Annotated in this window: 49 protein-coding genes and 1 pseudogene (1 of these 50 only partly in view); 7 read left to right on the forward strand and 43 right to left on the reverse strand. The window is 62.4% G+C overall.

Annotation, left to right across the window (positions count from 1 at the left end; all coding sequences use genetic code 11):
- Positions 1-40: 40 nt before the first annotated feature.
- Positions 41-916, reverse strand: a complete 876-nt coding sequence (locus tag H6P80_RS15970; RefSeq protein WP_185802409.1) for an SDR family NAD(P)-dependent oxidoreductase — start codon at positions 914-916, stop codon at positions 41-43.
- On the reverse strand, positions 913-1,830 hold the full coding sequence (locus H6P80_RS15975; protein WP_185802410.1) for an SDR family NAD(P)-dependent oxidoreductase: 918 nt from the start codon (positions 1,828-1,830) through the stop codon (positions 913-915). Before H6P80_RS15975 ends, H6P80_RS15970 begins: the two co-directional genes overlap by 4 nt.
- Positions 1,831-1,967: 137 nt before the next feature.
- On the opposite strand from H6P80_RS15975, the gene H6P80_RS15980 reads away from it, so the two are divergent.
- Both H6P80_RS15980 and H6P80_RS15985 read left to right on the forward strand, forming a co-directional pair.
- Positions 1,968-2,780 (forward strand): helix-turn-helix transcriptional regulator, encoded by an 813-nt coding sequence (locus H6P80_RS15980; protein WP_185802411.1) that lies wholly within the window; start codon positions 1,968-1,970, stop codon positions 2,778-2,780.
- A gap of 92 nt (positions 2,781-2,872) precedes the next feature.
- Positions 2,873-4,012, forward strand: coding sequence for a cobalamin-independent methionine synthase II family protein (locus H6P80_RS15985; RefSeq protein ID WP_185802412.1), 1,140 nt, complete (start codon positions 2,873-2,875; stop codon positions 4,010-4,012).
- Here H6P80_RS15985 and H6P80_RS15990 read toward each other — a convergent pair whose 3' ends face one another.
- The 16 genes from H6P80_RS15990 to H6P80_RS16065 form a co-directional block, all read right to left on the reverse strand.
- Positions 4,013-5,602, reverse strand: coding sequence for an FAD-binding oxidoreductase (locus H6P80_RS15990; protein ID WP_185802413.1), 1,590 nt, complete (start codon positions 5,600-5,602; stop codon positions 4,013-4,015).
- A 30-nt stretch (positions 5,603-5,632) separates the two neighbouring features.
- Positions 5,633-6,730: an aromatic ring-hydroxylating dioxygenase subunit alpha gene (locus H6P80_RS15995; RefSeq protein WP_185802414.1), complete on the reverse strand. Its 1,098-nt coding sequence runs from the start codon at positions 6,728-6,730 to the stop codon at positions 5,633-5,635.
- Positions 6,731-6,819: 89 nt separating this feature from the next.
- Positions 6,820-8,058 carry an MFS transporter gene (locus tag H6P80_RS16000; RefSeq protein WP_185802415.1) on the reverse strand — a complete coding sequence of 413 codons (1,239 nt, stop codon included), beginning with the start codon at positions 8,056-8,058 and terminating at the stop codon, positions 6,820-6,822.
- Positions 8,059-8,117: 59 nt separating this feature from the next.
- Positions 8,118-8,549 carry a nuclear transport factor 2 family protein gene (locus H6P80_RS16005; RefSeq protein WP_185802416.1) on the reverse strand — a complete coding sequence of 144 codons (432 nt, stop codon included), beginning with the start codon at positions 8,547-8,549 and terminating at the stop codon, positions 8,118-8,120.
- A gap of 5 nt (positions 8,550-8,554) precedes the next feature.
- A complete protein-coding gene (locus H6P80_RS16010) occupies positions 8,555-9,277 on the reverse strand; it encodes a nuclear transport factor 2 family protein (RefSeq protein ID WP_185802417.1) in 723 nt (240 codons plus the stop codon).
- A 29-nt stretch (positions 9,278-9,306) separates the two neighbouring features.
- On the reverse strand, positions 9,307-10,722 hold the full coding sequence (locus H6P80_RS16015) for an MFS transporter (protein ID WP_185802418.1): 1,416 nt from the start codon (positions 10,720-10,722) through the stop codon (positions 9,307-9,309).
- 129 nt (positions 10,723-10,851) lie between these two features.
- Positions 10,852-12,243, reverse strand: a complete 1,392-nt coding sequence (gene desA / locus H6P80_RS16020; RefSeq protein WP_185802419.1) for a syringate O-demethylase — start codon at positions 12,241-12,243, stop codon at positions 10,852-10,854.
- Between the two features lie 167 nt (positions 12,244-12,410).
- Positions 12,411-13,193 carry a glycosyltransferase family 2 protein gene (locus H6P80_RS16025; protein ID WP_185802420.1) on the reverse strand — a complete coding sequence of 261 codons (783 nt, stop codon included), beginning with the start codon at positions 13,191-13,193 and terminating at the stop codon, positions 12,411-12,413.
- Positions 13,193-14,101 (reverse strand): Gfo/Idh/MocA family protein, encoded by a 909-nt coding sequence (locus H6P80_RS16030; protein WP_185802421.1) that lies wholly within the window; start codon positions 14,099-14,101, stop codon positions 13,193-13,195. Before H6P80_RS16030 ends, H6P80_RS16025 begins: the two co-directional genes overlap by 1 nt.
- The gene (locus H6P80_RS16035; protein ID WP_185802422.1) at positions 14,098-14,652 is read right to left on the reverse strand and encodes a dTDP-4-dehydrorhamnose 3,5-epimerase family protein; all 555 of its coding nucleotides are present in this window, start codon (positions 14,650-14,652) and stop codon (positions 14,098-14,100) included. The genes H6P80_RS16030 and H6P80_RS16035 overlap by 4 nt, the downstream gene beginning before the upstream one ends.
- Before the next feature lie 45 nt (positions 14,653-14,697).
- Positions 14,698-15,543 carry a uroporphyrinogen-III C-methyltransferase gene (cobA, locus tag H6P80_RS16040; RefSeq protein ID WP_185802423.1) on the reverse strand — a complete coding sequence of 282 codons (846 nt, stop codon included), beginning with the start codon at positions 15,541-15,543 and terminating at the stop codon, positions 14,698-14,700.
- A complete protein-coding gene (locus H6P80_RS16045) occupies positions 15,540-18,134 on the reverse strand; it encodes a molybdopterin-dependent oxidoreductase (protein ID WP_185802424.1) in 2,595 nt (864 codons plus the stop codon). Before H6P80_RS16045 ends, cobA begins: the two co-directional genes overlap by 4 nt.
- The gene (gene nirD, locus H6P80_RS16050; RefSeq protein WP_185802512.1) at positions 18,131-18,469 is read right to left on the reverse strand and encodes a nitrite reductase small subunit NirD; all 339 of its coding nucleotides are present in this window, start codon (positions 18,467-18,469) and stop codon (positions 18,131-18,133) included. The genes H6P80_RS16045 and nirD overlap by 4 nt, the downstream gene beginning before the upstream one ends.
- Before the next feature lie 2 nt (positions 18,470-18,471).
- Positions 18,472-20,943 (reverse strand): nitrite reductase large subunit NirB, encoded by a 2,472-nt coding sequence (gene nirB, locus H6P80_RS16055; protein WP_185802425.1) that lies wholly within the window; start codon positions 20,941-20,943, stop codon positions 18,472-18,474.
- 16 nt (positions 20,944-20,959) lie between these two features.
- Positions 20,960-22,183, reverse strand: a complete 1,224-nt coding sequence (locus H6P80_RS16060; protein ID WP_185802426.1) for an alginate export family protein — start codon at positions 22,181-22,183, stop codon at positions 20,960-20,962.
- Entirely contained in the window at positions 22,183-23,391 is a 1,209-nt protein-coding gene (locus H6P80_RS16065; RefSeq protein WP_185802427.1) for a nitrate/nitrite transporter, read from the reverse strand. The genes H6P80_RS16060 and H6P80_RS16065 overlap by 1 nt, the downstream gene beginning before the upstream one ends.
- 80 nt (positions 23,392-23,471) lie before the next feature.
- Here H6P80_RS16065 and H6P80_RS16070 point away from each other — a divergent pair, with 80 nt between their 5' ends.
- Positions 23,472-25,163: a bifunctional protein-serine/threonine kinase/phosphatase gene (locus H6P80_RS16070; RefSeq protein WP_185802428.1), complete on the forward strand. Its 1,692-nt coding sequence runs from the start codon at positions 23,472-23,474 to the stop codon at positions 25,161-25,163.
- Between the two features lie 239 nt (positions 25,164-25,402).
- Here the strand turns inward: H6P80_RS16070 and H6P80_RS16075 are convergent, their stop codons facing one another.
- From H6P80_RS16075 to H6P80_RS16100, 6 genes are all read right to left on the reverse strand, one after another.
- Positions 25,403-26,623, reverse strand: coding sequence for an ABC transporter substrate-binding protein (locus H6P80_RS16075; RefSeq protein WP_185802429.1), 1,221 nt, complete (start codon positions 26,621-26,623; stop codon positions 25,403-25,405).
- Positions 26,613-27,200, reverse strand: coding sequence for an ANTAR domain-containing response regulator (locus tag H6P80_RS16080; protein WP_185802513.1), 588 nt, complete (start codon positions 27,198-27,200; stop codon positions 26,613-26,615). The genes H6P80_RS16075 and H6P80_RS16080 overlap by 11 nt, the downstream gene beginning before the upstream one ends.
- Positions 27,201-27,810: 610 nt before the next feature.
- The gene (locus H6P80_RS16085) at positions 27,811-29,466 is read right to left on the reverse strand and encodes a tannase/feruloyl esterase family alpha/beta hydrolase (protein ID WP_185802430.1); all 1,656 of its coding nucleotides are present in this window, start codon (positions 29,464-29,466) and stop codon (positions 27,811-27,813) included.
- Between the two features lie 35 nt (positions 29,467-29,501).
- Entirely contained in the window at positions 29,502-30,809 is a 1,308-nt protein-coding gene (locus tag H6P80_RS16090) for a spinster family MFS transporter (RefSeq protein ID WP_185802431.1), read from the reverse strand.
- 174 nt (positions 30,810-30,983) lie between these two features.
- Positions 30,984-33,041 (reverse strand): acetoacetate--CoA ligase, encoded by a 2,058-nt coding sequence (locus H6P80_RS16095; RefSeq protein ID WP_185802432.1) that lies wholly within the window; start codon positions 33,039-33,041, stop codon positions 30,984-30,986.
- A 100-nt stretch (positions 33,042-33,141) separates the two neighbouring features.
- The gene (locus tag H6P80_RS16100; RefSeq protein WP_185802433.1) at positions 33,142-35,805 is read right to left on the reverse strand and encodes a TonB-dependent receptor plug domain-containing protein; all 2,664 of its coding nucleotides are present in this window, start codon (positions 35,803-35,805) and stop codon (positions 33,142-33,144) included.
- 149 nt (positions 35,806-35,954) lie between these two features.
- Between H6P80_RS16100 and H6P80_RS16105 the strand changes: the two genes are divergently transcribed.
- Complete coding sequence (locus H6P80_RS16105) at positions 35,955-37,031, forward strand: AraC family transcriptional regulator (RefSeq protein ID WP_185802434.1); 1,077 nt, start codon at positions 35,955-35,957, stop codon at positions 37,029-37,031.
- Positions 37,032-37,155: 124 nt separating this feature from the next.
- Here the strand turns inward: H6P80_RS16105 and H6P80_RS16110 are convergent, their stop codons facing one another.
- The 9 genes from H6P80_RS16110 to H6P80_RS16150 form a co-directional block, all read right to left on the reverse strand.
- A complete protein-coding gene (locus H6P80_RS16110; RefSeq protein ID WP_185802435.1) occupies positions 37,156-38,631 on the reverse strand; it encodes an efflux transporter outer membrane subunit in 1,476 nt (491 codons plus the stop codon).
- Entirely contained in the window at positions 38,628-40,211 is a 1,584-nt protein-coding gene (locus H6P80_RS16115; RefSeq protein WP_185802436.1) for a DHA2 family efflux MFS transporter permease subunit, read from the reverse strand. The genes H6P80_RS16110 and H6P80_RS16115 overlap by 4 nt, the downstream gene beginning before the upstream one ends.
- Entirely contained in the window at positions 40,208-41,242 is a 1,035-nt protein-coding gene (locus H6P80_RS16120; RefSeq protein ID WP_185802437.1) for an HlyD family secretion protein, read from the reverse strand. The genes H6P80_RS16115 and H6P80_RS16120 overlap by 4 nt, the downstream gene beginning before the upstream one ends.
- Positions 41,243-41,299: 57 nt before the next feature.
- On the reverse strand, positions 41,300-41,884 hold the full coding sequence (locus tag H6P80_RS16125) for a glutathione binding-like protein (protein ID WP_185802438.1): 585 nt from the start codon (positions 41,882-41,884) through the stop codon (positions 41,300-41,302).
- On the reverse strand, positions 41,881-42,690 hold the full coding sequence (locus H6P80_RS16130; RefSeq protein ID WP_185802439.1) for a sensor histidine kinase: 810 nt from the start codon (positions 42,688-42,690) through the stop codon (positions 41,881-41,883). Before H6P80_RS16130 ends, H6P80_RS16125 begins: the two co-directional genes overlap by 4 nt.
- 78 nt (positions 42,691-42,768) lie before the next feature.
- Positions 42,769-43,233, reverse strand: a complete 465-nt coding sequence (locus tag H6P80_RS16135; protein ID WP_185802440.1) for a carboxymuconolactone decarboxylase family protein — start codon at positions 43,231-43,233, stop codon at positions 42,769-42,771.
- Between the two features lie 44 nt (positions 43,234-43,277).
- On the reverse strand, positions 43,278-43,694 hold the full coding sequence (locus tag H6P80_RS16140) for a hypothetical protein (RefSeq protein ID WP_185802441.1): 417 nt from the start codon (positions 43,692-43,694) through the stop codon (positions 43,278-43,280).
- 19 nt (positions 43,695-43,713) lie between these two features.
- Positions 43,714-44,478, reverse strand: coding sequence for an SDR family oxidoreductase (locus tag H6P80_RS16145; RefSeq protein WP_185802442.1), 765 nt, complete (start codon positions 44,476-44,478; stop codon positions 43,714-43,716).
- Positions 44,475-45,275 (reverse strand): SDR family oxidoreductase, encoded by an 801-nt coding sequence (locus H6P80_RS16150; RefSeq protein WP_185802443.1) that lies wholly within the window; start codon positions 45,273-45,275, stop codon positions 44,475-44,477. The genes H6P80_RS16145 and H6P80_RS16150 overlap by 4 nt, the downstream gene beginning before the upstream one ends.
- A gap of 367 nt (positions 45,276-45,642) precedes the next feature.
- Between H6P80_RS16150 and H6P80_RS16155 the strand changes: the two genes are divergently transcribed.
- A complete protein-coding gene (locus H6P80_RS16155) occupies positions 45,643-46,464 on the forward strand; it encodes an alpha/beta fold hydrolase (protein WP_185802444.1) in 822 nt (273 codons plus the stop codon).
- A gap of 45 nt (positions 46,465-46,509) precedes the next feature.
- Here H6P80_RS16155 and H6P80_RS16160 read toward each other — a convergent pair whose 3' ends face one another.
- The 4 genes from H6P80_RS16160 to H6P80_RS16175 are packed head-to-tail and all read right to left on the reverse strand — an operon-like array spanning position 46,510 to position 49,945.
- Positions 46,510-48,219, reverse strand: a complete 1,710-nt coding sequence (locus tag H6P80_RS16160) for a sensor histidine kinase (protein WP_185802445.1) — start codon at positions 48,217-48,219, stop codon at positions 46,510-46,512.
- 1 nt (position 48,220) lies between these two features.
- Complete coding sequence (locus H6P80_RS16165) at positions 48,221-48,652, reverse strand: response regulator transcription factor (protein ID WP_328805064.1); 432 nt, start codon at positions 48,650-48,652, stop codon at positions 48,221-48,223.
- Between the two features lie 55 nt (positions 48,653-48,707).
- Positions 48,708-49,355: a response regulator transcription factor gene (locus H6P80_RS16170; protein ID WP_185802446.1), complete on the reverse strand. Its 648-nt coding sequence runs from the start codon at positions 49,353-49,355 to the stop codon at positions 48,708-48,710.
- Positions 49,352-49,945: an RrF2 family transcriptional regulator gene (locus H6P80_RS16175; RefSeq protein WP_235973974.1), complete on the reverse strand. Its 594-nt coding sequence runs from the start codon at positions 49,943-49,945 to the stop codon at positions 49,352-49,354. Before H6P80_RS16175 ends, H6P80_RS16170 begins: the two co-directional genes overlap by 4 nt.
- 281 nt (positions 49,946-50,226) lie before the next feature.
- On the opposite strand from H6P80_RS16175, the gene H6P80_RS16180 reads away from it, so the two are divergent.
- Positions 50,227-51,105: a hypothetical protein gene (locus tag H6P80_RS16180; RefSeq protein ID WP_185802447.1), complete on the forward strand. Its 879-nt coding sequence runs from the start codon at positions 50,227-50,229 to the stop codon at positions 51,103-51,105.
- 40 nt (positions 51,106-51,145) lie between these two features.
- On the opposite strand, the pseudogene H6P80_RS16605 reads toward H6P80_RS16180, so the two are convergent.
- A pseudogene (locus H6P80_RS16605) lies at positions 51,146-51,544 on the reverse strand (cytochrome b); the annotation flags it as partial.
- A 605-nt stretch (positions 51,545-52,149) separates the two neighbouring features.
- Positions 52,150-52,899 carry an SDR family NAD(P)-dependent oxidoreductase gene (locus H6P80_RS16190; protein ID WP_185802449.1) on the reverse strand — a complete coding sequence of 250 codons (750 nt, stop codon included), beginning with the start codon at positions 52,897-52,899 and terminating at the stop codon, positions 52,150-52,152.
- A gap of 82 nt (positions 52,900-52,981) precedes the next feature.
- On the opposite strand from H6P80_RS16190, the gene H6P80_RS16195 reads away from it, so the two are divergent.
- Positions 52,982-53,734 carry a hypothetical protein gene (locus H6P80_RS16195; RefSeq protein WP_185802450.1) on the forward strand — a complete coding sequence of 251 codons (753 nt, stop codon included), beginning with the start codon at positions 52,982-52,984 and terminating at the stop codon, positions 53,732-53,734.
- A 73-nt stretch (positions 53,735-53,807) separates the two neighbouring features.
- On the opposite strand, the gene H6P80_RS16200 is transcribed toward H6P80_RS16195, so the two are convergent.
- The 4 genes from H6P80_RS16200 to H6P80_RS16215 form a co-directional block, all read right to left on the reverse strand.
- Positions 53,808-54,440 (reverse strand): tyrosine-type recombinase/integrase, encoded by a 633-nt coding sequence (locus H6P80_RS16200; protein WP_185802451.1) that lies wholly within the window; start codon positions 54,438-54,440, stop codon positions 53,808-53,810.
- Positions 54,441-54,656: 216 nt separating this feature from the next.
- The gene (locus H6P80_RS16205; protein WP_185802452.1) at positions 54,657-55,481 is read right to left on the reverse strand and encodes a hypothetical protein; all 825 of its coding nucleotides are present in this window, start codon (positions 55,479-55,481) and stop codon (positions 54,657-54,659) included.
- A gap of 119 nt (positions 55,482-55,600) precedes the next feature.
- The gene (locus tag H6P80_RS16210; RefSeq protein WP_185802453.1) at positions 55,601-56,878 is read right to left on the reverse strand and encodes a three-Cys-motif partner protein TcmP; all 1,278 of its coding nucleotides are present in this window, start codon (positions 56,876-56,878) and stop codon (positions 55,601-55,603) included.
- 120 nt (positions 56,879-56,998) lie between these two features.
- Positions 56,999-57,671: the 3' portion of a phage Gp37/Gp68 family protein gene (locus H6P80_RS16215; RefSeq protein WP_185802454.1), read on the reverse strand. It continues 107 nt past the right edge of the window; only the last 673 of its 780 coding nucleotides appear in the window; the start codon falls outside the window, past its right edge; the stop codon is at positions 56,999-57,001.

The raw sequence follows: 57,671 nt of genomic DNA on the forward strand, positions 1-57,671 counted from the left end.
TTAATATTTCCGTGTCGGGTCGACCCGCCGTGACCCCGGCCTATTTCTTGCCGCCGGGGACGCCGCGTGCGACGCGCTTTTCATATTCGGGATCGTCTTCCGGCTTGGCGAGCGCCGCCATGACGTTGCCGTGAATGTCCTCCAGCATGTCGTGAAATTCCGGATAGGGGAGGATATAGAGCGCGTTCTCCTCGACGCCCTTCAGCACGTATCGCGCTAGCGTATCCGGTTCCATACCGACCGAGATAACGTCCTTCAGCCGTTTGAACACTTCGGGATCTGCGCCGTAATAGCCGGTGTTTTCGAGATGCTTGGGTCGAGTGAGCACGGCCTCGTGGATGTTCGAGTTGACTGCGCCGGGACACAGCATCGAGACGCCGACACTGCTATCCTTGAGGTCCATCGCCAGGCACTCGCAGAATCCGCGCACCGCCATCTTGGTCGTGCAGTAGATGCCTGTTCCGGGCAGCGCGACAAAGGCCGACATCGAGGCGGTCGTCACGATGTGGCAATCGTCGCCGCGTTCCAACATGCGCGGCAGGAAGGTGTGGACGCCGTTGATCACGCCGTAGAGGTTGACGTCGATCTGCCACTGCCAATCTTCGGGCGTGGCATCCTGCATCGGCCCGAAGATTGAAACCCCGGCCGTATTGAAGAGCAATTGTACCGGTCCAAGTTTCGCTTCAACCTCGTTCGCGGCTGCCGCATAGGCGTCGCGGTCCGTGATATCGAGTTGGACTGGCATCACCTCGACGCCCTTTTCCTCGAAATGCGCGATTGCCTGATCGAGATGGTCCTGCCGGATATCGGCGATCGCCACCTTGCAGCCGGCGTTCGCGAAAACCTGCGCCTGGCCGAAACCGACTCCCGATCCGCCGCCGGTGATGAAGGCGGTTTTACCCGCGACCTTGGTCATGCCTTCTCTCCCGTTTTTGCGATGAGTGTTTCGTCGAACACCGCGTTGGAAAGGAGGAAGGCGATCGCCTCGGCGCGCTCGGCGTTGATCGGTTCGTTCGGGATGGAGGCGAGGATCGCCTTGAAGCGCGTTTCCATGCCGGCGCGGAATTCCGGATGGGTGAGGATGTACAGATCGTTCGCGCGCATGCCGGCCAGAACGCGTTCGCCGACTTCCTCGATCGTCATCCAGAGGGGAGAATTGGGCCGCTTTTCAAGGTTTCGCTCGTGCTGCGCATAGCCGCTATTTTCGCGAAACTCTTCCGGGCGCAGTTCGCCGGATTGGGCGATCTTGGTCTGGACCGGGCCGGGAAGGAATGCCGAGACGCCGATATTATCGGCTTCCAGCTCACCGCGGATCGATTCCATCAGGCCGAGTGCCGCGGCCTTCGCGGTTGTGTAGATCGCCGCGCCGGGAATCGGGATCATTGCCGATTGCGAGGATGTGGCGACGATCTGTCCGCCCTCGCCGTGCGCCTTGATGCGCGGCAGGAAAGTAACGAGGCCGTTGATCACACCGCCGAGATTAACACCCAGCCCCCAGTCCCAATCGTCATAAGCGGCTTCGCTGACCGGTCCGCCGATGCCGATACCGGCATTGCCGATGAGCATATGAACCTTTCCGAACCGGACCTCGGCTGCGTCCGCCGCATCGTTGAACCCTTCGCGGTCGGTGACGTCCAGCAGCACCGTTTCGACCTGGCTATCGGCGTCGAGCCAGGCGGCGGCTTCGTCGAGCGAGTCGTCGCGAATATCGGCGATAACGACGTTGGCGCCCGCCGTGACAAGCGCGCGCGCGATGCCGAGCCCGATGCCGTTTGCGCCGCCGGTGATGAACGCGGTCTTGCCGTCCACTTCGGCCATAGGTGTGATCATGATGAGACTCCTCTCCTCGGCGGTCACGACTTTTTGCCGTTTTACCACAGACGATCCGCCATCCCCCTTTCTCGCAAATTGCTGTTGCCGCATGCAGTCCGGCGATTATTATAGTATCCAAAGTAACAGGGACAATAATGGCACGCCGAGAAGAACTCAGCCGATTTCTGAAATCCGTGCGGGCCAGGCTCGATCCCGGTGACCTGGGCCTTCCCGCGGGCGGGCGTCGCCGCGTTGCCGGCCTCAGGCGTGAAGAGGTCGCACTGCTCTCAGGCATGAGTGTGACCTGGTATACCTGGTTCGAACAGGGGCGCGAGGTCAAGCCTTCGGCGCCGATGCTCGAACGGCTGTGCAAGGCGTTGAAGCTCACCCAGGAAGAGCGCGAATATCTGTTTGCGCTCGCTCAGCATCGTCCACCCCCGCTCGCTTTGGCACCGGACGAAATGATCCGTCCGGCGGCGCAGCAGATGCTCGACAGCCTCACACTGCCGGCCGTGATCATCACCGAATATTGGGCGGTGATCGGCTGGAACGATATCGTGACCCGCATATTCCGGGACTATGCGAGCTATTCGGAGGCCGATCGCAATCTCTTCAAGATTCTGGTGCTCGGCGATGCCTATCGCGAAGACGAGCAGACCTTTCGCGATATGGTGCGCCGGCTGACGGCGCGCCTCAAATGGGATTACAGCCGCGCGGCCAATGCGGAGTTTTTCGAAGGGCTGATCGAGGAAATGAGCGAGAAATCGGAAATGTTTCGCGAATATTGGGCGCTGCCGGATGTCGTTGCCCATTTTGAAGGCGTCCACTCGCTCGATGTCGAAGGTGTCGGCCCGATCGCCTTTCACCACACATCCTATGCACTTGAGGAAGTGCCGGGCCAGCGGCTGGTAATCTACACGCCGAACGATCCCGAAAGTGCCAAAAAGCTCAAAAAGCTGACCAAGTGATTGGCAGGTACTAATAATACCAGCATGTGTTGATCCCTTTCCCCTGTGGAGCGGCCACGGCATCACCGGGGCGGAGAGACTGAGAGGATATCATGGAAATCGCGACCACCCATGTCGGCAGCCTGCCGCGCGGCGTCGAACTGACCCCGTTGTTGCTCGCCCGCGACCACGGCGAGGACTATGATGCCGATGCGTTCGAGCGGGCCGTCCAGGCGGCCATCGACGATGCCGTGACCAGGCAATTGGAGGCCGGCGTGTCGATCCTATCCGACGGCGAACTCGGCAAGGTAGGCTATTCGACCTATGTCACCGAGCGGCTTTCCGGTTTCGGCGGTCATGCGGACCGCATGCCGGCAAAGGATCTCGCGCCGCTTCCCGAACTCCGCAAGAAACTCGCCGCGATCATGGGTAGCCAGGAATTCACGCGCGCCCAATGTATCGGTGAGGTGAAACTTGTAAATTCGGAACCGGCCCAAGACGATATCCGCCGGCTGACGGTGGCGCTCGACGAGGCCGAGGCGGCGGCGGGCACACGGCCCCGGGCTTTCATGAATGCAGCCTCTCCGGGGCTGATCACCGCCTTCCAGCTGAACAGATATTATCCCAGCCACGAGGCTTATCTGGCCGATCTCGTCGATGCGATGCGGCCCGAATATGAGGCGATCGTTGGGGCCGGGTTCGATCTGCAGCTCGATTGTCCCGATCTCGCGATGTCACGGCACACGGGATACCAGTCGGCGAGCGAGGAGGAATTCCTTGCGATCGCCGAGGCCAATGTCGAAGCGATGAACGCCGCGACCGCGAATATCCCGCCCGAAAAGCTGCGCATGCATATCTGCTGGGGCAATTATGAAGGACCGCACGATCACGACATCCCGCTCGAAAAGATCGTCCACATCGTCCTGAAGGCGCGGCCGACGACGATCCTGTTCGAAGCCGCCAATCCCCGGCACGAGCATGAATGGGTGGTCTGGAGCGATGCGAAGCTGCCCGAGGAGAAAATCCTTGCGCCCGGGCTGATCGATACCTGTTCGAACTATGTCGAACATCCCGAATTGATCGCCCAGCGGCTGGGACATTTTCTCGACATTGCCGGGCCGGATCGCGTGATCGCGAGCACCGATTGCGGCTTCGGCACCTTTGCGGGCTATGGCAAGATCGATCCCGCCGTCGCCTGGATGAAGCTGAAGGTACTGCGCGAAGGCACGGATATCGCCGCCGCGCGGCTTTAGCTATTTATTGCGCGCCGCCGGATCGCGAAGCGCTGCGGGCCAGATACCCTGCTTGCCGGGCGCGAGAATGCCGTTGGGATCGAGCGCGTCTTTCAGCGTTTCATGCACCCGCCGGGAGGCGTGGCCGCCGAAATCATATTGGTCGGCAACGAGGTCCATGAAATCGAGATGCGCGCGATACTCGCCGAAGCCGAGCTTGGCCGCGGGTTCGACGAGTGCCTTGCAGGCGTCATAGGCCGCCTGGGTCTGCTCCGCGTCCTTCATGTCGAACACAACCAGCGCGACGTGGATCAACGTCCGCCCGCTGGCGATGCAGGCGGCGCTGTAATCGAGGCCCTTCGCTTCGAGCTTGGCACGCACAAGGTCGCGCAAGGTCGCCATGTCGCGTCCGGTCACCGGCAGCACCGACGAAAAGCCGATATGGCCGCCTTCCTCGCCGCCATACCATTTGGTCATCTGGTTGAGGTCGTTGCTGGGGATACCAGCCTGAACCCGCTCGTGCGGATTCTCCAATTCGGGAAGGTTCGCCGCGTCATATTTGTTGAAGCTGATCGCGATGCTGGAAATGTGCGCGAACGCCTGTTCGACGATTTCGCGCTGCCGGTCGATGATGCCGTCGCGGCCGTAGAGTGCAAATCGCATGACCCAGCGGCCCAGCCCGGGCTGTTCGGCGATCCGGTCGATGACCGTATCGGGCATCGGGTCCTTGCCCTCATACCAGTCTTTGCGCTCGGTGACAGCAGAAGCCGCGCACACCGCGTTGTAGATCATCGGCTGGTTGGGAATGACGCCCTCGATGAGCAGCGGCCGCAGCGCGTCGATCATGGCCGGAAAATCCTCTTCCTTCCCGACCGTCAGCCAGCCCGGCATATAGCATTCGGGCCGGGGCATCAGCCAGACGCCCATCTTGGTGACGATGCCCAGGCTCGATTGCATGAAGATTCCGTCGAGGCTCGGACCGAAGCCGCGCTTGTGGACCTGCCAGGCTTTGTTGCCCTGCATCGCGCCCATGCCGGTGCGCAACAGCGAGCCGTCCGGCAGCACAACCTCCATGCCGCACTGGTGGGCGACATGATCGCCGGTCGGTGTATAGCCGACGCCATGGTCGCAGGTGTTGCCGATCACGCTCCCCCAACCAAGATCGGGAACCGACATCCACAGCTTCGCGCCTGAAGTCTGGATTGCATCGTAGAGATCGAAAAAACGTACGCCGGGCTCGATCAGCGCAAAGGCCGATTCCTCGTCTATATCGATGACGCGGTTCAATCGGCGCAAGTTAAGGACAACCGATCCGGCGATACGCGGGGCGGCTCCGCCATAGCCGTTATTGCGCCCCTGTGAACTCGTCCAGAGCGGGATCTTGTGTTCGTTGGCGAGACGGACGATTGCCTGCACCTGCTCCACCGAATTGGGTTGCAGTGCCGCTGAGGGAAGGAAGTCCTGCCAATCGGACGGCGCAAAGGGATCGCGAAACTCGGCCGCCGCCGTTGGTGTAGGATGGAATCCTTCGGCGTCCAACACGGCCTCAAACGCAGCAAGCCCGCGTTCGAACTGGGTGGCGCTCAGCCAAGCGGGCTTGCACTCTGCCATGTCATTCTCCCGATAGATTCGCGGTGAAGGCTATTCAGCGGCGATCCGGCTAGCGCCGCTGTCCTGCTGCTCTTCCTCGATCAGCCGGGCGAGCGTGCGGCGGGCGCGGACACCGCCGGAATCGCCGGTCAGCACGACCGGTTCGAGATCCCAGAGATCCTTGCCGGCCATCTGGCGATGGGCATTGCGGATGATCGGCATGTCCTCCTCTTCGAAGGCGGCGGTCAGGATGCCGTGCATCAGATCGCTGAACTCGGTGTCGCCGAGCCGATAGTCGCGCGCGACCGCCCACACATAGTGGGTGGTGTCCCGGGTTTCGGGGGTGAAGGCGTGGAGCGAGGGCAGGGCGATCATCGCTTCGCGCGGAGTGCCGACATCGCCGGCGCGATAATCCAGAAACAGCGTGGCCGGCGCGTCCCAGCGCACCCCGCACCAGAAATCCTGTTTGACGCCGACCCGGCCGAGCAGGCCGCCGATACCGTCTGAGAGATAATCGTCGGGCTGGTCATATTCGGCCCAGACGGTGTCGCTTTCGGTGCGGAAGCTGCGCTTGCCGGTGGTCCAGACATCGGCGGCCAGCGCCGGGTGGACGAAATTGGCGTGGCCGAGATCGAGAATATTGTCGCTGTACAGTTCGTAATGGCCCTCGGCATGGGCGGTGCCGCGCACGGCCTCCCATGCGGGATTCGCGAGCCAGGCGAAATCGGGGATAGCGCTTTCGTCGGCGAGCGCCGGATCGCCCATCCAGATCCACAGCAGATTGTATTTCTCGACAAACGGATAGCGGTGGACCGAAACGCGCGGCACGACGCCTTTCTCGTGCGGATTGAAGACGCAGGTGCCGGTGCCGTCGAAGCGCAGGCCATGATAGGGGCATTCGAGCTGGTCACCGACCATCTTGCCATGGCCGAGCGGAGCAAACCGGTGCGGGCAGCGGCCGCCGATGGCATGCGCCGTGCCGTCTTCGTCGCGGAACATTGCAACCGGTTCTTCAAGCAAGACCTTCTGCTGCGGTTCTTGGCCCAGCCCGTCGGCCCAGTCGGCGACGTACCAGCAGTTGCGCAAATAGGTGCCGCGCTCTTCATCGCTTTGCGGCAGCTTGCAGACTTCTCTCCCTGCGTCCGTCACGGCATCGCTCCCTTCCTCCGGAACTCTATCATATCGGCATTGTCGACAGGGGGGCTGGAATGTGGATAGGTTTCGCCTTGTGAAATCTCCTAAGTCCGCTTCCGCACCTTCGCGGGCGCCGTCTCTTTCAGTCCCGTGGCGATGAGGCCGGCGACGACAGCGAGGCCGATCATGACCCAGAGGAAGGTATCCATCCCGAAAGCGTCGTTGAGCGACCCAGCAATCGGTGGGCCCAAAACGCCGCCGAGTATCTCGCACGACCCCATCGCGAGCCCCAAGACTGTCGCGTGATGACGTGCATCGACGGATTCTGACGGAATGGTCGCCATGTAGAGGGGGAAGATGCCGACCACGCCCCAGCCGACAAAGAAGATCGCCGCGAGCGCCAATGCCGAGCCGTTGAAGAAGAGCGCGGCCAGGGGCAGCAAGACGGCGATAAACGGCATCGCGATCATTACCGGCTTACGGCCGATCTTGTCCGAAATTCCGGAAATGGCGAAACTGCCGATGGTAGCCGAAATGCCGAGCGTACCGATGATCCAGCTCATCGTCGTTTCGTCGAACCCGCGCGTCTGGGCGAGATAAAGCGGCAAGAAGGCCCAGGTGATCACGAAGAAGGCCACGAGCAGCACGCCCATCGCCACGCAGATCCAGATGTTGCGAACCTTGAGCGCATCGAGGATGGACATGCGGTCCGCATCGTCGGCGGGCTTGGGCGGGGCCGCCGGTTCGTCGAGCATGAACCAGATGACAAACGCGCTGATGATACCCGGGACGCCGGCGAGGAAGAAGGCGGAGCGCCAGCCAAAGGCTTCTGCGAACGCAATAAGGACGACCGGCGCGAGGAAGGACCCCAGCAGGTTGGAGCCGAGATTCTGGCCGATGCCCATCGCCATACCCCGCCGCTCGGGCGACACTTCGGTTGCGATCATCGCGTGGCTGATTGGCATGACCCCGCCCTCTGCAGCCCCCATAAGCAGGCGGGCGCCCAGCAGCAGGGCGAAAGAGGAAGCGATGCCTGTCAGGAAGGAGCAAAGCGAGAAGGCGAGCGTCGCGAGGACGAGGAGAAGCTTGCGGTTGCCCAGCGTGTCGGAAAGTTTGCCGATCCCGAAGGCTGCGAGCGCCCAGGTGAAGGAGAGGCCGCCCGCGATGATGCCGATCTGGGTGTTGGTCAGCGAGAGTTCGGGCTGTACGAACGGCATCAGCACGTTGAGCGCCTGCCGGTCGAAGAAGACGATGCCGAAATTCAGACTTAACAGCGATACCAGGACAATCTGGTAGCCGCTGGATCGCCGTGCAGGCGCTACGCCCGCCGCTTCGCTTGCCATGGACCTAGTCTCCTCTCGGGATGCTTCCGCTTTTCGAAATATTCATCTCGCCTGCCAATTCACATCTTCCTGAAACTGAGCTCGCCGCGCCGTTCCGTGAACCGCCAGCCCTTGTCCGTCAGCCGGAAGCGGTCGCTATAGGTGCCTACCAGCGGCGCGGCGTCGGGAACGGGCAGACCGCCATCTTCGGCCGCGCTGCCGGTAAACAGCAGGATGAGGCTTTGCGCGCTCGCTTCATCCGCATTCTCGGCCGTGACGACGATGTTCGCACAGACATGCCGGCTGATCCGGGGGGGGCGTGCCGTGAAGGCGGCGTACAGCGCGTCGTGGCCGACGATCGGATCGTCGGGCGCCGTGGGACGGGTCATCAGCCCGTCCTCCGCATAGAGTGCTACGATCTCGTCCCAGCGCGCCTCGTCGGTCAGCAGCGCATAGAGATTGATGAGCCGCGTACACTCCCATTCGATGGCGATCCGGTCGTCACGGTTCATGGCGGCTAGTCCTTATAGCCTTCGCGCGCCCGGCTGTTATCGGCTTCGATCGGCTTGCCGGTTACCGGGTGCGGATAATGGAAGGGAACGATGTCGGTCGCGGGCCAGAGCCGCGGCGCCGGATCGATCAGTTCATCGGGGCCGAGCGGGTCTTCGGGATAGGTCTCGGTCGACATCGGGATGAAATCGACCGGCGTTTTCGCCCAGCCATCCTCGAACGTGCCATGCCAGAAAGGGTAGTAAGCGAGGCGGGCGAGTTTCCAGACGCCGTCGTCGCGGACATAGCGGTTTTCGTACATGCCGCCTTCCCACCAGGCCATGCGCATATCGCCCTCGGCGCTTTCGTGGAGACCCGCCTGCATCATGGATCGCCCGCGCGCCTTGGCGGTCTTGCGATCATCGGCAACGTCGATGACCATCTGCAGCTGGGGGTGATCAAGCAGCCAGCCATAGCGCGGGCCATTGTGCCCCTGAGTGAAGCTATTCTGGAACTTCTCGATATAGAGGCGCTTCACGCCGGCCTTGCCCTTGTAGATGCCGCCCATGAACCAGACCTCGGCATCGTCGGCGAACAGGTCGACGCATTCGTTATACTGCGATTTATCGATGAAATAGCCATAGGTATATTGGAGGCGGCGGATCTGGTTCACATCCTGCTCGATGCCGAGCTGGTGCTCGAGATCGTCGATGCGTCTCGCAAGCTGTTCGATTGTCGGCTGGTCGGTCACGGGAGATGCTCCTGCTGTGAGATTGAGGGTTAGCGGCCGAGCGCTTCGAGCCTTTCCACTTCCAGGCGATAGGGCCGCATCGCGCGGAACATCAGGAAACAGGCGGTGGGAAGAAGGATCGCCGCGGTGATCACCAGGGTTTCGCGGAGTTTCTCCGGATCGCCGATCACATATTCCGAGACAAGGCCGATCACGAAGCTGCCCATCGCGCCGAAAAAGGTGAACATGAAAAGATAGAAGGCCGTCACCTGCCCGCGCATCGCATTCGGCGCAACGCGTTGGACTGCTGCGTTTTGCGGCACCGCACCGGCGAGCCCGAACATCGCGCCGAAGCCGAAGGCGATCATCGATCCCCATCCGGTCGGGGCAAGCAGCGCCACCATGGTGCTGATCGTGGTGCCGCAAAAAAAGATGAACGCGGCGCGGACATTGGCGTCCTTATACCGTTTGCCTAACCATTCGACGAGCGTGCCGCCGAGGACCAGTCCGGCCAGCGATCCGGTGAGCACTGTGATGGCGATGGCGCCGCCGATCTCCGCCTCGTTCCATCCGAACTCCCGGATCATGAACGGAATGCGCCAGAAGGCGAGGCCGAAACTTTCGGTCGCGCTGAGCGCCAGCGCCGCGAACAACGGATAATAGACCTTGCCATTGGCGTGGATCGCCTTGGCTGCGTCCAATCCCATAAAGGTCAGGACCTTGCGTCCGATGCTCGCATCCTTGGGTATCTGGATCGCATCGGCGGTCGGCGCGAAACGCGCGGGTTCCTTGACCGTCAGGAACAGCAGCGAGGCGAGGAAGGCGGGCGTGGCGATCCAGATCAATATCCACTGCCATCCGAATATTCGCAGCCCCATGAAGGTGGAGGGCTCCCAGGTCGAAACCATCACGATCAGATAACCGCCTACCAATGGCCCCAGCGTCGTGCCGCCGATAAAGCCGAATTGCAGCAGCGCGAAGGCGCGGGTGATGATCTTGGGCGGAAAGGCATCGGCGATCAGCGAATAGGAGGAGGGCGCATGAGCAGACCCTCCGGCGGCGAGAAACACCCTGCTGCCGACGAACTGGACGAAGGTCTGGGCAATGCCGCCGAGCGCGGTCACGATGCCGACCACGGCGACGCCGCCTGAGAGAACATATTTGCGCGGCCAGATATCGGCGAGGCGCGCTAGCGGTATGCCGACGAACAGATAGCAGATGATGCTCGCGGGGCCGGCGAGGAAGCCGAGCTGCGCATCGGTCAGGCCGAAATCCGTCTTGATGCGTTCGGCTAGCATTCCGAATACGACCTGGTCGAAAAAGGTGACGAAGGTTGCGAAGACGATGACGAACAGCGCCCAATATCGCGCCGGTGCCGACGGCCATTCCTTTTCAGGGGCAGTTTGCGCGACACCTTCGCGGCTCGCTTCGATTTTCGCGGCTTGGCCGCCTGGCGCTATTGCCATCCTACTCCTCCCACTGGCGCGGGTCTTTTGGCGACCCGTCATATTTCGATAGTATGCATAGCAAACAAAAAGGGCGGCGCAATCATGATTGCGCCGCCCTAGAGGGGATGGGGCCCTTTCGGGCAGCCGTTAGGCCCGCTTGCGCCAGCCTGTATCGGTGTAAACTTCGCGGACCGTGTCGACATAGGGAACCGGCGCGACGACGGCCTTGATCTCGGCCTGCTCATGGCGTTCGACCGCGGGCTTTGCGGTCCCGCCATCTTCCTCGCCCCAGACAAAGGTCACCTCCGTGCCGGGTTCTGCATATTCCGCATCAAGGATGGCCAAGGTCAGCATCTTGCGCTCGTTGGAGCTGTAGCCGACCCAGGTCGAAACGCCGACATTCTTGCCGTCGGCCATCACCGCATCATAGGGGTGCATCGAATAGACGGCCGAGGGGAATTCCATGAATTTGGCCCGGTCGCCGCGTTCGAGCTGCGATCCGATACAGTTGAGAACATCCTGATTGTCGAGCGCCAGGGTCACCTTCTTGCGGTGCGGGCCTTCGGCCATGGCTTCGAGGGCTTCCTTGCCGATGAAGTCGTGATCGAACTTCACGAACGGGCCGTATCCGATGTCCCAGGGCGTGAGATAATAGTCCTCGATATTGTCGGACGCGAAGCTGCCGCCGATCGAGGCGTTGGCTTCGTAGCAATCGGCGGGAAGCCATTCGCGATAGGCTTGCATGCCGGGGCTCGTATAGACGGCGGGCATCGGCGAGGGGATCCAACCCGATTCGAGGGTGTTCGAGGAATAAGCGCGGCCGCCGACCTGTTTGAGGCCGAATTCCTCGCCGGCTTCGACGAGCGCGGCCTTCACGGCTTCACCGTCGGCATAGGGGCCGTAAAGCTCGAAGCCAGGCTGGCCGGCCATGCCGTGGCGCAGCGCGCCGACCTGTTTGCCGGCGATCGTCATCGTCGTCATGTTGAAGAATTTGAGTTCCGGCGGCGTCTGCCCAAGCACCTTTTCCATGGTCTTCATCGCGTTGGGACCCTGGATCTGGTAGCGGTAGCTCTTGCGGTTGAACGGATCCGGGCGCGCGGCAGAGCGCTCGTCGAGCGTCACCTTGACGTCCCAGTCGCCGGTTTCGGCATGGAAGCGGACCCAGTTCAGGACGGGAATACGACCGACGAGGTTGAAGGTGTTCTCGGCCAGGTAGAAGAGGATGACGTCGCCGATCACATAGCCTTCGGGGCTGCACGGAACGAATTGCTTGGCCTTGTCGACCGTGAAATTCTTGAAGCTGTTGATGCCAAGATAGCTGAGCATTTCGAACGCGCCCGGCCCTTCGACCAGCAGGTCCGCCATATGGTAGGACTGGTCGAACAGGACGCAGGTTTCCTGCCAGCCCTTCTGCTCGTCGCGCCAGTTGGAAAATTCCGGAGGGACGCCCGGATAGACGTTCGGCCCGGCGGGCAGGTTGCGAAGCATATGCGCCGTACCGCCGGCGGCGTCGAGAACGGATTGAAGGCTGTCAGCCATGACGTTTCTTTCCTCTCCTGTGGCCCACCTTGGGGCGAGATGGTTGACCCCTGTTTCGGGGCTGATCGGATGCAAAATGTCCGTGGAAACAGGTGGGCGCCAGTTTCCGAAATACACTAGTATAAAAACCAATAGAAAGACGGTGTTCCGCCTGTAAACAGGGAGTTTTATGCTTTCCTGTTACTATCGATTTCGGTTCTCAGAGCGTGAAGCGAGGCTGAATCGCGAAGCCTGGCGAGATATTCGCGATTCTCGGCGCACCTCTTTGCCATCGGCCAGGCGCGCCGTTGGGGCGTCGGGAAGCAAAGTGCGCCCGGCTGGTGGCGCGTTGCCATGCGGATATCGTCGCGGCGCAGGAACTTTCGCCACATGTAAAGATCGGTCCAGATGTCTTCGGGCGCGGGCGACCAGCCGGGTTCGAGCCGGTCATAGGCGGACCGGCGATAGCCGCAGGTCGTGGGACCGAAGAAATTATACTTCTCCGTGAGCATCCGTTCCCGCGTTTCCGGCAAAGCCAAGTCGTCACGCAATGCTTCGAAACGGCCGCGCGTTCCGACTTGAACCTGGATCAGATTGCCGAAGTCCGCATTCGCAAGCAATTTGGCCATCTCTTCGAGATGATCGGGAAACCATAAATCGTCGTCGGCGATCTGGCAGATCATCGCGCCCCGGCTTTCTTCCCGGAGAATCGTATCGCGATGTGCTTCGCCGTGACGCGCCCCCTTGGGGAAGGCCCGCACACTTATCCGCCGATCTTGCCGGGCGAGGCGCCGTGCTTCCGCGACGGTTTCGTCCGGCGCGCCGTCGCACAGGATGAAGAGTTCGAAGCGTTGTTCGCTTTGCGTGCGCACGCTCTCCAACGCGAACGGTAGCAGATCGGGTGGGCGGTGGATCGGCAGCAGGATCGTGAAAAGCGGTGGCTCCCTGCGCCTGAGGAACCGCCCGAACATCAGAGTGCCGCCTCGATCTCCGCGATCCGCTCGACGATCTCGGCGCCCCGGGCGGCGGAGCCGAGCGGCGGTGGACCGCCGGCGATGAAGCCGAGAAAGCCTTCTATCTCGTCATAAAGCGGCATCGATTCGGTAAACGGAATGCCGAACACTTCTTGATCGGGTTGGCCGACCGGTCCGCGCCGCCAGAACAATTCTGTGTCATAGCCGCCGCGCAATTCCAGCATCCCGCTGTCGCCGATCGCGGTCACTTTCCGTGCATGCTCGGTGCTGGCGACGCCTATGTCGAGAATCGCCGAGATGCCGCTGGAGCTTGTCATCCGGGCGATCGCACCGAGTCTCTTGTCGGCAGGCACTACCGGCCATGCGGTGTCGAGCGCGGGCAGTTCGTCGATCAGCGTGTCGATAATCGCCAGATCATGCGGCGCGAGAATCCAGAGCGGATCGACATCGGCATAGCCATGGCCCTTGCTCCAGCGCTGTAGGCGCAACGTGCGAAGTGCGCCGATGGTGCCGGCATCGATCTGCCGGCGTAGTTCCTGGATGCCGTGGTGATAACGCCACTTGTCCATCACGAAGAGTTGCCCGTCGTCCATTGCCGCCAATCGGCGCGCGCTCTCGACATCGGCAGTCAGCGGCTTTTCGACGAAAATCGGCTTTCCGGTCGGCATCAGCGCCTCGACGATCCTGCCATGGGTCGTCGTCGGCGTGACGATGACATAGCCGTCCATATCCGGAAGGTTAGCGATATCCGGGATTACCGACGTCGCGCCCGTCTCCCGCGCGATCGCGCAATGGCCGGGATCGGCGCACACAACATGAACCTCCGCGCCGCAGGCGAGAAGATCGCGGAGGACGAATTTCCCCCAGCGGCCGCAGCCAATCTGTCCGATTTTTGGCGCGCTCATTCGCTTAGTCCGGCGACGTCCAGCAATTGTGCAAGGCTCCCCGCGTCGGTGTCGCGTTCGGACAGGATCGGATCGTCGGCTGGCCAGTCGATCCCGAGCCCGGGTTCGTTCCAACGGCAGCCCAGTTCGTCGGTCCGGTCGAAATCGAAATCGACGCCGTAAATATGGATCGATGGCACCGGAAAATAAAAGCCATGGGCGACCCCCACGGGAATGGCGATCATGGCAGGGCTGTCAGCGGGCATACGGACGATGGCACCGGTTCCGTGGGTCGGCGAGGAAGGGCGCAGGTCGGAAAGGCCGAGCAGCATCTCTCCCTGCAACACGGTGAGGATGTCCTCATGTTTCAGATGGAGATGAACGCCGCGCATGACATTGGCGGCGGAATGCACGACATTCCATTGAACAGGCGTGTTGCTGCCAATGCTCCAGCTTTTACGATAAATCTCGGTCAGGTCGCCGCGACTATCGGCATGGGTGATGAGCGACTTGGCGACGACGCCCGAAATCGGCGTCGCGGCGGCATCGGCGAAGGCCTCGATTTCCAGCATACGCGATCCTTAACCCGATGCCGGTTGCCTAGTCGAGACTCATTCTCAACCTGTTGCGGAAGGCCTATCGTCAGGATCGTGGCAGGACGACAAATCTCCCGCCATCTCTCCCGATGCCCGCTCTTCGCCGACAATTTCCGCCACTGACGTTCGTTTCTTTTTTTTGACCGCTTGGCCGATGAGGATGAGCGCGGGGCCGTCGCCAAGCGCCGTTCGTACGGCAAGCGGAAGCAGATCGAGCCGCGTGGCAAAGCGGCGTTCCTCGGGAAGGCTCACATTCTCCACGACAAGAGCTGGCGTGTCCCCGGAAAGCCCGGCATCGATCAGCCGCCGGGATACGGTCGGCGCGGCGGTCTTGCCCATATAGACGGCCAGCGTCGCCTGCGGGTCAGCAAGCGTATTCCAGTCGAGATCCAGTTCTTCACCGGCGCGGACGTGCGCCGTGACGAACGTCAACCGGCGAGCAAGACCGCGCAAGGTGAGCGACATGCCGGCGCTCGCCGCGGCGGCCGAGGCGGCGGTGATGCCGGGGCAAATCCGGACCGGGATGCCCAGCGCCGACAAGGCCTCCATCTCTTCGGCGGAGCGGCCGAAGATGGAGGGATCGCCGCCTTTCAGCCGCACAACGCGTTCGCCGGCTAGCGCTGCTTCGGCCAGAAGATCGTTAATCGCGCGCTGATCCTTCGAATGGCGGCCCGAACGCTTGCCCACAGGGACGCGGCGGACGCCGGCCGGAACGCGGTCGAGTACGCCCGGCCCGACCAGCGCGTCATGGAAGACGATGGTCGCCGCGCGAAGCAGCTTCTCCGCCTTAAGAGTCAGGAGATCGGGATCGCCGGGACCCGCGCCGACAAGCCAGACCTCTCCGGGATTGGAGATCGGGCCGGTCATTCTGCCGCCTCCAGCGAGGAGGAGGGGGGCTCGATCAACATCTTCGCGAGCGCGGGCCGGCAGCTGCCGCAATTGGTGCCCGCGCGCAGTGCCTTGCCGATCTCCTCGACCGAGGCGAGCGTCTGGTCGGCGATGGCGGTGAGGATCGTTTTCATGCCGACATCGAAACAGACGCAAACGATCGGTCCGGGGTCGGCCGCCGTGCCAGCCGGACGCGCGGCGAGGAGGGCAGAACCGCCCGAGGGGACGGTCGCATCGAGTTGCGCCGCAATCCAGCCTCGCGGCGGTAGCGTTCCCGAACGGGTGACAAACAGCGCCGCGGCGAGCCGCCCCTGCGCGTCGGCAACGACGATACGTCGCATGCCGCGCGCCATGTCGACCGCTTCGAGCCGAGTACCGCCCGGCAGCATCGAATCGATGTCGATCGCGCCTTCGCCTGCCAGTTCGACGAGCCAGCCGTGTTCGAGCCGGGACCGCGTCCAGTAGAGCAGGTCCGGTAACGCGGGCATCGTGCAGGCGACGAGAAAAGCGCGCCAGTCGGGCGAGACGCGTTCGATCTCTGCCGCGCAATCCTTGAACGCGGGCTGGCCCGATACGGCATCGACCCGGCTATCGGTCAGCCGCCCCGTGCGCCCGCCGCCGCTCATCTGGTCGGTCCAGTGCATCGGCGCGAAGATTTCGCCGGGCCGTTGGGAATCGGTAACAAGCACGCGAAAAATGCTTTCGCCATTAGGCGTCGCGATCCGCGCCAGATCTCCATCGGCGAGATCGCGCGCGGCGGCATCAGCGGGATGGATTTCTACCAGAGGCTCGCCGCGATGACGCGACAGGCGCGGAGAGAGACCGGTGCGGGTCATCGTGTGCCATTGATCGCGATAACGGCCGGTGTTGAGCCGCAGCGGATAGTCCTTGTCGGCCGCCGCTGTTTCCGGCGGCGCAACCGCGACCAGCCGCGCCTTGCTGTCCGGTGTCGAATAGCGGCCTGCGGCGAACGGCGATGCGCCGCCCCAGGATTGCGGCTGCCATTCCGCATAGTCCGCATCGGACATCGCCGCCCATTGGCCAAGATCGAGCAGGCGACGACCGTTGTTATGACAGGTGGTTTGCGCGCAATATTCGCGGAAAACATCGGCGGGACCTGCAAAATCGAAAGCCTCGCCATGGCCCATCGCCCAAGCGACATCGGCGACGATTTTCCAATCCGGCCGGGCCTCGCCGGGCGGCGCTAACAGGGCGCGCTGGCGGCTCATCACGCGTTCGCTGTTGGTGACCATGCCGTCCTTCTCGGCCCAGGCGAGCGCGGGAAGTTTCACATCGGCATAGGCGGCGGTATCCGTCTTCGCGATCACGTCGGACAAGACAACGAAATCGCAGCGATTCAGAGCCTCGCGCACGAAGCCGGCATCGGGCATCGAAACGGCGGGGTTGGTCGCCATGATCCACAGCGCCTTGATCCGGCCTTCATGGACGGCGCGGAACATGTCGACGGCCTTCAGGCCGGGACCGGGCGCGATTCCCGGCGATTTCCAGAAATCCTGCGCCACCGCGCGCTCCTCATCCGAAAAGCCCATATGGCAGGCGAGGGTCGAAGCGAGCCCGCCAACCTCGCGCCCGCCCATCGCATTGGGCTGGCCGGTAATGCTGAACGGCCCCGCGCCCGGCTTGCCGATCCGGCCGGTGGCGAGGTGGAGGTTGATGATCGCGTTGCCCTTGTCGGTGCCGCAGGCCGACTGGTTGGCGCCCTGGCTGAACAGGGTGACCATTTTTGGCACGGCGGAAGCGAGATCGGCAAGGGCGATAAATGCGTCCTCATCGATACCCGCGTCCGCCGGGCCGCCCGTGAGCCTCTCCCAAAAACTTTCAGGGCTCGTCACATGCGCGGCGAGATAGGTCTCGTCGATCTTGCCGCGCGCGCGCATCTCGGCAAGCAAGGCATTGAACAGGACAATATCGCCATCGGGCTTCAGCGCGATATGAAGGTCGGCGCATTCGGCGGTTTCGGTCCGCCGCGGATCGATGACGACGAGCTTGGTGCCGCGTTCCTGCCGCGCCTTTTCGATCCGCTGCCAGATCACCGGGTGGCACCAGGCGGTGTTGGACCCAACCAGCAGGATCAGATCCGCTTTTTCGAGGTCCGAATAGCTGCAGGGAACGATGTCCTCGCCGAACGCCCGGTTATGGGCGGCCACGGCGCTCGCCATGCAGAGCCGCGAATTGGTGTCGATATTCCCCGAGCCGATGAACCCTTTCATCAGCTTGTTGGCGACATAATAGTCTTCGGTCAGCAGCTGGCCCGAGACATAGAAAGCGACGCTATCCGGCCCGTATTCGGCGATCGTCGAGGAGAAGCGCTCGGCCACAAGGGCAATCGCCTCGTCCCAGTTCACGCGCTCATCGCTGATTTCCGGATAAAGCAGGCGCCCCTCGAGCCCGGTCGTCTCGCCGAGATGCGTACCCTTCGAACATAAGCGCCCAAAATTCGCCGGATGCGCCGTGTCGCCCTTGACGATGATGTTGCGCCGGCCGGTCGAGACCGCCGCAATCCCGCATCCGACCCCGCAATAGGGGCAGGTGGTGCGCTTCCTGCTCACCGCGCACCTGCGAGCGCTTCGGCGCGGGCGATGAAGATGCGTCCGCCGTCGACCTTCACCGGGATGGTCGGCACACAGCCCTTGTCCTCGCCCTGGGCTTCGCCGGTGAGGAGGCTGATCCGCCAATTGTGCAGCGGGCAGGTAACGGTCGTGTCGTGGACGATGCCCTGGCTCAGCGGGCCCTGTTTGTGCGGGCATTTATTGTGGAGCGCGAAGACTTTGCCGTTGGCGGTGCGGAAGAGGGCGATCTCCTGGCCGCCCTGCACGGGCAAGGTACGCGCACCGAGCGCGGGCAGTTGATCGACGGGGCCGATATCGAGCCAGTTTGCATCCATGGTCATTCTGCTCCCACGGCCGCAAAGGGCCGGATTTCGGCAAGATGCTGGTGGAGATGGGCTTCGGCGCCGGCGACGCGTTCGGCCCAGGGATCCTTTTGCAGGAATGTCTGGGCGTGGAGGAAGCGGTCGCGCAGCGCGCTTCGCCCCTCTGCGTCTTCCACGATACGCTGCTTGACATAGTCGAGCCCGACCCGCTCGATCCACGGCGCGGTGCGGTCGAGATAGCGCGCTTCCTCCCGGTAGAGCTGGATGAAGGCGGCGCAAAATTCGAGCGCCTCTCCCTCGGTCTCGACCTTGCACAGCAAGTCGGTGCCGCGCAGGTGGATGCCGCCATTGCCGCCGACCATCAGCTCATAGCCGCTATCGACGCAGACAATCCCGAAATCCTTGATCGTCGCCTCGGCGCAGTTGCGCGGGCAGCCCGATACCGCGATCTTGAACTTGTGGGGCATCCAGCTGCCCCAGCTCATCCGCTCCATCTTGATGCCGAGCCCGGTCGAATCCTGCGTTCCGAAGCGGCACCAGTCGGATCCGACACAGGTTTTCACCGTGCGCAGCGCCTTGCCATAGGCATGGCCCGAAACCATGCCCGCAGCGTTGAGATCGGCCCAGACCGCAGGAAGATCCTCCTTCTGGATGCCGAAAATGTCGAGCCGTTGCCCGCCGGTGACCTTGACCATGCCAGCATCGTATTTTTCGACGACGTCGGCAATCGCGCGTAGCTCGCGCGGATTGGTGATCCCGCCCCACATGCGCGGGACGACCGAGTAGCTGCCGTCCTTCTGGATGTTGGCGTGCAGGCGTTCGTTGACGAAGCGGCTCTGCGGGTCTTCCTTATGTTCGTCGGGCCAGGCGCAGAGCAGATAGTAATTGAGCGCGGGGCGGCAGGACGAACAGCCGTCGGGCGTCGTCCAATGCAGTTCCTGCATCACCGCGGGAATTTCCTTGAGCTCCTTTTCGAGGATCAGGCGCCGCGCGTCTTCATGGGTGAAGCTGGTACAACCGCACATCGGCTTGACTTCGCGCTCCCCGGAATAATCCTCGCCCAGGGTGATTGTGAGAAGCCCCTCGACCAGGTTGGTGCAAGAGCCGCAGCTGGCACTGGCCTTGGTGCAGCCGCGCACCGCGTCGAGCGTTCCCGATCCATCCAGGATCGCGGAAACGATCGAGCCTTTCGAAACGCCGTTGCAGCCGCAGATTTCGGCGTCGTCCGAAAGTGCTGCAACGGCGGCATTAGGGTCCGCGAGCGCGCCTCCTCCCGAGGCGAAGGCTTGGCCGAAGATGATCGCCTCGCGAATATCCGAGACGTCCTCCTCCTGGCGCATGAGGTCGAAATACCAGTTGCCGTCCGCTGTATCGCCATAGAGCACCGCGCCTACGATACGGTCCTGCTTGAGCACCACGCGCTTGTAGATGCCGCGCGCGGCATCGCGCATGACGACGTCTTCGCAGTCCTCGCCGCCCGAAAAATCCCCGGCCGAAAAAAGGTCGATGCCGGAAACCTTGAGCTTGGTCGACGTGACCGATCCCCGATAGCCGGTGGCGCCCGTCGTGCAGCCATCGGCCAGCGCCTTGCACATCTCCCAGAGCGGGGCGACCAGGCCGTAGACAAGGCCGCGATGCTCGACGCATTCGCCGACCGCGAAGATCGAAGGATCTCTGGTTCGCATATCGTCATCGACGACGATGCCGCGGCCGACTTCCAGCCCGGCCTCCAATGCAAGCCGGACATTGGGCCGGATACCGACGGCCATCACCACGATATCGGCGGGGATCTCCGTGCCGTCCTTGAGCTTCACCGCTTCGACATGGCTCTCGCCGACGATCTCGGCCGTGTCGGCGCCGGTCAGGATCGTCTGGCCGCGATTTTCGAGCTCTGTCTTGAGCAGGAAACCCGCCGCCTCGTCGAGCTGCCGTTCCATCAGGGTCGGCATCAGGTGAAGGACAGTTACCTCCATTCCGCGCAGAAACAGGCCGTGTGCGGCTTCAAGGCCCAGCAGGCCTCCGCCGATGACCACCGCTTCTCCGCCCCTTTCGGCCGCGGCCAGCATCTTCTCGACATCGTCGAGATCGCGAAAGGTGATGACGCCGGGCAGGTCGTGCCCGGGAACCGGGATGATGAACGGATCGGAACCGGTCGCGATCAGCAGCCGGTCATAGCTTTCGGTGCGCCCCGAACGCGAGCGTAGTTCCTTGCCTTCACGGTCAATCGCAATGACCGAATCGCCGGAAACGAGCTCGATGCCGTTATCGGCATACCAGGCTTCGTCGTTAATCACGATTTCGTCGAACGTCTTGTCGCCGGCCAGCACCGGCGAGAGCATGATGCGATTATAGTTCACCCGCGGTTCGGCACCGAAGATGACGATATCGTAGCGCTCGGGGTCGCGGGCAAGGATTTCTTCCACCGCGCGGCACCCGGCCATGCCGTTGCCGATAACGACCAGTTTTTCCTTTTGCTCTTTGACCATTGCCGTCTTTCCCCTGTCAGAAACTGTATTCGAGCTGGGCCCAAAGCCGCTCCACGTCCGCGCCGAAACTATCGGCGTCGTAATTGGCGTATTTGACGAGAGCCCCGAACGGGCCGATGCGGAATCCGATCAGCGCATCCCACTCGCTGCCGTAATCGATGCCGCCGTAATCGCTGTCGAACGCGTGGTAAGTGACCGCCGCGCGCAGGTCGGGCAGAAAGGGCACGCCCGGGATCGAACGCCCTATGGTGACGTAGTGGTCGCGCAGGCCCATGGGCGGCGTGATCAGAAAGATATCGGCCCAGCCGTTGAACTTGTGGAGCGTCGCGAGCGGCGTCTGGACGGCTTCGAGACCGTCGTCCGAGCCCAGCTCCTCATAGCCTAGGGTAAGGTTGAAGCCGGCGAGGCTCGTGGTTGCGGAAAGCAGGATATAGTCGGCCGAATAATCGGCGGTCAGCGGCCCCAGATAATCCTGATAGTCGGACTGGCGCGCATAGCTGGCCTCCAAATTGATCGAGAACCCTTCGGAGATCGGCAGCGCGGCGGTGGCGCGCAAACCATAGGTCTGGCTGTCGAACCGCGCGCGCGGTTCGCTGGCATCGTGATCGAGCAGATAGGCAAAGGCGGTGAGATCGACCGGGCCAAGATCGAGCCCGGCATGGAGCAGGATGAAATCGCCTTCAAAAGACTCGCGAATCCCGGAATCGAAGCCGAAGATGGTCCGTTCGGATATGGCATAGGCCGCATCGGCGGTGAACGGGCCGAGCTCGCGCAGCTGGATGCGCACGGCGTCGAAGGTCTGCTCGTTCTCTCGCCAGCCGACATTGCCGACGAAGCGGGAATCGCCGAGTAGAATCCGCTGCCGCCCGACCGTCGCCACGAAGGTCTCGCCTGCATAGCCGACCTGCAAACGGTTGAGTTCGATCGTCTCCGGATCGGCGACGACCGGAAACATCCCGCGCCCGTTGGTCGTGCTGTTGTAATGGTCATTGAGCGCCACCGTACCTTCGCCTTCGGCGAGGAAAGAGAAGCCGCTTTCATGGCCGACCTCGACACCGGCTCGGGCGCGCAGCGTGATCGCGTCTCCATCGCGCGCGAAACCGGCCTGATCGACATGCTCGTAGCGCAGCCGCGCATCGATGATCGGGGTGATCGAAAAGCCATCGCCCACCGGGACCGGGTTCGCCGCGAGGGTCGGGGCCGAAACCCCGGCCGCAAGGAGAAGCGCGACGCGGCGCATCAGATCTGCACGCCCTGCAGCGCCGCACCCCAGGTCGTCCGCCACCGCAGCTTGACCGACATCAGACCGCCGAGCGCGATGAGCGCGATTGCGGCGAAGATGATGAAACCGAATTGCGGGCTGCCGAACCACTGGGTCGCCAGACCCAGCGAGGAAGCGAGGAAGAAACCGCCGACCCCGCCCGCGCAGCCGACCAGGCCGGTCATCACGCCGATTTCCTTGCGGAAGCGCTGCGGGACGAGCTGGAAGACCGCGCCGTTGCCAAGGCCGAGGCTCATCATCGCTACGATGAACATGCCCAGTGCGATGGCGACCGAGGCCGGGCCGGTACTGACCGCAAACAGGGTCAGCGCGGCGACGGTGTAGACGGCGGTGAGCGTCTTGATGCCGCCGATCCGGTCGGCCAGCGCGCCGCCCATCGGGCGCACGAGCGAGCCGACGAAGACGCAGGCCGCCGTGCAATAACCGGCGGTGATCGCCGACAGACCGTACTGGTCGACGAAATAGATCGAGAGCGATGCGGCAAGGCCGACAAAGCCGCCGAAGGTGACGCTGTAGAACAGCATGAACCACCAGGCATCGACATCCTTGAGCGGCCTTAGGTAGGCAGCCAGCGGTTTGGGCGCGGGCTGATCGGGGGAATCCTTGGCAAGGAGCATGTAGACCACAAAGGTGATTGCCAGCGGGATGCAGGCGAGGCCGAGTACCGCATTCCATCCGAACATTGCCGAGAGTGTCGGCGCGAACAAAGCGGCGAGAACCGTGCCCGAATTGCCCATGCCGGCGATGCCGAGCGCGGTTCCCTGATGCTCGGGCGGATACCAGCGCGATGCCAGCGGTAGCGCCACCGCAAAGCTGGCGCCTGCAAAGCCGAGCACGATGCCGAGCGCGATCGTCCCCCAATAGCTGTCGACACCGAAGAACCAGCCGCTGAACAGGCCGATGATGACGATGACCTGGCCGATAGCCCCAGTGAGCTTGGGGCCGATGCGATCGACCATCAGGCCGTTCGAAATACGCAACAGTGCGCCGGCAAGCGTCGGTACGGCGACCATGAAGCCCTTCTGGGCCGGACTCAGCCCGAGATCGGCCGAGATGTCGGGTGCCAGCGGTCCGAGCAGCACCCAGACCATGAAGGCGAGATCGAAATAGAGAAAGGCGGCGATCAAGGTCGGTCGGTGACCGGCTTGCAGGAAACCCTTGTTCATGATGATGCTCCCCAATTGCTTGACTGGATGAAAAAGACGTCCACCCTCGCACGCGCACATGCGTGAAGGGGGGCGATGAAATGCGGTCTGAAGGTCGCCTGACGATTGCCGGCGGATTTGCGAGCGAGACGGGGCGCCGCGCGGCGAACGAGGATTTCTGCGCGCTGTACATCGGCACTGCGACCGAACAGGCGACGCATGGCATGCTCGCTGCGGTCGCCGATGGCGTCAGCGCCGGCGGCCATGGGCGGGAGGCGGCGGAACTGGCGGTGCGTTCGCTGGTCGACGGCTTTTACGCCTGCCCCGAAACCATCGGTCCGGCGCGGTCCGCCGAAAGGGTTCTGGGCGCCTATAACAGCTGGCTTTACGGGCAACGGCACACCGAATCGCTGCGCGATGCCGCGACCACGCTGACGGCCGCGATACTCAAGGGTCGCCGCGCCCATATTCTTCATATCGGCGATAGCCGGGCCTGGCTCCTGCGCGACGGTCGCTTCCGGCAGCTGACGCGCGATCATGTTCGAAGTGAACCCGATCTCCGCCACGTCCTCATTCGCGGCATCGGGATCGAGCCCGCGATGCGGCTCGATCATGTCGCCATCGACCTCGCCGAACATGATCGCCTTCTCCTGACCAGCGACGGTGTTCATGAGAGCCTTGCCGAAATGCGACTGGGCGAATTGCTGGGTGCCCGCAACGCAGCACAACGCGACAGCGAAGTGATCGTCGAGGCCGCTTTCAAAGCCGGATCGCGCGACAATGCGACCGCGGTGATCATAGATATCGTCGGCTTGCCGGCGCCCGACCATCAGGGCGTTGCCGAAGAGCTTGCCGCGCTGCCGATCCTGGCGGTCCCCGATGTCGGTGACAGCGTCGACGGCTACCAGCTGGAAGAACAGCTCGCCAGCGGTCGCTACACCGCGCTTTTCCGAGCCACGGACGGTGAGAACGGGGGCACTGTCGCCGTCAAGTTCCCGAAGCCCGCGATCCTCTCCGAACGCTCGGCGCGGCTCGCCTTCGCCCGCGAAATCCTGATCGGACAGCGCGTTCACAGTCCGTTCGTCGGCGAGGCGTTTCCCGTCTCGCCGGAGCGCCAGACCCGGCTTTACAGCATCCAGCCTTTCTACGCTGGCGAAACCATGATCGCCCGTCTCAAGCGCGGGCTGCAGCCCATGGCCGAATCCATCGAAGCGGCGGTCGGGCTGACCCGCGCCGTCGCGGCGCTGCACCGGCTCGATATCGTCCATCGCGACATCAAGCCGGATAACGTCATCCTCTCGGAAGGCGGTCTGAAACTCGTCGATCTCGGCGTTGCCAGACTGCCGCGTATCGAAGATTTCCATGGCGACGAAATTCCCGGCACGCCCGGCCACATGGCGCCCGAACAGTTTGCGGGGAATGCCGGCGACGTGCTGACCGACCAGTTCGCGCTTGGCGTGACCCTGTACCGCTGGTTCACCGGCAAATGGCCGTTCGGCGAACAGGAGGCCTTTTCGCGTCCGCGTTTCGCAGATCCGGCGCCGCCATCGCGCCACCGGCCCGAAATTCCGGCCTGGCTCGACGCCGCGATACTGCGCGCCATCGCCCGCAATTCCGAAGACCGGTTCGGCGACGTGATCGAGCTGCTGCGCGCGCTCGAAGGCGGCGGCAGCGTTGAGCGAATCCCGCCGCGCCGATTCGTGCCGCTGATCGAACGAAATCCGGTGCGCTTCTGGCAGGTAACGAGCGTCCTGCTCGCGATCGCGCTGATTGTCGCGATCGCTGCGCGCTGATCTGCCGTCGAGATTTTTCCTGGTCTTCATCCGTTGCGGTCTCCGGACGCAAAAAAAACCGCCTCGAGCGACGGTCATCAGACCTGCCCGGGCGGCGTCATTGCCTCATCGATTGTTTGTCGGCCGATTTCAGCGCCCTTCGTTGGACGGGGAACCGGCTATGTCGGCACGCAGATCGCGTGCTCCTCATCTAACTCTCAAAAACCCCATGGCACGGCAATTGATTTTTTTGCACTGCATCATTTTACGACCGGAAGCGCCTCTAAATATCCCGAAATATCATCAGGATCGAAGGTGCGGCCGTCGAAAAAAACATCGGGGCCGAGTGCCAACCGCCCTTGGGTGCCGCCGACCGCGATCATCGTTTCGAGACCGCCTTCGACCTTGGAGCTTGCGCCGGGCAGCGGTTCGTCATGCCCGCTGACAGCGCCGCGATAAAAGTCCGGCCGGAACACATGGCCGGCCCGTTCCGCGTCCTCCGCCGCATAAGTCAGCCCATCCCACCGTACCAGTTGCGAGTAGAGCCAGGCGGCTTGGCTCTTCCAGGGGAAGTTGGCCGCGTCGCGATGCTGAAACATGAAATCAGGAATATGGACGGGCGCCGTATCGCGGGCGAGCAGGATGCGATCCGATATCGCCCGCCGGATCAAGGCTGCTGAGCCATCGAGATATTCGGGCCGGGCCAGAAGCGCGGCATTGGCGTCCCAGCTATCGGGATCGATAAAGTTTCGGCCTGCAGAGAGTAGCGCCCGGATCAGCCGTTCGAACAGCGGCGCCTTGTCCTCTAGCACCGCTTCGGGAACCGCCAGCACCTTCTCGACGCCGCGCCGCCAGATTTGCGATGTGACGATCGCGATCCGCCCGGCGCCTTGCTCGACAGCGACGCTGTTCCACGGTTCGCCGACGCAGATGCCATCGACCTCGCCCGCTGCCAGCGCGTCGGCCGCGAAAGGCGGCGCGACGGTGACGATGTCGACGTCGCGGTCCGGCGCGATGCCGCTCGCCGCCAGCCAATAACGCAGCATGTAATTGTGGCTCGAATAGCGATGGACGACGCCAAAGCGCAGTCGTTGTCCGGTCTTGGCCAGCCGCATGATTTCCCGTGCCAGCGCGGAGCCGGTCGCGTTCGGATCGCCGAGTTTTCCGGTCTCTACGAGCCTTGCAGCCAGATCTTGCGAAAGCGTAACCGCATTGCCGTTGAGCCCCAGCACGAACGGCACGGCAAGCGGTTTGGCAGGCCGGCCCCGCCCCAACGTCGTCGCGATCGCCAGTGGCGCGAGCAGATGCGCAGCGTCGCTATGCCCGTAGAGCAGCCGGTCAAGCACCGTCGCCCAGCTCATGTCGCGAACGAAGGAAAGCTCCAGTCCTTCGGCCTCCGCAAAGCCGTGTTCCTGGGCCAGGATAGGTAGAGCCGCATCGACCAGCGGCAGGAATCCGATCGTCAACCGATCAAGCGCCATCCATGCCTCCCATAAGTTCGCTCGCAGTCACGATTGCGTCGGCGATATCGACGATCCGGCGATTGCTGTTCATGGCCTGACTGCGCAAAAGGCCGTGCGCTTCGGGTTCGGAAACATGGCGCTGCGCCATCAGGATATGCTTAGCCCGATCGATGACATCCTTGTCGGCGAGCGCCGTTCTTGCCTCGTGAAGCTCGCGCTGTAGCCGCGAAAAGGCGTTGAAGCGTCGCACGGCGAGGTCGAGTATCGGTTTGATCCGGTTCTTGGAAAGTCCGTCGACGATATAGGCGGAAACGCCGGCGTCGATGGCCGCTTCGGTCGTCTCCTCGTCGCTCTGGTCGACGAACATGGCGATCGGCCGCGCCGCCGCTCGCGAAATCGCGAACAGCTCTTCCAGTTCGTCGCGGGACGGATTTTCAATGTCGATCAGGATAACGTCCGGCGCCATCTCCTCGAGCTTGCCGGCCAGCCCCCGGCGCTCGACGATGGTTGTGATCTCGTCTTCTCCCGCCTCCTGGAGGCCTTCCTCGATAATCGCGGCCCGTGCCGGATTGTCGTCCACGATAACGATGCGCAGAACGCGACTCCTCTATGCTGCAGCGCAACATAGGGCGGGCGGCGCATTGCTTACAAGCTTCGAATTGGAAATCGGCCAAAGTCCCTATTATCGCTCGAAGCGGCATTTGGGGTTGCTGAAGGAATCTCTCGGTGTCGGTTCCTCCATCTTCCTGTCGGATTGCCGTAGTGGCGGTGCTGTCAGTCAAATCGCAACTCGTCTCCGATCGGCACACATCTCCCATAACCACGGCCAGCTGGCCAAGTTTGCCGGGTTAGCCAGTAGTGAGCAGTCAACAACGCACTTTCCGCAATAGCTGGCCGCTTCCGCCTCAAGCGTCTTCGTCGACGTGTCGAATATGTCGATGCCGGGATGATGGGCATGCGCCCCCGCCCCATATTTTACCGATCCGCACGGGGCGCCTCTCCTGCGCCCAATCGTCGCGGTTCGGTCGTAGGGGCCTGAACGCCCGCCGCTCGCTTTTGCTCGTTCATGATTGCCTGAAATCCAAGCACGCTTTCATCCATCCATATTTAGGTGGCGCAATTTGCCGACGCCGCCGAGGTTGTAGTGGTGCAGTGAATCGGCCGAGATCCCGGTGGGCCAGCATGGCCATTCCTTCTCCGCCGGATCAACGTCGCTGACCGCTTCCCGCTAGGGGTGGTGCCTCGCAGCGGAAGCTGCTCGCTGCCTGGGTCGAGCCGACACCGCGATAGACCGCGCGCAGCGGCCACGGGCAGAGTGGCCGCTGCATCTCGATACTGCCGGGATTCTCGACGGAGAATCTGGTCGCGGTGATGCGATCGGGAGCTTCTTCCCGCTCGGTCCACGCGATCAGCGCAGAAAACAGGTCGTGTTGCGGATCCGCAGAGGGGGGGCGCGGCGGAATGCCGAGCGTCGAGTTGAACGCGTCGGGCCCTGTGCCGCCGCCGCAATGCATCATGCCCGGAGCGAGGAACAGCCGCGCATTGTCCGCGAGTTGCCCGGCGCCTCCCATCTGCTCTGCCTGGCGCTCGAAAAAGGCCACCGACTGGCCCGGTGGGACCAGCGTGTCGGCCAAGCCGTGGAAAACGATCAGCTTGCCCCCACGCCGCGCATAGCCCGCCAGGCTGCCGCGCGTCGCGTCATTGACGATCGCGTCGAGCCGCGCATCGACGGTCGGCATGTCGCGGTCGAAGTCGAACCCGTTCCAGTCCCAGTCCGCCCCGAACACCCATTTGAACAGCCCGCCGAACGCCGGCTGGTTGTCGGTCTGGTTCTGCAGGAAGGACCAGCCGAAAGTGTCGGGCATTTCGCTGCCCGGGAGCCATCCGAAAAAGCTCGGCTCGCCTTCGCTGTCCGTCGGCCCGGTATAGAAGGCGCGCGCGGTCGCCACCTCAGCTTCGGTAAGGCAGGTGTCGGACGCGCCTCCCGTGCACTGCAGCACCTGCGGGTCGAATTGGCAGCTCATCGGATCCATGATGAAGCGGTCGCCCGCCAATGCGTGACCCTGGCGCCAGCAGGCGGCAAGGGCGGCCTGGTTGATTAGCCTGAGCTTTGGTTCGGAGAGAAGGTGTCCCGGTTGACGGTTCGCCGCTGCATAGTCCCACAGCACCGCGGCATGGCCCCAGGTACGGTCTATCACCGGCGCACCGACAAGAATGCCGTCGTAATCCTCGGGATAATACAGCGCCTCGATCAGGCCCATCTGGCCGCCTGTCGAACAGCCGGTGTAATAGGATCGCCGGACATCGGTGCCGTAGAAGGCGCTCGTCAGTACCTTGCCAGTGGTGGTCATGACATGGGTGGAGAGGCGGCCCCAGTCGCGCCACCTACGCGGCTGGCCGATCAGCGCATCGCCTTCCAGCGGGGTGGCCGGCGCGGTCCCCGCATCGGTTGTGGCGGTCGCGAAGCCGCGCCGCAGCCCTTCGGCCATGCCCGAATATCCGAGCGCGAAGGTCCCGCCGAAGCCGCCGCTGCCATTGCCGTGAAACACGCCGGTCCAGCCTTGTGCGGGCAGCCACAGCTCGATTCCGATGTCCGAGCCGGGGCTGGAACGCACGCGCGCGACCACGCGGCAGAAGCTGGGATAGCCGGGCACTTCGCCCGCGATCGTTTGCTGGGTCGGTCTTGCCGGAACCAGGATCGTGCTCTCGATCGTCGTGTCGGGCAGCACCAGGCGCGAAAGCGACGCGCAGCGTGCCGCAGCGCTCTCGCCAAGGTCCACGGGGCTGGCGAGCGCGAGGCCGGGAACCGTCCAGCCGATTGCGGAAGCGGCCACAATAGCGATGCGATGTTTGCGTCTCATGCTTGTCTCCGATGATACCGGCACTGTCCGTGATATTAAGCGGGCAGGTTATCGCTGCGCGGCGTTCGCCCGATAAGCCGGGCGAGCCACAGGAAAAGCAAGGCGCCGACGAGATACATCGGCGCGAGCGCATAATAAGCGGCCTGCAGCGCATGTTGACCGTAAGCCGGACGAAAGAAATCACTCATCATGCCGACATAGGTCGGCCCGAGGCCGAGCCCGATGAAGTTCATCACCAGCAGCAGCAACGCGCCCGAAATGACGCGCCGCTCTGGCGCGACCTCGCTCTGGACGAAGGTGACCGTCGCCGAAAGGAAGAAGGAGTTGAGGAACATCGGCACCGCCAGGAACGCCAGCGCGACTTCCCAGCTCGGTGCCCATGCGAAGCCAAGGAAGAAAGGCAAAGCCAGTACCAGCGAAGCGGCGGGCACGGTGGCATAGGCGGTCTTGCTGCTCCGCGCGAAGCGATCGACGATGCGGCCCGAGGCATAGATGCCCGCGCTCATCCCAACCCCGACGACCAGCGCGTACCAGATCGCGACCTCCTCCAGCGTCATGCCCTTTTCGCGCATCAGGAAAAGCACGGTGAAGTTGAGCAAGCCATAGGTGATGAAGTTGCCTGCGCCGCTCGCCAGCGATGCCATCAGCAGCAGGGGATTGCGGAAGAAGCGCAGGATTGTGGCGACAAATCCCTCCGGCCCCGCTTCCGGCGTGACCGCCACGGGCAGCACCTCGGTCTCGCCGCGCTTCGGCTCGCGGACGATGAAATAAACCGCCACCGCCGTCACCACGCCGATCACACCGATCACAAAGAAGGGCACGCGCCAGTTGAACGCGGCCGCCAGCGAAGCGCCGAAGGCAACGCCCAGCGCCGATCCGATCGGCGGGCCGAGGTTGAAGACCGCCATCGCGGTTGTCCGCCGCTCGCGCGGGAAGGTGTCGGAGATGATCGCGTAGGACGGCGGAACGCCGCCCGCCTCGCCCACTCCCACCATCATCCGGGCAACGACCAGCTGGCCATAGGTACCCGCCATGCCGCAGGCCACGGTCGCGGCGCTCCAGATCGCGCAGGCGGCAGAAAGCACTTTTACCCGGTTGGTGCGATCGGCCAGCCAGCCGATCGGGATCGCGATGAAGCAGTAGAACAGAGCGAAATAGAAGCCGGTGAGCAGGCCGAGCTCTCCGTCGGTGATGCCGAGCCCATCCTGGATAGGCTTGGCGAGAATCGAGATCAGCTGCCGGTCGAGAAAGTTGAGGACGTAGACGAAGGCCAGCATGGCCAGCGTGATCCGCGCGCGCTTAGTGGATTTGTTTCCGACGTGCGGTGTGGCTGCGGCGGTCATGCGCGATCCCTGCAAGCTGAGTTGGTGTCCGTCATTCTCGCTTCCTTTCCCGTGCGTTCTATTCCCGGCTCTCGGTCAGCCAGCCACGCCGGTCGCGGCCGCCGCCATATCCTGCCAGCGCGAAGACCAGCGCGATTTCGGCACCCATCAGACTCGCGCCGGCGACGTCTGCGCTCACGATACCTGCCCCGCGTGCCGATCGGCTTCGGGCGTCGCGTCGTGTTGCCAGCCTTGCGCCTGCTCGATGTACCAGGGCAACAGCTCGGGCGTGGCGCTCGCGTCGGCGTTTATCACTTCGGCAACCGGCCATCCGGCGAATAGTCGCTTGATCGGCAGTTCCTGCTTCTTGCCCGACAGGGTGCGCGGAATGCCGGGGGCCGTAATGAGCCGGTCCGGCACGAAGCGCGGCGAGAGGCTCGTGCGGATCGCATCTGCCACTGCAATTTCCAATGAATCACCGGCAAGCTCGTCCCCCGTCGGCACGACGAACATGATAAGTTCGCTCTCGCCCTCCTTATCCTCGACATCGATTATCATGGAGTCGGCGATCCCGGCCAGCTGCTCCACTGCGGCGTAAATCTCGGCAGTGCCCATGCGCACGCCGTGCCGATTAATAGTCGCGTCGCTGCGGCCTGAAATCTGGCAGCTTCCGTCACTGAAAACGGTCAGCCAGTCACCATGGCGCCAGACGCCCGGCCATTCGGCGAAGTAGGATTCGCGGTACCGCCTGCCATCGTCGTCGCCCCAGAAATACAATGGCATACTAGGAAATGGCCGGGTACAGACCATTTCGCCGACCTCGTCGATCACCGGCTTGCCATCCGCGTCCCACGCTTCGATTGCCGCGCCGAGATGGCGGCATTGCAGCCGACCGGGCGTATCGGACATCTCTGGATTGCCGGCCACGAAGGCGGCGGCGATTTCCGTCCCCCCGCTGACATTGCACCACCAGATGGCGGGTCGACCGGTGGTGGCGAACTGCGCCGTTCCCCAACGCTGCACGTCCGGCGAGAGCGGCGATCCGGTGCTGCCCAGCGCCCGGATGCGTTCGAGGCAGGAAATGCGCTCGAGTTTGATTCCGGCCTTGCGGCAATTGGCGTAAAAGGCTGCGCCCGCGCCGAACCACGTCACGCCGCTGCGGCTCGCGAAATTCCACAAGCGCGTCCAATCGGGATCGGCCTTGCTCCCGCTCGGCGATCCGTCGAACAGGCAGATGGTCGTGCCACTGAGCAGCCCGCCCACCTGGATGTTCCACATCACCCAGCCGCTGGCGCTGTACCAGTGGAAACGATCGCCAAGCGTGTTCGGCGCATAGCTGGGACCGAGATCAAAATGCAGGCGTCCGGCGGCGGTGGCCAGGATGACGCCGCCATGCCCGTGAACGATCGCCTTGGGCAGGCCGGTGGTGCCGCTCGAATAGAGAATCCACAGCGGATGATCGAAGGGTAGCCACTCGGGTTCGAATGCCGCAACCGCATCCTCGTCCCGAGCGGTCGCCAACGCGAAGTCGATGGCATCCGGCACCTCGGCTTCGCCGCAGCCGCTGGCCAACACGAACAGCGTTTCGATGCAGGGCAGCTGGTTCCGGATTTCGGCCACCGCAGCGGTGCGGTCTATCGCCTTGCCCGCGTAAAAAATTCCGTCGACGGCGATCAGCGCTTTGGGCTTGGTCTGCCGCCACCGGTCGAGCACTGCGGCGGTGCCCATGTCGGGCGAGCAAAGGGTCCACACCGCGCCGAGGCTGGCGCAGGCGAGCAGGCCCACCACCGCGGCCGGGATATTGGGCAGATAGGCGGCAACGCGATCCCCGCGCGCGATTCCCCGAGCGCGCAGCTCGAGCGCAAGCGAGGCCGCCCGACGCCGCAGCTCGGTCCAGCTCAGGGTCTCGCTCTCGCCGCGCTCGTTTATCGCGACGATCGCCGGCTGCCCGGCACCGTCAGCGGCCGCTGCATGGCGGAACACGTGCCGCGTGTAATTGACCTGCGCCCCGTCGAACCACCGCGCCCCGGGCAGCGCATCCTCACTCAGCGCGGCGGTAAAGGACGTTGGCGATTCGATTTCGTCCCATTCCCAGATGCTGCGCCAGAAGGCCTCCAGATCGTCCACCGACCAGCGGCGCAGGTCTTCGTAGGTGTCGAAATCCAGCCCCCGTGTCCCGTTCAGCCATTCGCGATAAAGGCGAATTTGCGGAATTGGGGCCGAGACAGCCGCTGTGCTGGTGGGACGGGCCATTAAGAAGCTAACCTTGGGTTTGCATGGCAATCGCGAAGGAGGATACGGTCGAACTTTGGCGGGCGGCGCTCCTTCGTTGAGAGCACCGCCCGTCTGGCTTTTAGAAAGTCGTCCGCAGGCTCATTGCGGCGTAGCGACCGATCGGATTGTATGCCCCGCCGATCCCATCCGTCCCCGGGAAGAAGGGCGGCGTTTCGTTGAACAGATCATTGATCTGAAAACTGAGTTCGGTGCCTTCGGTAAAACCGAGATCGGGCAGGCGCACTAACAGGCGCAAGTCCACCGTGGTGTACCCGCCCGCCGAGTAGAGAGCAGTCCCCGTAGGCGTCGCATAGGACGCGGTAACCCCAGCGCGATGATTGACGTAGTTTACGAGGGTTACAGGACCGGCGGTGACGCCGAGCGTGGTGCGCAAGGTGAGGCGCGGGATACCTGCTTCTAGCGAATTGCTCTCTGCTGACGTGGGCGACAGCTGGTTGCTGTAGTTCAGGATATAGTTGCCCGCGATCCCGCCGAAAACCGTGCCAAAACCTGTCGGCTGTCGGTAATTCACTTCGAAATCAATGCCATCGGTCTTGCGCACGCCGAAGTTGCCCTGCCGAAGATCAAGGATGTTGCCGATCGCGGGCACTGCGGAGAAGGTGTAGAAGAAGGGTACGGTATTATCGATCGCATCGGTCAGCTGCGCCGCACTAGGATTGCGGATGACGCGGGAAGAAAAGGTCGGATCGCTGAAGAGCAGCGCACCCAGCCCCGAAGGTGTGCCGATCACCTCGTCGTACTTGATGTTATAGTAGGTCACGCTAGCGCGCAGATTGGGTGCGAAGCTGGGGTGCAGATCGACGCCGACGGACCATGTGCGCGCCGTTTCGGGCTCCAGATTTTCGTTGCCGCCAAAGAGCAAAATGGTGTTGACCTGAGCCGCACCGCGCGAGGGATCGCGCGCGCCGAACGCATCCACGAGCGCGGCTGCCGAGTAGTAGGATCCGACCGTCGAGCCCAGATCCCGCAGGCCAGGTGCGCGGAAGGAGCGCCCGTAGCTCCCGCGCAAGTTCGCCCCATCGACCGGCTCCCAGGTAAGGCCGATCTTGGGATTGGTGGTCGATCCGAAGTCGCTGTAGTGGTCGTAGCGGCCCGAGAGCGACAGCGTGAGGCTTCGCGCTCCGGGCGCCGCATTTTCGATGCCGAACAGCGGTACGAAAAGCTCGCCATAGATCGACTGGACATTGCGCGAGAGATCTTCGGGGAAGCCGACGCCGCCGCTTTGCCCACGCTGCATGTAGGTCTCCCGCCGGTACTCGGCGCCCAGCGCGATCTTTATCTCGCCGCCGGGCAGTTGCGCGAGCGGTCCATCCACCCTGACCGCGCCGATGCGCGTGCGCTGGCGATTGGTGAAGTCGGTCGGGTTGTCGAGGATCTCCGCGACCACCGCCGGGTCGGTCCGGTAGCCGAACGGGTCGAGCGCGGTCGACGGCGTCGTCCCCGCTGCGGCAGCGGCCAGCGCGGTGGTATTGATGCCAGGCTGGAAAGTGTCGTTGCGCGACCAGTTGTAGGTGCCATAGACGCTCACCAGGAAATCGCCCGGGAGGTCGATGTCGAGCCCGGCCGTCGCGTTGCCCGCCCGCACCCGGAAGGTCTGATCGAAGTGATCGTCGCCTACCAGCCTGTCGGGCCGGAAGTCGAAATATCCGAACACCGAACCCGTACCAGGCGGGGCGCGGAAATAGGGGTTGGCGGCGGTGATCAGCACGAAGGTCTGCCCCGGAAGGGCCGCTTGCACGACGTCCCTGCGATCCGAATAGAGCACGTCGCCCCATAGGGTAATACCGTCCGACAGGTCCTGGCGCGCAGAAAGGAACCCGCTGTGCGTGCGGTTTTCGGGCAGCAGGTCGACCGCCCCCCGAGGATCGCAAGTGTTTACGCCCGGCTGAAGGGTGGGTGCGGCATAGATCGTTCCGGCAAACAGGTTGACGTTTGCGTCGGGGCAAACCGTTGATCGTGTGTCGATCCCCCCGACCGCGCGGAAGTCGAGTGAGCGATAGTCACGGTCGGCACCCGTAATGTTGCTGTTCTCCTGGTACTGGTATGCGAGAACGAGCGATCCGCTATCCCAGTCCTGACCGAAGATGGCGCCCGCGTTGAATGCTTCGTAATCGTCCGCAAAGCCGTAGCGGGCGATCGTCTCCAGCCCGGACACGCTCCTACGGGTAATGAAGTTGACCACGCCCGCGACCGCTTCCGACCCGTAAATCGCCGAGGCGCCATCGGCGACGATCTCGACCCTCTCGATCGCCAGTTCGGGAATCAGCGGATAATCGGGGTTGGTCTGCTGGGTGCTGCCGGAAATCAGGCGATGGCCGTTCATCAGCGGCAGGGTGGCGGCGGTAGGAAGCCCGCGAAGCCCCGGCGCGAACGAGCCGAGTCCGCCATTGCTCACGCGCGGGGCCGTATTGAAACTGTTGAGCTGCGGCACGGTCGCGAGGAGTTCAGGCGTACTCGCCGCACCGACCAGTGCCGCGTCTTCGCGCGTCACCGTGATCAGGTCCGATCCGGTCGGGGGAACCCCGCGAATGCTGGAGCCGGTCACCACGATCACCGTCTCCGGTTCGCCACTATCGGCTTCAATCTGCGCACGTTCGGACTGGTCGTCCGGGGCGTCCGCCTGGGCGCGAGCCGTGGTCGGCAGGCTGAGGATTGCCGCCGCAAGCGCGGACTGGTGAAGCAGGCGCGCACGGCGCCGCAAGGAAATCGGCCTCATCGACATAGTCTCTCTCCCATCGTGATCGCGGGCGTTGCCGCTGCCGGACTTTGCCGACTTGATGGCATGCTTATGGTCTGACAAAGCGTCGCGTAAGCGCACTAGCGGACATCTCTGTGTCTTTTGCGGACACGATTGAGGACAGAAAGGACATCATGGGCCTGCCGGACAACGAGGGGGACGAAGTCACAATACGGAATGACCGTTCCGGTTTTCCTTCCTTGAACCAGCGGATTTTCGCGCCCTTCAAGATCGCGACGGTGATCGACACGGTCGCGAGCCGCGGGATGTCGGCCGAGACTGTGTTGGAGCGCACCGGACTTTCGTCGAGCGACGTGCGCGATCCGCACACCCTCACCTCAATCGGCCAGTACCTGACGGCCTGCGAGAACATCATCGCGGCGGGTGCCGGCTTCGCTGATGCCTTTGCGATAGGGTCGCGCCTGCACCTGTCCGCTTACGGAATGTACGGCTATGCGTTGATGTGCTCGCCCACGATGCGGGACTTCTTTGATTTCGCCGTGCGTTACCAGCCGCTCGCCACGCCGACCGTCCGGCTCCATTGGCGGATGGAGGGCGACGTCGCGATTTGGCAATTCCGGGAGATCTATCGCGACAGGATGAGCGACGATGTTCGCACGTTTCTCGTTCGCCAGCAATTGAAGATGACCTTCACCCATATCCGCGACGCTGCCGGGACCGACAATCTGCCGCTCCGAGCCCTGTTCGCGCTGCCGGAGGACGACCACACGGCGCAGGATGCGCGCGAACTCGAGTGCCCGTGCCTTTACGACGAGGCGGCGAACGAGCTTCACTATCCGATCGGAATTCTCGACCGGACACCAGAACTGGGCAACCGCCTGACCAGAACGATGTTGGAAGAAACCTGCGAGCGCCTGATCGGGCAAACGCGCATCTCTTCCGGCCTTTCGGGGGAGGTGTACCAGCTCCTGCTGAGCGCGCCTGGCCAGTTTCCCTCGATGACGGCAGTTGCCGCGCAGCTTGGCCTGCAGGAACGAACACTGCGGCGCCGTCTCGCGGCCGAAGATGCAACCTATGGCGCGATCGTAGACGACGTCCGGCGCAAGCTCGCCATCGAATATCTGCACACGACGCGGATGAGCGTAGATGATGTCGCTTGGAAGGTGGGTTTCAGCGACAGTGCAAACCTGCGCCGCGCAGTGCGTCGCTGGACGAATAAGACGGTGAAGGAGATTCGAGCGGAGAAATAGGCAGGTTGTCCGCCCGAACGTCACGCCGGACGTCGCATGTTGGGGGTGGGTGGCGGAGCTGATAGTCAGATTGCAATTTATCTCTGCGTGGGGCTGCCATTCAACGCACGATTTTGCGGTCCCCTTAACGATTCTGAGCTGTCTCGGCCGCTTGCCAGCCGCCGCCCAGCGCTTTGTAGAGAGATGCCAGCTGTCGCAACTCGTTCGCGCGGGCCAGGATGTGATGCTGTTCAGCGGCGGTATACGCCAATTGTGCCTGCAGCAAAGCCGTCAGATCGTCTTCGCCAGCAAGGTGCCGCCGCCTGGCAAGGCCAACGACCTCAAGGGCTTGAGCCCGGGCTTCGTTGCGTGCGGAGCGCGACCGACTGGCAGCGTCAAGGCGATTGATGGCTGTTTCGCTGTCGGCGAGAGCGTTGAGGACTGCTTGTTCGTAGCGGATTCCCGCCGCGTCGGCGCGGGCATCGGCGGCGCGGATCTGCGCCCGGATACGGCCGCCTGAAAAGAGAGGCCAACTGAACGACGGGCCGACGCCGAGACGCAGGCTGTCGCTCGAGAGGAGGTCATCGGGTGACCGCGCCTGAAGACCGATCCCGCCACTGAGGGACAGATTGGGAAAAAGAGCGGCCGTCGCAACTCCGATTTCGGCGGTAGAGGCTGCAAGGTCCCGTTCCGCTTTTCGTACATCGGGCCTTCTGCGCAGGATTTCCGATCTTAGGCCGACGGCTACGTTTATTTCGCCTGCGGGCAAGGGGCGGGGTGCGTTGAGGCGATCGAACAGCGCTTCGGGTGGCTGGCCAACGAGCAGCGCCAGGCGGATGGCGGCCGCCGCCGCATCCGCCTCCAGCCCGGGAACCGCAGCAGCGGTGCTCCGTGCCTGGGATTGGGCGCGCGAGAGATCGAGCCGGGATGCTGCTCCCAGCCTGAGCCGATCGGCGATGATACGGACGATATCTTGTTGCATCTCGGCGTCCGCGACTGCGTTTGCGTGAAGGTTCTGTGCTTCGCGAAGGTCGATATAGGAACGAACGACTTCGGCGATAACTTGTAGAAGGATACCTCGCCGCGCCTCCTCCGCGGCCTCCAGCCGGGCCTGTGCGCTTTCGCCCGCCCTGCGCGTTCCTCCCCAGAGGTCGAGCTCCCACGAGGCGTCGAAGCCGATGTCGAACAGGGAGAAGCCCGGATTGAAGCCCGGAATGCTGGCAACGGGAAGCTGTCCATTTTCGCTCAGCCGGTTTTCCGCCGCGCCCACGGAAGTGCCGATATCGGGGAGGGCCCTCCCAAATGCCGCGTCGCGGTTGGCGCGCGCTTCGCGGATTCGTGCGCCGGCTTCGTCGATGTCCCTATTGCCGGTGATTGCCGCGTCGACGAGCTCGGTGAGCATGGGATCATCCAGGCGTTGCCACCATTCCCCGTCGACATCCCCGGTTTCGACCGGAGCGATCCAGGCATCCCCAACCGGCATGACCGGAGGCCGATAGTCGGGGCCTACCGTGCACCCGAACAGGACGAAAGCGATGACAATGACGGAAACCGTCTTGCGCAGGAGATGGGCTGTCCTAGAGTAACGCAAGCGGCGCTTCCAGTCATGAGGAGCGATCATGGCGAACGAACCTTCGAGAGTCGGGTGAGGCCGAGTTTGACGGCAACCAGCGCCGGCACGGCGACCACGAACAGGAGCGCGATCGCGTTGAAGGCCGTATCGAAGGCAATGACGGTCGACTGGCCGATCACCGCGCGATCGAGGAGCCCCGTTGCCGCTCTGGTTGCCGCTGCGGGATCCATCCCTCGGCCAGCGAGCAGGGCCGCGCTTTCCGCCAGTCGCTCGTTCGCGGTCAACGTTCCCGAGGTGATGTTCGCGCCGAGAACCGTCAGATTGACGGCGGTGTTGTGGCCGATGACTGTCTGAAGCGCGGCCACGCCCATCAGGCCGCCGAGCTGGCGGCCAGCATTGAACAGGCCGATACCGGCTGCCAAGCTTTGTCCGGGGAGATTGCTGAATGCAATGAGGGTAATCGACAGGAAGAGGAAGCCGAGCCCAAGGCCCCGCAGAAGGATTGCGGCCATCATGTCTTGCGCGCCGCTTTCACCTGTCGAGCCCGACAACATCCACATTGCGACCATGGTCATCAAGATTCCGAAAGGCACGGTGGCGATCGGGGGGATGCCATAAGCCTGAAAGAGAAGGGCGGCGAGAAGGAGCGCGCCAACGAACAATGCGCCGCTAGGGAGCAGCAATTGCCCGGCGTCGCTCGGCGTGAACGCGAGGATCGAAAGGGCGAATGCCGGAATAAGATACGCGCTTCCGAACAGCGCAGCACCGGCGACGAAACTGACGGCGAAGGCGAAAGAAAAGTCGTCCGAGCGGAACAGGCCGAAATCGAACAGGCTCTTCTTGCGGGTTTTTACCTGCCGGCCGAGAAAGGCGAGTAGCGTCGTCATGCCGAGGGCCGTCAGCCACGCGATGCGCGGAGCCTCGAACCAGTCCCACCGGTTGCCCTGGCTCAAGACATAAGTGAAGCAGCTGAAGGTAACCGCGATCAGCGAAAAACCGATCCAGTCGAACGGGCGGCGAGCGATCGTCGGTGCGAGGTCGGGCACGTCTGTGAGCAGCATCAACCCGGCGGCGAACAGGGCGACGGGAACGGCGCTCAAGAAAATCCAGGTCCAGTCATGCGTATCGATCAGCCAGCCCTGGAAGGCCGGGGCCAGCGTTGCCGGGGCAACGACCGCGCCCATGGCGAACACGGCTTGCAGCAGTGGCTGGTGCGCCTTCGGATAGGTTAGGAACAGTATCGCCTGACCGCCGACCAGCAGAATGCCGCCCGCAAAGCCCTGTATCACTCGGAGCGCGATAAGCAGGTCGAGGCGCGCCGTCAGCGCCGCGATGCCGCAGGCCGCGCCCATGACCAGCGTTGAGGCGACGACGAGGCGGCCCGGAACGAACCGGGTCATCAGCCAGGGAGCGGTCATGAAGCCGATGAATTTCAAGGCAGTGTAGCCGGTATCGAGCCAGGCAAATTCGTCGGGCGTCGCATGGATATCGCCCATAATGTCGGCGCGTCCGAACGCGAGGACGGTACCCGCCAACGCCTCGGTCAGCGTGGCGAGAACGATGCCCATGACAAGGAGCATCCCGGAAATCTGCACGCGGCGGCGTGGCGCGACACTCGTCGCCGTCATGAACCGCTGCTCCGTTCAACTTCGACCCGGACGGACAGGCCGGGCACGAGGCGGCCGGGCAGGGGGTTGCCGGTAAAGCGGATCTTCACGGGCACGCGCTGAACCACGCGAACGAAATTTCCTGTCGCATTGTCCGAAGGAAGCAGGCTGAAGGCGGAACCGCTGCCGGGCGCCAAGCTGTCCACGACGCCCTCGATTATTTCGTCGGGATAGCCATCCACGGTGATACGGGCACGCTGGCCGGGCCGGACGTGCGCGAGCTGGGTTTCCTTGAAATTCGCGATCACCCAAAGATCGTGAACCGGGACGATGTCGATGACGGAAGCGCCCGGTGCGACGAGACGGCCGATGCGTACCTGACGATTGCCGACGATCCCATTGACCGGCGCGCGCACGATGGTGCTGTCGAGATCGATTTGCGCCAGTTCCAGCGCGGCCCGCGCCTGCGCGATCGCGGCGACGGCGGCCCGGCGTTGCGCCGCGAGAACGGCGATCCGCTGCCGCTGCGCTTCGACAGTGGCCGAGGCGGCGGATACGCCAGCCTGGGCTTGGGAACGGGCGGCGCTGCTTTCATCGGCCTGTGCCTGACTTATCGCGTCGCTGCCGACCAGTTCCTGATGGCGGGACGAGGTTGTCGTGGCGAGATTGAATGCTGCGACGGAGGCGCGGCGTTGCGCGTCCGCCTGGCGGATGATCGAATGCTGCAGCTGGAGCTCGGCATCGACATTGGCGAGGCGCGCCTGGGCGGCCGCTACGTTCGCCGCGGCTTGCGCAACCCGCGCGCGAAAATCCCGGTCGTCGATGCGAAACAGGACATCGCCTTGCTGGACGGCCTGGTTGTCGGCAACCTCGACGGCCGTGACGTAACCCGCGATCCTCGGCGCGAGCGCAGTTACGTCCCCCCGAATATAGGCGTTGTCGGTGGCGGTTCCGTCGCCGGAATTTGCCCAGGCCCAGCCAGCGAAAAGGATCGCCAACGCGCCGATGCACAGCAGGAGGCCGACAATCCTGTTCTTTGGAATTTGTGGCACCGTTCGTTCCTTTGATCGGGTGTCAATGCACCCGGGTGATGGGAAGATCGCCCGACACTATGTCAGCCCTTCTTCGGCGAGCGACCGGCGCACGATCTCGCTCGCGGCAATGCGCTCGAAATAATCGACGAGATTCGCCGGAACCTGCACCCCGAAGGCCATCGCCCATCTCAGCATTGCGAACAGATAGGCATCGGCGACGGTAAACCGCCTGCCGAACAGATAATGGTCGTCTATCTGCTCCGCGAGAAATCGGAGCCGCCCGGCGATCGTTTCGCCGGCGGCGGCTTTCTCGGTTTCGCTTGCCTCGTGAAAATAGGGTTTGAAGGCGCCGTGCAATTCGGTCGAAAGATAGGTCAGGATCTCGATCAACCTGATGCGTGCGAGCGGGCCCTCGGGGGACAGCGCCGGTTCGCATTCCGCAATATAGGCGAGGACGGCCGTATTCTCGGTCACTGACTCCCCGTCGTCGAGCACAAGCATGGGCACATAACCCCTGGGATTGATCGCGGCATAGTCGTCGCCATTCTCGGTGACCTTCGTTGCGAGATCGACTTTCTCGAAATCGGCGAGAATTCCCGCTTCATGAAGAGAAATTCGGCCCGCCAGGCTGCAGGCGCCGGGCGCGTAGTAGAGTTTCATCGGTCTGACTCCCGTAAGGTTATGAGGGATGCGATTGTCCGCTCGTTTCCGGCAACGTGGGGGCACGCTGGCAAGCGCAGGAACACGGCCGTTCCAACGCCCACCCTGCTTTCGATCGCGATCGTGCCGCCCGCTTCGCGGACAAATCTTTCGACCATCGGCAGGCCGACGCCGCCGAGCCCGTCGCTTTTGGTTGTGAAATAGGGCTCGAACGCGCGTTCGATCGTGTCCGGCGACATGCCGATGCCTTGATCCGCGACGCATATCTCGATGGTCGCCGCGGAATGATCGGCGGGGATCGCACGCCCCTGTATGGCGACAAGGCCTCGGCCCGCCATCGCGTCCCGCGCGTTGAATACGAGATTCAGCACGGCACTGCGCAATGCGAGCGGATCGCATCGGGCCTGAGGCAATCCCGGCTCCACGTCGATCTTGAGACCGAGCCCGTCCATGCCATCTATGAGCATCGCGACGTCGGCCAGACAGGCGGTGACGCATGCGCTGGGGGCGGCCGGCGCGCGGTCGCGGGCGAGCCCGATGGATTGCCTGATGAGCGCGCCGGCTTGCTCCAGCCCCAGTTTGGCCTGCTCCAGCATCGAGCCGTAATGGCTTGCGGGCAATTCCGGCGTCCGGGAAATCAGATTGATCGCGGATGTGGCGACTTGGATGAAATTGCCGAGATCGTGAACGACGCCGGCATTTGCCAAGACCCGTGATGCGCCGGGGGCATTTTCGATTTCACAATCGACGGCGGTGTGCCGGGAAACGGCACGGCGGTGCAGAGTGCGGTCTTCGGTCTCAGACAAAAAATCCATTATCCGTCCTCCATCCTCCGGGTTGAGCTGCGCCGCTCAGGGGCGGCGCAGCTCGGGGGCGTTGTGGGTTCAGGCGGCAGCGGCCTTGCTTTCCTCGGCCGGATGAACGGCGCGGAGACCGATCTGAACGCGCGACCAGAGATTGATCGCGCCGATCAGCAGCGTGAGATACGCGATCTCGGTTTCGTCGAACGCGGCCTGCAGCATTTCATAATCGGCGTCGGGCGCTTGGGTTTCGGCAACGTTGGTGAGCGTTTCGGCCCAGTTCAGCGCAGCACGCTCGCGATCGGTGAACGCCGGCGAATGGCGCCAGCCGTCGAGCAGGTGGATCCGCATCTCGGATTCACCGTGTTTCACCGCATCCCGGGCATGCATATGGATGCAGAAGGCGCAGCCGTTCATCTGCGAAACGCGAAGCCGGACAAGTTCGAGCAGGCCGTGTTCGAGACCGCTTTTCTCGATGCTCGTTTCGACGGCGAGCATGGCTTGCGCGCCTTCCGCGGCGGTCTGGAAGATGTTCATACGGGGGGTCATGGATATTCTCCTTCGAAATCGGGGTTGGTTTAAGCTGCGGAATTTCAAAGTTTGGCTTTCCGTCCCGCCACGCCGTCCCTGGCTGCCCACAGGACGAGGGCGGTGCCGAGTAGGGCCGGCAGCGTGACCGCTGGAAAGTCCCGGGCGATCGCCGAGGGCCCGCAAATGCCGACGGCGACTTCCCAGAAATGAAAGAGGGCGTGGCCCCACAGCCAGAGCGTCGGCGCGGCCCAGGCGACCACCCGAAACCGGGGCCGGGCGACGCCCATGAGAAAGGCGATCCCCAGAAACAGGAAGATCAGGCCTATGTCGCGAATGAAATGCTGGTTGAACGGGCCCGTCGTCGTGACGCCGGGTACCGAGAAATACCAGTTCGCGGGTGATGCGAGCATGAAAAGCCCGTTCATCACGGCACCGAGGCCAAGCACAATGGCGGTTCCAAGAGCGGCATTCCGGATCATCTCTCGCCTCCTTTCCGATTCATAAGCGCTTCGGTGGAGGCGGCACGTGGGTCAGCCACCAGTCGAACCGGGTCGAACCTAGACGAGCGCCGGCACCGGGGACGAGCGTCTCTTCGCTAACCTGGATGCCGAAATAGGGAGCCTGCGGATCGGCGATCACGTCGCGGGAATCCCCGTCAAATTCGAGCACCTCGCGAACGGGTTCGTCGAGCGTGAATATCTCGGGACCGGCGATTTCGATCGTGTCGTTCAACGGCGCGCCAAGCGCCACTTCGACGACAGCGCTTGCGACGTCTTCGGCGGCCATCGGCTGGAATTTTACTGGCGGCAGATGCACGGTATCGCCCTTTGTCGAAGTTTGGGCGATCGCGCGCAGAAACTCGAAGAACTGGGTTGCGTGGAGCAGCGTGTAGGGAATGGGGGAGCTCTTGATCAGCTCCTCTTGGGCAAGCTTGGCGCGAAAATAGCCGCTGTCCTGCATGCGATCGGTGCCGACGACGGACAGCGCAATGTGGTGACCCACGCTGGCGGCCGTTTCTGCGGCGACGATGTTCTTCCCGGCGGTCTGGAAGAAATCCATTGCCGCCTGGTCTTCGAACGATGGCGAATTGGCCAGGTCGATGACGATTTCGGCACCGTCTAGCGCCTCTGCGAGACCTTCGCCGGTGATCGTGTCGACGCCGGTATTCGGTGCCGCCGCGATCGTATCATGGCCTTTCTGTTTGAGCTTCTCGACGACCTTCGAGCCGATCAGGCCGGTGCCGCCAATCACGACGATCTTCATGATAGAGTCCTTTCATAGTGGATCTGGGGGGAGGCAGGATGCGGCCCCGCCGGGATGAATGATCTGCGAAGCCAATCCTCGAAGCTGGTCGAGGCGAAGCGCGGATGATCCCCGCCGGTCAGCGGTTCATCGCCGACCCGCGCGCCGAAATAGGGTGCGGTGTCGTCGACGATGATCCTGCGGCTATCCTCGTTCGCGGTGAGGATCTGCTCCGCAAGCACCGGCAGCCGATAGGTGTCCGGACCGGCGATTTCGATAATCCCGTTCGTGGGGGCCCCCAGCGCAACGCGCTTGAGTGCCTTTGCGACATCATTCGCCGTGATCGGCTGGATGCGAACCGGGGGCAGGCGAATGAGATCGCCGTCTCCGCCGGCATCGACGATGTTGTAGACATATTCGGAAAGGGGCGTCGAACGAACGATCGTGAAGGGAAGGCCCGAATCCCCGACCAGTTTTTCCTGCGCGCCTTTTGCGACGAAATATCCGCTGTTCACGCGGCCGACACCGACTGCCGACAGGGTGACGTGATGGGCGATGCCGAACTCGCGCTCGACCGGGAGAAGATTGGCACCCGACACTTCGAAGAAGCGCAGCATATTCGCCGCATTTGAATAGCCCGGATTGGAAACGTCGATAACGACTTCAGCGCCCGGGAGGACTTGTCCGAGACCTTCGCCGGTCAGCGTATCGACACCCGTTGCGCGCGAGGCGGCAATGCCCTCATGGCCCGCCTCGTTCAGCTGTTGCACGAGTTTCGATCCGACGAGACCCGTTCCTCCGATTACGACGACCTTCATCTCTTCACCTCATGGCTGGACAGAGCGCTTGCGGCACCGTGTCGGATGGGGAACGAGATGCAGGATCGCGCAATTCGGGCGGTGGCGGCATCGTGCGGACGGATACGCGATGCTAGCCAATCGGCGACGCACCCTATCCTTTGGGTAGGTCCGGCACCCGATAATCGCCGGTGCATCTGAAGGTTCCGTGGAGCGGACTAAGCTCGCTTTGAGTTATCCTAACCGTAGCGCCAGCATGGCCTCGCCCTGGCGACGGGATTCACTCTGCCTCCGCCCGGTCGATGGGCCGCCCCGAATTTTCATAGGTCGAGCGTGCTGAACGACGGCTCGTGCCGGGCCGTTGAGCATTCCTATAAGGAGACCCTCCATGCCGACGATTCCCAGCAAGGACGGACATGCAATCTACTATAAGGACTGGGGCATGGGCCCGGTCGTGAGCTTTTCTCATGGTTGGCCGTTGAACGCTGACGCCTGGGACCCTCAGATGCTGTTCCTGGCGCAGAATGGCTTTCGCGTCATCGCTCACGATCGGCGCGGTCATGGCCGATCGGAGCAGGCGACTGCACGGAATACCATGGACGGCTATGCGGACGACCTCGCGGCCGTACTCGACAAACTCGACCTGCGCGATGTGACGCTGGTCGGCCATTCGACTGGCGGCGGCGAGGTCGCGCGCTATATCGGCAATCACGGGACGAGCCGCGTTGCCAAGGCAGTGCTGGTTTCAGCCGTGCCGCCGATAATGGTGCAGACCGAGGCCAATCCCGAAGGCATTCCGATCGAGGTTTTCGACGGCCTGCGTCGCGACGTCGCCAACGACCGTTCGCAATTCTACAAGAATTTCGCCCAGATGTTTTATGGAGCGAACCGTCCCGAGGCCGAGGTCTCCCAGGGCCTGCTCGACCAGTTCTGGCTGTGGAGCATGCAGGTGGGCCTGAAGAACGCCTATGACTGTATCGAAGCCTTTTCCGAAACCGATTTCACGGCGGATCTGAAGAAAATCGACGTGCCGACGCTCATTGTTCACGGCGAGGATGACCAGATCGTGCCGATCAAGGATACGGCGTACAAATCGGCCAAGCTGATCAAGGATGCGCAGGAACTCTACTATCCCGGCGCGCCGCACGGCCTGACCGCGACGCATGCCGACCGCTTTAACGCCGACCTGCTTGCCTTTTTGCGCAGCTGAATCGGCGGCCGCCCGGCCACTCTCCCTGCAAATGGCCGGGCGGCATCAATCCACGGAAGCGGCGGGAAGCGAGAAACGGAACAACGCGCCGCCTTCCGGGTGGTTATCGGCCGCGATTGCGCCGCCATGCGCAGTGATGATCGACTGGCAAATGGCAAGGCCAATGCCCATGCCGTCGTCCTTCGTCGTGAAGAAACTGTCGAAGATATGGTCCAGATCGTTGCCGGAAATGCCGGGGCCGCCGTCGTGAATGGCGAAGGTCACCATGCCTTCGGTGTCTTTGGCGGTATGAAGATCGATCGTACCGCGCGCCGCATCGCTATGGCCGAGCGCTTGCACGGCATTGAGAAGCAGGTTGACGATCACCTGCTGAAGCTGGACCCGGTCCCCGCATATGTCAGGCAGGGCCTCCCCGAGCCGGATCGACAATTCGATCGCCCGGGATTCGATTTCGTGGCGAACGAAGAGCAGGGCCTCGTCGACAATCTTGTTCAGATCCAGCCGTTCGCGTTCCGGCGCGTGCTGGACTGCCATCCCGCGGATGCGCTGCACGATTTCGCTCGCTTGCCGCGCGCTGCCTGCGATCCGCGACGTGAGCTGGCCGACCTTGGCGAAATTTGGATCGGGCCGCGATAGCCATCGCAGGCTCGTTTCCGCGTTGGTGACGATTGCGGAAAGCGGCTGGTTGACTTCATGGGCGATCGAGGTGGCGAGTTCGCCCAGCATCGAAATTCGCGCCGCCCTCGTATAGTCCGCCTGCAGTTCGCGTAGCTGCGCTTCGGTGCGCAGCCGATCGGTAATGTCCTCGATGCTGATCAGCGTCACATCGAGACGTTCCGGGGGGCGGGGATAGGTCACCGAAATTTCGACGTCGAGCAAACGGCCGTCGAAGGTCTGCAATTTCATGGTCTCGGCTAGGCTTCGCCTGCCTTCGAAACGGGCGGCCATCACGCGCCGTGCCGACTGGGGCGAGGCGGCGAAGACAAAGCTGACTGGTCCTATGAGGTCCGATGGATTCTCCACGCCGAACAGACGAGCGGCATGGTCGTTGGCTTCGGTCACCACGACCCCCGCATTTGCGGCATCGATCAGTTTCGGGTGCGCATCCATATAGGGCCCGAGTTCGGAGACACCTTCGCGTTTCAGCTTTTCATAGGTCGCGCCGATCTCTCTGGCATCCACTTGCAGAAGCGCGATCGGCAGGTGGCGGATGAGCTTTTGGTAGCGTTCCTCGCTTGCCCGCACGGCCCATAAGGAGCGGTCGTCGGTGACGGTGCCCCCAATCGATATGAAAACAAGGTCGGGCCGGTTCTTGTCGGCCGAGATGCTGAGCCGGGCATCGTCGAATGCGATCGATGTGATCTCGCGCGTCCGGGCTGCGCCCGGCGGGAAATCCGCCACCGCGGAAACGATGAGTTCTGCGATGGCCGGCCAGCTTTCGGCCGGCCAATAGGCCGTGATCGATTTGCCAATCATCTGCCGGCGACCCCCATAGGGCCCGACCAGATGGACGGTGTTCAGATCGATATCGACAATGCGGACCGCGGCGAGAAGCTCTGCCGCCATGGTGTGCGGTTCGGCGCCGCGCGCTATTGCGGCGATTGCAGAGCGCGCGTCTGACACGTCCAGCGCCCACCAGGCGGTCGTATCTTCGTCCAGGCCTGCGTGACCCGGCTCATGGAAGCGCGGCACGAGCGATTCCCTCGGCATGGCGCCGTTCGGTTTCGCGGCCTTGTCGAGGGTTGCCGCGGCCATCTCAGATTCCCGGCGGTTTCAGGGTATCGGCCGCCGCGCCTCCCTCCAGCGCCGCATTAAGCGCGGTCAACAACGCCTCGTCGGCGACCGGCTTGGTGAACCAGGCAAAAGCCCCGTCTCGGAGCGCGCGAACGCGGGTCTCATCCTCGACCGAAGAGGTGATGAAAATTACGGGAGTCGGGGAGCCCCGCATACGCAACCTGCGTTGCAGCTCCAGGCCATCGAGGCCGGGCATCCTGACGTCGGTAATGACGCAATCAAATCGATCGACGGCTCCGTCGGCGAGAAAATCGACGCCATTTTCGAAAGTGCGAGCTGAGAGACCTTCTACCTGCAGGAGGTCGAAAAGCGCCTCGCGTACAGGCCGATCGTCATCCACGATCGCGATAACCGGATTCTTGGACAAGCGAAAACACCTCACGAACACGGCCACAGCGGCCAATCCCCGATGTCGCTGGAATCGCGTGGGATTTAAACCATACCATGGTCTAGGTCGTGCGCTCGCGCAGCGCGGCGGGAAGTCTTTCCCACGCGCGAATGAGCTCGCCGATCGATGCGGCTTCCATTTTCTTCATCACGCTGCTGCGGTGGAGCTTCACCGTAACCTCGCTGATGCCGAGATCGAAGGCGATCTGCTTGTTGAGCCTGCCGCGTGCGACATGCCCCAGTACCTCGCGTTCTCGCCGCGTCAGCGTCTCGTAGCGATCGACATGCTGTTTGAGAATTTGGGAATCCGCCCGGCGGGCAACATCGCGCTCAATTCCGATGGTTACTGCGTCGAGCAGAGATTGATCGCGAAACGGTTTGGTCAGGAAATCGACGGCGCCGGCCTTCATCGCCTGGACGGTCATCGGAATGTCGCCATGGCCCGAAAGGAATACGATCGGCTTGGCGTTGCCGGTTGCGACCATATGGTGCTGGAGATCGAGGCCGCTCGATCCCGGCATGCGGACATCGAGCACGAGGCAGCCGGGCCGTTCCGGAAGGTCCGCTTCCAGCATCTCGCGCGTCGAAGCGAAGCTGGCGGCGTCGAGCCCGACCGACAACATGAGTTCCTCAAGCGAGGTGCGGACCTCGTCATCGTCGTCCACGATGACGACGAGCGGCTCTTCGGTCTGGACAGCAGCAATGCTCATGAGAGATCCTCCCCGTGCGATGAGAGACGTGCGGATGAAGATGATTTACCGGCGCGACGCAGGACGCGTTCGCCAAGCCAAGCCTTTACGTCGTTTGCGAATTCCGGAGGCGCCTTGCGGGAAACGGCCTGGGTCAGATCGCGGAGCGACGCCCCGGCGAGTGTTTCGCGCATCGCCTTTTCCGCGCGCAGCATAACCGCATGGACCGAGCAAACGCCGCGGGTCGCCCAAGTCGGCGGAAGTTCACCGAACGCCGCGCAACGCCCCCTGATCTCCTGACAATCGAACAGCGGCTTCCGACCTTCGATGGCGTCGACGATCTGGAGAAAGTTAATGTCTTCCGGTGCCCGCGCAAGTTCGTATCCGCCTCGCACGCCCTCGGACGCTTTCACGATGCCGGCCTTTTCGAGCTTCGGAAAGATCTTGGCGAGATAGCTGGGCGAGACGCCTTGGAAATCCGCAAGATCGCGGCTGCTCAAGGGGGCGGTTTCAGCATCGACGAGCCAGAGCAGGCTGTGGATCGCATATTCAACGCTGACCGTTAGATGAGCCATAACACGGATAATATCACTCCGCGTTTGATTCGCCAATCGAAAAACACGGATCGATAGTGTCCGCGATGGATATTCATGCCGCTCCTGGACGCAGGCAGGGCCCAAGCACGCCGTTCGTATTCGGAAGCATAGATCAAAGTACAATTTCGTCGGGACCGGCCGGATGCGAGGAAGAGGCGACGAGCCGTGTCAATCGGACGCGGCAGGGATGGTGAACGCACGGGTTTTTCCGATTTCCCCGCGCGGCCGACGAATTGGCAGACGAGCACCCAACCTGTCCGGCTCGCATCTACGCCCAGATGGCAGAGGAACAGACGATGAGCCGCGCCCCGACCAAGATCCTCCTGCAGACCACGATCATACCGACGAAGGACGACTGGTCGATCGCCCGGTTCAGCCAGCTTGCGGAACTGCTCGCATCCGAGGTCAATGACAATGGCGAACCTCTCTACGAAGTGACCGCGCGCGATCGCGATCCACTGGATGCACCGGATGCGGTATTGTCCATGTTGGACGCCAGCGACTTCGACCAACTCTGGCTTTTTGCCGTCGATAGCGGCCGGGGTCTGACGTCTTGGGATTGCGAGGCGATTTCGCGCTTTCGGCAAGGGGGAGGCGGGCTGATGGTGACGCGCGACCATATGGATCTGGGATCGTCGATCTGCACGCTGGGCGGCGTCGGCGCCGCGCATTTCTTTCACTCGCGCAACCCGCATCCCGATCCGGCCATGCATCGGCGCGACGATCCGTACACAAGGAAAATCTCGTGGCCGAACTTCCATTCCGGCGCGAACGGCGACTATCAGACGATCGACCCGGTCTTGCCGGTCCACCCTGTGTTAAGCGACCCGGGTTCGCCAACCGGCGCCATTCGCCATCTGCCCGCGCACCCGCATGAAGGCGGCGTCCGGGCGCCGGAGGGCAGTGACGCGCGCGTCATCGCAACCGGGCATAGCATCGCCACCGGTCGTACCTTCAACATCGCCGTGGCGTTTGCGGCTGGTTGGGAAGGGGGGCGTGCGATCGCCCAGAGTACCTTTCACCACTTTGCCGACTATAATTGGGATGTTCGTGCCGGCTGCCCCAGCTTCGTCACCGAAGCGCCGGGCGATGGTCTGATCCGTGACTCGCAGGCGATGGCGGACACCCGGCGATATGTGCTCAATTTGGCCGGATGGCTTGGCGCAAGGTCGTAAGAGCCTGCGTGCAGGATGGGCCGGTTCCTCCGGGCGCTCTCTAAGCCGGGGCAATTTCCTTTCGACCATCCGCGAGCACCGACGCGGTTATCGAACTCGGCAAAGGCAGGGGCTTTTCGATCTTCGCGACGAGCGGAAGGATGATCAGGAAGCGTGCAAAATAATAAGCGGCCGCGATTTGCGAGATCAGCAGATAGGGTTGCTCGGCAGGTGCTCCGCCACAATAGCCCAGAACCAGAACGCAGGGAGCCAGCCCGAACCAGTAGATTTTCCGGAATAGCGGCCGGAACCGGCCCGAACGAACCGGAGACTTGTCCAGCCAGGGCAGGAAGAACAGCAGCAGGATCGAGCCGAACATCGCCAGCACGCCCCACAGCTTCGCTGGCAGGATGAAGTCCACCGTGAAGGTGCGCAGGATCGCGTAGAACGGCCAGAAATAATTGAGGTTGCGCGGCACCGGGTATCCCGCGCCGGTGGCGCCGAAGACGAAGCGGGGCAGCGGCAGCTTGTCGTCGAGCCAGCGCGCGAGCGGATTTTTGGGCTCATACGGCGTGGCCCATGGAAAGCTCATGATTTCATCTTCCGCTCGCAAGCCATAACGCCAATTTGTCCGCACCGAGTCCGAGGGGCAGGCCAAGGGGCGACGCTCCCGCCGGAAATAAACCACCCGGACGATTGTTTGCGGAGATGCAGGTCGCATCGTACAGGATTGGCCTCGGCGCTCGTCCGGCGATAAAGTAGCGCCCTTGCTTCGGTGCCCTGCTGCTCGATCTTCAAGACACGATATTGCGGCGAAACAGGGGGATTTCCGGGCTGTCGTTCCGACCAAAGCGCTCCGGCCCCGCCGCCGCGCGACACCCATGAGACGCTGCCGTCCCCGTACAGCACAAGCACTGCCTGATCCGGGACATTGAGCGTATCCATGCCCTCGATGTCATATGCGCTACCCAGGTCGAAGGCCGCCGCGATGCAGTCTTCTATACCGGGATCGATGCACTGGTTCCGCATGACCAACCTCTTCGATTAGCAGGGGATCGGAATCCTTCAGAGAAGCACCATGCCGCCATCGACGCGCAGGTTGATCCCGTTGACGAAGCTGCCGGCATCGGACGCCAGAAAGAGCGCCGCGCGCGCGAGTTCGTCGGGCTGGCCCAACCGGCCGAGCGGAATCGCGGCGGCCATCGCTTCGGCGAAAGATCCGCGCTGCTCCGGCGGAACGCCGAGCTTGTCGAGGATCGCCGTGTCCGTCGGGCCCGGGCTGAGCATGTTGACCCGGATCCGGCGCTCGCGCAGCTCGATCGCCCAGCTGCGGGCGAACGCGCAGATCGCCGCCTTGGTGCCGGCATAGACGGCGTGGCCGTCGAGCACCTTTTCGCTTGCGATCGAGCCGGTAAGCACGATCGCGCCGCCGTCGCGCATGACCGGAACGATTTTCTGCACACCGAAAAATGTGCCGCGGGCATTTACTGAGAATTGGGCATCATATTCCGCCTCCGACACCTCTGCGGAGTGCCGGATGGTGTTGACGCCAGCATTGGCCATATAGATGTCGAGCCCGCCGAAGCGGCGCGCGATCTCGTCCGCAACCTCGGTGTGATGGCCGGGATCCGCCACGTTGCCGGTCAGGCCCAGGGCGCTGGCTCCGATCTCCCGGACGGCGTCGTCCACCAATTGGGCGCGCCGGCCCGAGATGACGATTTGTGCGCCCTCGGCGGCGAAAACCTTGGCCATAGACAGCCCGATCCCGCTGCTTCCGCCCGTGATCAGGGCGGTCTTGCCGATGAGAAGTCCCATTTTCAGATCCTTTCAATTTGAAATGATCTGAAAGATAGCGAAGCACAAAGGTCGGATAAGCTATGCCCTGGTAGAGATTAGCATGACGGAAAGGCTGAGGTCTCCTGCATCGTCAACGCATAGCTCTGCCGAACTTTTAATCAAAAATCCCAATTATCGGGATTCCACGGTGCATCGAACGTCGCAACTTGGGCCGATTGCGGACTGTCAGCTCATAGACGACGCGCTCGGTGAAGCTGACAGTCAGCTCACGACCCAGTTCCGGACGTTGTCGACTAACAGCATCACAGTTATTCTTGCTTTCCGGAATGTGGGAAGGATGATTGTAGTGAAAGAACTACCGCGTTACATAATACCGATTGGCATCGGTCTCCTGACTTTTGCAGCGTTGCGCTACTTGTTTCCATCACCGCCAGCGCCAGAAACCGCTCACTTAAATTGCTCCTTCGCAGTGCCCGAGCAGTCAGCGTCGGTTACTATTCCCTATTCGCAGGACAGAATTGGCAGGATCGACTATGAGGCCGATCTGACTGGCAAGTATGTCGATGGCGATGTAATCCTTTGGCACGCTGATGGTTTAGCGACCTATCAAGGTGGATCGCAAAATCTGGCAGGTGCGATTTTTTTAAGGCACACTAACGCTGTTCGCGGTCTTGGACTATATCGTGATCGTTATCCGCACCAGCCGGATGATTTGCGTATCTCAACGCTGAACGAAAATGGCAATCTAGACTGGGACGAAGATTCAGCATTCGTCTACTTCGAGAATGCACCGGACAAGATGGCTCACCAATTCGATTACAGTTGCACCGTCAGCCAAACTCAGAGCCACTAACTAAAAAGTTTCGATGTCTGCTTCCCACCCAGTAGCGGACGCCAGTCAGCTGCCGACCGGCGTCCGTGAGCAGTCAGATTTCAGTCTTCTCCGCCAAGGTGAGCGCGTCCTCGATATCGACGCCGAGATAGCGAACCGTGTTCTCGATCTTAGTGTGGCCGAGCAAAATTTGGATCGCTCGGATATTGCCAGTCGCCTTGTAGATGATCGAGGCTTTCGTTCTGCGAAGCGAATGCGTTCCATACTCTTCCGGACGCAGGCCGATAGCCTCAACCCACTCATCGACGAGCCGAGCATACTGCCTCGTGCTTAAGTGTCGTGAATGATCCACTCGGCTTGGAAACACATAGTCTTCCACTGAGCCGCCGCGCCGTTCTAACCAAGCAAATAGGCTAGCCCTCGCGTCTGATGCGATTTCGAATTGGACGGGGCGACCGGTTTTGCGCTGAGTGATAGCCGCACGCTTTCGAACTTCCGGTCCAGAAACAAGATCTCCGATTTTAAGTTCGACGAGATCGCAGCCGCGCAATTTGCTGTCGATGGCAAGATCGAACAATGCGCGATCTCGAATCCGCTTCTCACGATCGAGGAAGAACCGGATCGCCCAAATCTGTTTCTGATTGAACGGCCGTTTGGGGCCAATCTTCGCGCCGAAGTTCCAAGGCACACGGCTTTGGGCTGCCGGATCGAATTGTGAATAGGTCATCTTCATTCTCCTTGGCCGGAATGGCCAAGGAAAGTCTCGGTATCTTCAGTTAAAGAATTTTTGGGCCGCAAGGGGACGGTCCGAAATTCGCTGGACGAGGCCTTTTCCGGACATTCGGGGTCTGCGTTGAAGTTAGAAACGGAATGCGGGCTCCAACTTGACCGCCAGTGGTATTGAGGGAGGTCGAGTCCGAGATAGAGGGGCAAATAAAGATATCTAAGGCATCCAAACATTTCCGGTTATTGACTGGAGTTTTAACAGACCCGCTTTGTAGGTGCCGGCGCCTTCTGGCTTCTCAATCAGTATGATCGCCCGTTGTAGACTTGCTCGGTTGCAGGCCAGCCAGTGGCCGATCAGGCGAGCCTTGGGTGAGGCAACTTGCGGCAGCAGCGAGATGATACCTTTTCCAGGTCCGAAACCGTGCAATTTCATAGCACTCAATATTTCGCAAAGAGCGCCAGCGGCGACGTCGGCGATGGCAGCAAGGTCCTCAAGGGCGAGCGTCCCGTCATCGCTCTGGGTCGTGCCAACGCGAATATGCCCGAGGTTGTGGGCCAAACTGTTTCCTAGGACGCGCGAAAAGAGTTCCGTTAGCTGCGTTAGCTGCGTCGCGTTAGAGGCGACCTCGTCCTGATCGGTGATGATCATAACGTCTTGGCCCGGTCGGGACATGGCGGCTGCTAACATGCCGCCGAGATGCGTGACGCGAAGCAAATGCTCGTGGACAGTGGGCTTCCACAGTTGCAGTGCCTCTTCGGCTTCGTTCCCGATATCTTCGAGCATAGGCCCAAATCCGCAGGGTATGACGACTATAGTCAGCGCCCCAACGAGCTGGTCGGCCAATTGCAGAAATTCGGGCAAGGCTTGTTGTCGCATTCGGTCATTGAGATTCTTGTATGCCATACGCCGGCGGCGAAGAGAGGATCTGCGAAACTCGCGCTGCAAGGTCAGCCATAGCGGGTTCTGATCGATATCAACCGAAAGAAAAGCATAGCTGGTGAAAGCGGAGCCGGCATGCGTTCCGCTGAAATCCGAGACCACAAGTAGCTGTTGGCCTCTCGCACCACCGGGAAACCCTCCCGCGAACCGTTTCGCCAGAAGATCCCCTATCACCTGGGAGAGCGTTCGTCTCGTTTCTGGACGGCCAGGCAATTGCGGGCTCAGTTTTTTCTTGCCCCAGTCGATCGAAGAAAGGAGCTCTGGACAGGAACTCTAACAATGTCCTTGGGCGACAGGTTCACTGCACGCGGTCGAAGTTTGCCGTCCGGTGTGAATATCTCGACCTCGCGGAGATCGTCGCGCAATCGCGTCACCGCCTCCGCGACCAACCTCATAGTCAGGGGTGTCTCGTTACAGCGAGCTGTAAACAAGCTCTCTATCGTAACCGGTTCGCCCAGCCTGGTTGCATCGTCGTAGAACAGACCCGGGAGTTGTTCGATCGCGGTATTGAGGGAGTCCGTTCTCGCGTCCGATCCGAAATCAAACTCGAAGCGAGCCTGGTTGTGATCGATGGTTGGATCAAATCCGAGGGCGTTGAAACCTGACTTACCGGGATGAACGAACGTATTCTGCAGCGCCCAGTGAAGTTGCGCCATTTCGTCTCGCGCGCGGCTGTGCTTCGACAGATGCACCAGCCAGTACGAGCGGTGGCTGTCGGGAGAGCGGATAAAGAATGGAGTGTAATAATCACCACCGGTATTCTTGAGGATGTGCCTGTAGAGAAAGCCTTGAATGACGGCGCGCTGGCCCGCCTCCGTCTTCATGGCGGCCAAGGCCTCTCCCAGCGACGCATCCAGCTCGATCGCCTGACCGCTCTTCATTCGCGCTGTTTCTGCGGTGAGATAGTCGATTAGGCTATCTACCGAGAATGTGATGATCACCTCAGGGTTCTTGAGCTCTGAGAAAATGCGCCGGATTGTCTGGAATGAGATTGCGCTCCATCCGTACTGGTCCAGGAAGAAGAGCGCACGATGGCTGGAGCCTTTTGCACGGATAGCCGTGATGATTGCGTCGGCGCGATTTTCGAAGGCGTCAGTCGCAAGGTGGATAGAGCGCTCGATTTCATCGGCGAACTCTGATTGGGCAAGCTGATCGCGAAGAAATTCGATGTGCGCCCGCTTTCGATCGATGAAGAAATAGTCGGCGTGCACAGTGAAGCCGTGCTTGCGCGCCATCGCCAGCTTGGCTTCGGCTGCTCGTACGGCGCGCACGAGCAGGATAGGTGATCCCGGAACCATGCGATCTTCGAAACTGTAGAGGCCGCCACCGCAAAAACCGTCCACGATCGTCAGGTTCAATTCGCGCTTTGCTAGCGTCGGCGAAAGGATTTCGATGTATCGCTCGGTGTAGCGTTCGAACACGTGATGCTTGGCCAAGCTGTGCGCCCCCAACACCGGGGGTGTCGCGCCGAGCTCCCAACCATAGTGCTTTCTTGCCATGCATCCTCGTCAGACAATTCCGCTAGAAATACTCGCCAAACGTTCCTGGATATAATTGGACAATAGAGCGAGGCCGCCAGTGTTAGCAGATAGACCTTCGTAGCTTAAGATACGAGGGGTTCATACACTTGGTTGAACTTTCGGCATGTCGTCCCAAGTTTTCCCGCGGTATTTGCGCCCGTTCGCCTTTTTGGAGCGACGCTTATTGTCTTCCCCCCAAGTGCCCCACTGCTTGAAGAAAAATGCCGTTCCTGATGCTCTGCATTGACGGTGTATCTCGTCAATCCACGCTTCCTTGATCGGACGTGCCCACCGACCACTTTCGCCACCGACGATAGCCCAGTCGATACCGTCGAGATTTACCGGGCCCACAGATCCGATCAGCGGTTCAAAAGAAATAAAACGAACTGCTGCGGCAACTTCTCGCAAAGCGTCGATACGGCGTACGACGTCGACGTCTTCGACGCTTGTCCCAAGCCAGACGTTCGGCAAAATGTCCTCGCCGCGCGACTTGAGAAACAATGCCATACGATCGGGACGCTTCGTGAGGATCTGATAGTGGTGATGTGGAGTATCGCGCATCACCTGCCATACTTCACGAATGAACGCTTCGTTCACCTGCTGGTGGAAAAGATCGCTCATCGAATTGACGAAAATCTTGCGGGGCTTGCGCCAGCGGCGCGGTATGGCAAGCGCGCTTCGGTCCTCGCGCACGACGCTGTTCCACACGGTTCGGTTCCCGCTCTTGCGCGTGAGGCCTGCGTATTTGGAGACGCCCATCGCTTCAAGGCGG

Source organism: Parasphingopyxis marina (genome assembly GCF_014237875.1).
Classification (GTDB): Bacteria; Pseudomonadota; Alphaproteobacteria; order Sphingomonadales; family Sphingomonadaceae; genus Parasphingopyxis; species Parasphingopyxis marina.

Coding starts and splice junctions, on each gene's coding strand:
- nirD (WP_185802512.1), bottom strand. CDS start 18,469: ATGGATGCAAACTGGCTCGATATCGGCCCCGTCGATCAACTGCCCGCG.
- desA (WP_185802419.1), bottom strand. CDS start 12,243: ATGGCTGACAGCCTTCAATCCGTTCTCGACGCCGCCGGCGGTACGGCG.
- H6P80_RS16105 (WP_185802434.1), top strand. CDS start 35,955: ATGGGCCTGCCGGACAACGAGGGGGACGAAGTCACAATACGGAATGAC.
- H6P80_RS15990 (WP_185802413.1), bottom strand. CDS start 5,602: ATGGCAGAGTGCAAGCCCGCTTGGCTGAGCGCCACCCAGTTCGAACGC.
- H6P80_RS16035 (WP_185802422.1), bottom strand. CDS start 14,652: ATGCTGGAAATCGAGGCCTTCGCCGATGCCGCCGCGACGCCGATTTCG.
- H6P80_RS16060 (WP_185802426.1), bottom strand. CDS start 22,183: ATGCGCCGCGTCGCGCTTCTCCTTGCGGCCGGGGTTTCGGCCCCGACC.
- H6P80_RS16170 (WP_185802446.1), bottom strand. CDS start 49,355: ATGAGCATTGCTGCTGTCCAGACCGAAGAGCCGCTCGTCGTCATCGTG.
- H6P80_RS16100 (WP_185802433.1), bottom strand. CDS start 35,805: ATGTCGATGAGGCCGATTTCCTTGCGGCGCCGTGCGCGCCTGCTTCAC.
- H6P80_RS16070 (WP_185802428.1), top strand. CDS start 23,472: ATGCGGTCTGAAGGTCGCCTGACGATTGCCGGCGGATTTGCGAGCGAG.
- H6P80_RS16195 (WP_185802450.1), top strand. CDS start 52,982: ATGACGGAAAGGCTGAGGTCTCCTGCATCGTCAACGCATAGCTCTGCC.
- H6P80_RS15975 (WP_185802410.1), bottom strand. CDS start 1,830: ATGATCACACCTATGGCCGAAGTGGACGGCAAGACCGCGTTCATCACC.
- H6P80_RS16155 (WP_185802444.1), top strand. CDS start 45,643: ATGCCGACGATTCCCAGCAAGGACGGACATGCAATCTACTATAAGGAC.
- nirB (WP_185802425.1), bottom strand. CDS start 20,943: ATGGTCAAAGAGCAAAAGGAAAAACTGGTCGTTATCGGCAACGGCATG.
- H6P80_RS16190 (WP_185802449.1), bottom strand. CDS start 52,899: ATGGGACTTCTCATCGGCAAGACCGCCCTGATCACGGGCGGAAGCAGC.
- H6P80_RS16095 (WP_185802432.1), bottom strand. CDS start 33,041: ATGGCCCGTCCCACCAGCACAGCGGCTGTCTCGGCCCCAATTCCGCAA.
- H6P80_RS16110 (WP_185802435.1), bottom strand. CDS start 38,631: ATGATCGCTCCTCATGACTGGAAGCGCCGCTTGCGTTACTCTAGGACA.
- H6P80_RS16125 (WP_185802438.1), bottom strand. CDS start 41,884: ATGAAACTCTACTACGCGCCCGGCGCCTGCAGCCTGGCGGGCCGAATT.
- H6P80_RS16085 (WP_185802430.1), bottom strand. CDS start 29,466: ATGAGACGCAAACATCGCATCGCTATTGTGGCCGCTTCCGCAATCGGC.
- H6P80_RS15985 (WP_185802412.1), top strand. CDS start 2,873: ATGGAAATCGCGACCACCCATGTCGGCAGCCTGCCGCGCGGCGTCGAA.
- H6P80_RS16075 (WP_185802429.1), bottom strand. CDS start 26,623: ATGGCGCTTGATCGGTTGACGATCGGATTCCTGCCGCTGGTCGATGCG.
- H6P80_RS15980 (WP_185802411.1), top strand. CDS start 1,968: ATGGCACGCCGAGAAGAACTCAGCCGATTTCTGAAATCCGTGCGGGCC.
- H6P80_RS16160 (WP_185802445.1), bottom strand. CDS start 48,219: ATGGCCGCGGCAACCCTCGACAAGGCCGCGAAACCGAACGGCGCCATG.
- H6P80_RS16005 (WP_185802416.1), bottom strand. CDS start 8,549: ATGAACCGTGACGACCGGATCGCCATCGAATGGGAGTGTACGCGGCTC.
- H6P80_RS16135 (WP_185802440.1), bottom strand. CDS start 43,233: ATGACCCCCCGTATGAACATCTTCCAGACCGCCGCGGAAGGCGCGCAA.
- H6P80_RS16115 (WP_185802436.1), bottom strand. CDS start 40,211: ATGACGGCGACGAGTGTCGCGCCACGCCGCCGCGTGCAGATTTCCGGG.
- H6P80_RS16065 (WP_185802427.1), bottom strand. CDS start 23,391: ATGAACAAGGGTTTCCTGCAAGCCGGTCACCGACCGACCTTGATCGCC.
- H6P80_RS16025 (WP_185802420.1), bottom strand. CDS start 13,193: ATGTTCGGGCGGTTCCTCAGGCGCAGGGAGCCACCGCTTTTCACGATC.
- cobA (WP_185802423.1), bottom strand. CDS start 15,543: ATGACCGGCCCGATCTCCAATCCCGGAGAGGTCTGGCTTGTCGGCGCG.
- H6P80_RS16090 (WP_185802431.1), bottom strand. CDS start 30,809: ATGACCGCCGCAGCCACACCGCACGTCGGAAACAAATCCACTAAGCGC.
- H6P80_RS16145 (WP_185802442.1), bottom strand. CDS start 44,478: ATGAAGATCGTCGTGATTGGCGGCACCGGCCTGATCGGCTCGAAGGTC.
- H6P80_RS16200 (WP_185802451.1), bottom strand. CDS start 54,440: ATGACCTATTCACAATTCGATCCGGCAGCCCAAAGCCGTGTGCCTTGG.
- H6P80_RS16030 (WP_185802421.1), bottom strand. CDS start 14,101: ATGAGCGCGCCAAAAATCGGACAGATTGGCTGCGGCCGCTGGGGGAAA.
- H6P80_RS16000 (WP_185802415.1), bottom strand. CDS start 8,058: ATGGCAAGCGAAGCGGCGGGCGTAGCGCCTGCACGGCGATCCAGCGGC.
- H6P80_RS16015 (WP_185802418.1), bottom strand. CDS start 10,722: ATGGCAATAGCGCCAGGCGGCCAAGCCGCGAAAATCGAAGCGAGCCGC.
- H6P80_RS16210 (WP_185802453.1), bottom strand. CDS start 56,878: ATGGCAAGAAAGCACTATGGTTGGGAGCTCGGCGCGACACCCCCGGTG.
- H6P80_RS16140 (WP_185802441.1), bottom strand. CDS start 43,694: ATGATCCGGAATGCCGCTCTTGGAACCGCCATTGTGCTTGGCCTCGGT.
- H6P80_RS16180 (WP_185802447.1), top strand. CDS start 50,227: ATGAGCCGCGCCCCGACCAAGATCCTCCTGCAGACCACGATCATACCG.
- H6P80_RS16150 (WP_185802443.1), bottom strand. CDS start 45,275: ATGAAGGTCGTCGTAATCGGAGGAACGGGTCTCGTCGGATCGAAACTC.
- H6P80_RS15970 (WP_185802409.1), bottom strand. CDS start 916: ATGACCAAGGTCGCGGGTAAAACCGCCTTCATCACCGGCGGCGGATCG.